The 55,807-nt window shown below is 62.6% G+C and carries 52 protein-coding genes (2 of these 52 cut by a window edge); 29 read left to right on the forward strand and 23 right to left on the reverse strand.

Features of this window, described 5'->3' with window-relative positions; all coding sequences use genetic code 11:
- The 4 genes from BLQ09_RS15195 to BLQ09_RS15210 form a co-directional block, all read right to left on the reverse strand.
- Positions 1-361: the start of an LLM class flavin-dependent oxidoreductase gene (locus tag BLQ09_RS15195; RefSeq protein WP_092357638.1), read on the reverse strand. The gene continues 1,088 nt to the left of window position 1, outside the view; only the first 361 of its 1,449 coding nucleotides appear in the window; its start codon is at positions 359-361; its stop codon lies off the left edge, out of view.
- Positions 361-687 (reverse strand): acyl-CoA dehydrogenase, encoded by a 327-nt coding sequence (locus tag BLQ09_RS15200; RefSeq protein ID WP_027606297.1) that lies wholly within the window; start codon positions 685-687, stop codon positions 361-363. Before BLQ09_RS15200 ends, BLQ09_RS15195 begins: the two co-directional genes overlap by 1 nt.
- An 11-nt stretch (positions 688-698) precedes the next feature.
- Positions 699-1,895 (reverse strand): SfnB family sulfur acquisition oxidoreductase, encoded by a 1,197-nt coding sequence (locus BLQ09_RS15205; RefSeq protein ID WP_092357640.1) that lies wholly within the window; start codon positions 1,893-1,895, stop codon positions 699-701.
- 154 nt (positions 1,896-2,049) lie between these two features.
- Positions 2,050-2,613 (reverse strand): helix-turn-helix domain-containing protein, encoded by a 564-nt coding sequence (locus BLQ09_RS15210; RefSeq protein WP_027606295.1) that lies wholly within the window; start codon positions 2,611-2,613, stop codon positions 2,050-2,052.
- Positions 2,614-2,705: 92 nt separating this feature from the next.
- Between BLQ09_RS15210 and BLQ09_RS15215 the strand changes: the two genes are divergently transcribed.
- The 7 genes from BLQ09_RS15215 (at position 2,706) to BLQ09_RS15245 (ending at position 9,799) form a co-directional block, all read left to right on the forward strand.
- A complete protein-coding gene (locus tag BLQ09_RS15215) occupies positions 2,706-3,635 on the forward strand; it encodes a DMT family transporter (protein ID WP_027606294.1) in 930 nt (309 codons plus the stop codon).
- A gap of 124 nt (positions 3,636-3,759) precedes the next feature.
- Complete coding sequence (locus BLQ09_RS15220; protein ID WP_027606293.1) at positions 3,760-6,681, forward strand: monovalent cation/H+ antiporter subunit A; 2,922 nt, start codon at positions 3,760-3,762, stop codon at positions 6,679-6,681.
- On the forward strand, positions 6,681-7,025 hold the full coding sequence (locus tag BLQ09_RS15225; protein WP_003192163.1) for a Na+/H+ antiporter subunit C: 345 nt from the start codon (positions 6,681-6,683) through the stop codon (positions 7,023-7,025). Before BLQ09_RS15220 ends, BLQ09_RS15225 begins: the two co-directional genes overlap by 1 nt.
- The gene (locus BLQ09_RS15230; RefSeq protein WP_027606292.1) at positions 7,022-8,704 is read left to right on the forward strand and encodes a monovalent cation/H+ antiporter subunit D; all 1,683 of its coding nucleotides are present in this window, start codon (positions 7,022-7,024) and stop codon (positions 8,702-8,704) included. Before BLQ09_RS15225 ends, BLQ09_RS15230 begins: the two co-directional genes overlap by 4 nt.
- Positions 8,701-9,189, forward strand: coding sequence for a Na+/H+ antiporter subunit E (locus BLQ09_RS15235; protein ID WP_027606291.1), 489 nt, complete (start codon positions 8,701-8,703; stop codon positions 9,187-9,189). Before BLQ09_RS15230 ends, BLQ09_RS15235 begins: the two co-directional genes overlap by 4 nt.
- Complete coding sequence (locus BLQ09_RS15240; RefSeq protein WP_005789171.1) at positions 9,186-9,464, forward strand: K+/H+ antiporter subunit F; 279 nt, start codon at positions 9,186-9,188, stop codon at positions 9,462-9,464. Before BLQ09_RS15235 ends, BLQ09_RS15240 begins: the two co-directional genes overlap by 4 nt.
- Entirely contained in the window at positions 9,461-9,799 is a 339-nt protein-coding gene (locus BLQ09_RS15245; RefSeq protein WP_028616866.1) for a Na+/H+ antiporter subunit G, read from the forward strand. Before BLQ09_RS15240 ends, BLQ09_RS15245 begins: the two co-directional genes overlap by 4 nt.
- Positions 9,800-9,859: 60 nt before the next feature.
- Here the strand turns inward: BLQ09_RS15245 and BLQ09_RS15250 are convergent, their stop codons facing one another.
- A complete protein-coding gene (locus BLQ09_RS15250) occupies positions 9,860-10,318 on the reverse strand; it encodes an HIT family protein (protein WP_065940422.1) in 459 nt (152 codons plus the stop codon).
- A 112-nt stretch (positions 10,319-10,430) separates the two neighbouring features.
- Between BLQ09_RS15250 and BLQ09_RS15255 the strand changes: the two genes are divergently transcribed.
- A complete protein-coding gene (locus tag BLQ09_RS15255) occupies positions 10,431-10,760 on the forward strand; it encodes a winged helix-turn-helix transcriptional regulator (protein ID WP_065940100.1) in 330 nt (109 codons plus the stop codon).
- Here the strand turns inward: BLQ09_RS15255 and BLQ09_RS15260 are convergent.
- Positions 10,757-11,539: an SDR family oxidoreductase gene (locus BLQ09_RS15260; RefSeq protein WP_065940101.1), complete on the reverse strand. Its 783-nt coding sequence runs from the start codon at positions 11,537-11,539 to the stop codon at positions 10,757-10,759. The two genes, BLQ09_RS15255 and BLQ09_RS15260, sit on opposite strands and share 4 nt — an antisense overlap.
- 216 nt (positions 11,540-11,755) lie before the next feature.
- On the reverse strand, positions 11,756-12,424 hold the full coding sequence (gene lepB, locus BLQ09_RS15265; protein WP_065940102.1) for a signal peptidase I: 669 nt from the start codon (positions 12,422-12,424) through the stop codon (positions 11,756-11,758).
- Positions 12,425-12,535: 111 nt separating this feature from the next.
- Here lepB and BLQ09_RS15270 point away from each other — a divergent pair, with 111 nt between their 5' ends.
- Together BLQ09_RS15270 and BLQ09_RS15275 are read left to right on the forward strand one after the other, a co-directional pair.
- Positions 12,536-13,099 carry a dihydrofolate reductase family protein gene (locus BLQ09_RS15270; protein WP_092357642.1) on the forward strand — a complete coding sequence of 188 codons (564 nt, stop codon included), beginning with the start codon at positions 12,536-12,538 and terminating at the stop codon, positions 13,097-13,099.
- A gap of 102 nt (positions 13,100-13,201) precedes the next feature.
- Positions 13,202-13,510: a dihydrofolate reductase gene (locus BLQ09_RS15275; protein WP_092357644.1), complete on the forward strand. Its 309-nt coding sequence runs from the start codon at positions 13,202-13,204 to the stop codon at positions 13,508-13,510.
- Positions 13,511-13,865: 355 nt separating this feature from the next.
- On the opposite strand, the gene cysS is transcribed toward BLQ09_RS15275, so the two are convergent.
- Complete coding sequence (gene cysS, locus BLQ09_RS15280) at positions 13,866-15,248, reverse strand: cysteine--tRNA ligase (protein ID WP_092357646.1); 1,383 nt, start codon at positions 15,246-15,248, stop codon at positions 13,866-13,868.
- 20 nt (positions 15,249-15,268) lie between these two features.
- A complete protein-coding gene (locus tag BLQ09_RS15285; protein ID WP_027606288.1) occupies positions 15,269-16,969 on the reverse strand; it encodes a glutamine--tRNA ligase/YqeY domain fusion protein in 1,701 nt (566 codons plus the stop codon).
- Between the two features lie 249 nt (positions 16,970-17,218).
- On the opposite strand from BLQ09_RS15285, the gene BLQ09_RS15290 reads away from it, so the two are divergent.
- Positions 17,219-17,722 (forward strand): peptidylprolyl isomerase, encoded by a 504-nt coding sequence (locus tag BLQ09_RS15290; RefSeq protein ID WP_027606287.1) that lies wholly within the window; start codon positions 17,219-17,221, stop codon positions 17,720-17,722.
- On the forward strand, positions 17,719-18,468 hold the full coding sequence (lpxH, locus tag BLQ09_RS15295; protein ID WP_027606286.1) for a UDP-2,3-diacylglucosamine diphosphatase: 750 nt from the start codon (positions 17,719-17,721) through the stop codon (positions 18,466-18,468). Before BLQ09_RS15290 ends, lpxH begins: the two co-directional genes overlap by 4 nt.
- 93 nt (positions 18,469-18,561) lie before the next feature.
- Here lpxH and BLQ09_RS15300 read toward each other — a convergent pair whose 3' ends face one another.
- The 7 genes from BLQ09_RS15300 to BLQ09_RS15330 form a co-directional block, all read right to left on the reverse strand.
- A complete protein-coding gene (locus BLQ09_RS15300) occupies positions 18,562-20,091 on the reverse strand; it encodes a DHA2 family efflux MFS transporter permease subunit (RefSeq protein ID WP_092357648.1) in 1,530 nt (509 codons plus the stop codon).
- Positions 20,091-21,290 carry an HlyD/EmrA/EmrK family protein gene (locus tag BLQ09_RS15305; RefSeq protein ID WP_027606284.1) on the reverse strand — a complete coding sequence of 400 codons (1,200 nt, stop codon included), beginning with the start codon at positions 21,288-21,290 and terminating at the stop codon, positions 20,091-20,093. Before BLQ09_RS15305 ends, BLQ09_RS15300 begins: the two co-directional genes overlap by 1 nt.
- A gap of 15 nt (positions 21,291-21,305) precedes the next feature.
- Positions 21,306-22,757 carry an efflux transporter outer membrane subunit gene (locus tag BLQ09_RS15310; protein WP_027606283.1) on the reverse strand — a complete coding sequence of 484 codons (1,452 nt, stop codon included), beginning with the start codon at positions 22,755-22,757 and terminating at the stop codon, positions 21,306-21,308.
- Positions 22,754-23,227, reverse strand: a complete 474-nt coding sequence (locus BLQ09_RS15315) for a MarR family winged helix-turn-helix transcriptional regulator (protein ID WP_027606282.1) — start codon at positions 23,225-23,227, stop codon at positions 22,754-22,756. The genes BLQ09_RS15310 and BLQ09_RS15315 overlap by 4 nt, the downstream gene beginning before the upstream one ends.
- 205 nt (positions 23,228-23,432) lie before the next feature.
- Complete coding sequence (locus BLQ09_RS15320) at positions 23,433-27,104, reverse strand: translocation/assembly module TamB domain-containing protein (RefSeq protein ID WP_092357650.1); 3,672 nt, start codon at positions 27,102-27,104, stop codon at positions 23,433-23,435.
- Positions 27,104-28,831, reverse strand: a complete 1,728-nt coding sequence (locus BLQ09_RS15325; protein ID WP_027606280.1) for an autotransporter assembly complex protein TamA — start codon at positions 28,829-28,831, stop codon at positions 27,104-27,106. Before BLQ09_RS15325 ends, BLQ09_RS15320 begins: the two co-directional genes overlap by 1 nt.
- A 64-nt stretch (positions 28,832-28,895) precedes the next feature.
- Positions 28,896-29,540, reverse strand: a complete 645-nt coding sequence (locus BLQ09_RS15330; protein ID WP_027606279.1) for a GNAT family N-acetyltransferase — start codon at positions 29,538-29,540, stop codon at positions 28,896-28,898.
- Positions 29,541-29,708: 168 nt separating this feature from the next.
- On the opposite strand from BLQ09_RS15330, the gene xthA reads away from it, so the two are divergent.
- Positions 29,709-30,521 (forward strand): exodeoxyribonuclease III, encoded by an 813-nt coding sequence (xthA, locus tag BLQ09_RS15335; RefSeq protein ID WP_027606278.1) that lies wholly within the window; start codon positions 29,709-29,711, stop codon positions 30,519-30,521.
- A gap of 149 nt (positions 30,522-30,670) precedes the next feature.
- Positions 30,671-32,005: a substrate-binding domain-containing protein gene (locus BLQ09_RS15340; RefSeq protein ID WP_092357652.1), complete on the forward strand. Its 1,335-nt coding sequence runs from the start codon at positions 30,671-30,673 to the stop codon at positions 32,003-32,005.
- A 122-nt stretch (positions 32,006-32,127) separates the two neighbouring features.
- Here the strand turns inward: BLQ09_RS15340 and BLQ09_RS15345 are convergent, their stop codons facing one another.
- A complete protein-coding gene (locus BLQ09_RS15345) occupies positions 32,128-33,357 on the reverse strand; it encodes an acyl-CoA dehydrogenase (RefSeq protein ID WP_027606276.1) in 1,230 nt (409 codons plus the stop codon).
- 151 nt (positions 33,358-33,508) lie between these two features.
- Here BLQ09_RS15345 and BLQ09_RS15350 point away from each other — a divergent pair, with 151 nt between their 5' ends.
- The 3 genes from BLQ09_RS15350 to BLQ09_RS15360 all read left to right on the forward strand — a co-directional run bounded on the left by BLQ09_RS15350 (position 33,509) and on the right by BLQ09_RS15360 (position 35,867).
- Positions 33,509-34,444 carry a LysR family transcriptional regulator gene (locus tag BLQ09_RS15350; RefSeq protein ID WP_027606275.1) on the forward strand — a complete coding sequence of 312 codons (936 nt, stop codon included), beginning with the start codon at positions 33,509-33,511 and terminating at the stop codon, positions 34,442-34,444.
- Positions 34,445-34,558: 114 nt separating this feature from the next.
- Positions 34,559-34,951 carry a MerR family transcriptional regulator gene (locus BLQ09_RS15355; RefSeq protein WP_027606274.1) on the forward strand — a complete coding sequence of 131 codons (393 nt, stop codon included), beginning with the start codon at positions 34,559-34,561 and terminating at the stop codon, positions 34,949-34,951.
- Between the two features lie 16 nt (positions 34,952-34,967).
- Positions 34,968-35,867 (forward strand): hydroxymethylglutaryl-CoA lyase, encoded by a 900-nt coding sequence (locus BLQ09_RS15360; protein WP_092357654.1) that lies wholly within the window; start codon positions 34,968-34,970, stop codon positions 35,865-35,867.
- Positions 35,868-36,409: 542 nt separating this feature from the next.
- On the opposite strand, the gene BLQ09_RS15365 is transcribed toward BLQ09_RS15360, so the two are convergent.
- Positions 36,410-38,047, reverse strand: a complete 1,638-nt coding sequence (locus tag BLQ09_RS15365; RefSeq protein ID WP_092357656.1) for an AMP-binding protein — start codon at positions 38,045-38,047, stop codon at positions 36,410-36,412.
- A gap of 150 nt (positions 38,048-38,197) precedes the next feature.
- On the opposite strand from BLQ09_RS15365, the gene BLQ09_RS15370 reads away from it, so the two are divergent.
- Genes BLQ09_RS15370 through BLQ09_RS15385 form a run of 4 tightly spaced genes read left to right on the forward strand, consistent with a single transcriptional unit; the run spans position 38,198 to position 43,723 of the window.
- On the forward strand, positions 38,198-39,361 hold the full coding sequence (locus BLQ09_RS15370; RefSeq protein WP_092357658.1) for an isovaleryl-CoA dehydrogenase: 1,164 nt from the start codon (positions 38,198-38,200) through the stop codon (positions 39,359-39,361).
- A gap of 11 nt (positions 39,362-39,372) precedes the next feature.
- The gene (locus BLQ09_RS15375) at positions 39,373-40,980 is read left to right on the forward strand and encodes a carboxyl transferase domain-containing protein (protein ID WP_092357660.1); all 1,608 of its coding nucleotides are present in this window, start codon (positions 39,373-39,375) and stop codon (positions 40,978-40,980) included.
- A 14-nt stretch (positions 40,981-40,994) separates the two neighbouring features.
- Complete coding sequence (locus BLQ09_RS15380; RefSeq protein ID WP_027606269.1) at positions 40,995-41,801, forward strand: gamma-carboxygeranoyl-CoA hydratase; 807 nt, start codon at positions 40,995-40,997, stop codon at positions 41,799-41,801.
- Positions 41,798-43,723, forward strand: coding sequence for an acetyl/propionyl/methylcrotonyl-CoA carboxylase subunit alpha (locus BLQ09_RS15385; RefSeq protein WP_092357662.1), 1,926 nt, complete (start codon positions 41,798-41,800; stop codon positions 43,721-43,723). The genes BLQ09_RS15380 and BLQ09_RS15385 overlap by 4 nt, the downstream gene beginning before the upstream one ends.
- Here the strand turns inward: BLQ09_RS15385 and BLQ09_RS15390 are convergent.
- On the reverse strand, positions 43,720-44,355 hold the full coding sequence (locus tag BLQ09_RS15390) for a LexA family protein (RefSeq protein ID WP_092357664.1): 636 nt from the start codon (positions 44,353-44,355) through the stop codon (positions 43,720-43,722). The genes BLQ09_RS15385 and BLQ09_RS15390 overlap by 4 nt on opposite strands.
- Before the next feature lie 131 nt (positions 44,356-44,486).
- On the opposite strand from BLQ09_RS15390, the gene BLQ09_RS15395 reads away from it, so the two are divergent.
- Both BLQ09_RS15395 and BLQ09_RS15405 read left to right on the forward strand, forming a co-directional pair.
- Positions 44,487-44,837 (forward strand): DUF6124 family protein, encoded by a 351-nt coding sequence (locus BLQ09_RS15395; RefSeq protein WP_027606266.1) that lies wholly within the window; start codon positions 44,487-44,489, stop codon positions 44,835-44,837.
- Between the two features lie 464 nt (positions 44,838-45,301).
- A complete protein-coding gene (locus tag BLQ09_RS15405) occupies positions 45,302-46,453 on the forward strand; it encodes a M14 family metallopeptidase (RefSeq protein ID WP_027606265.1) in 1,152 nt (383 codons plus the stop codon).
- 18 nt (positions 46,454-46,471) lie between these two features.
- Here BLQ09_RS15405 and BLQ09_RS15410 read toward each other — a convergent pair whose 3' ends face one another.
- Positions 46,472-47,011 (reverse strand): cytochrome b, encoded by a 540-nt coding sequence (locus tag BLQ09_RS15410; RefSeq protein WP_065940125.1) that lies wholly within the window; start codon positions 47,009-47,011, stop codon positions 46,472-46,474.
- A complete protein-coding gene (locus tag BLQ09_RS15415) occupies positions 47,008-48,090 on the reverse strand; it encodes a catalase family peroxidase (protein WP_092357666.1) in 1,083 nt (360 codons plus the stop codon). Before BLQ09_RS15415 ends, BLQ09_RS15410 begins: the two co-directional genes overlap by 4 nt.
- A 169-nt stretch (positions 48,091-48,259) precedes the next feature.
- On the opposite strand from BLQ09_RS15415, the gene BLQ09_RS15420 reads away from it, so the two are divergent.
- From BLQ09_RS15420 to BLQ09_RS15435, 4 genes are all read left to right on the forward strand, one after another.
- Entirely contained in the window at positions 48,260-48,766 is a 507-nt protein-coding gene (locus BLQ09_RS15420) for an RNA polymerase sigma factor (protein WP_027606262.1), read from the forward strand.
- Positions 48,763-49,500, forward strand: coding sequence for an anti-sigma factor family protein (locus BLQ09_RS15425; protein ID WP_092357668.1), 738 nt, complete (start codon positions 48,763-48,765; stop codon positions 49,498-49,500). Before BLQ09_RS15420 ends, BLQ09_RS15425 begins: the two co-directional genes overlap by 4 nt.
- Before the next feature lie 62 nt (positions 49,501-49,562).
- Positions 49,563-50,657 (forward strand): cell division protein ZapE, encoded by a 1,095-nt coding sequence (gene zapE / locus BLQ09_RS15430; protein WP_092357670.1) that lies wholly within the window; start codon positions 49,563-49,565, stop codon positions 50,655-50,657.
- A 39-nt stretch (positions 50,658-50,696) separates the two neighbouring features.
- Positions 50,697-52,001, forward strand: a complete 1,305-nt coding sequence (locus BLQ09_RS15435) for a protein kinase (protein WP_092357712.1) — start codon at positions 50,697-50,699, stop codon at positions 51,999-52,001.
- 76 nt (positions 52,002-52,077) lie between these two features.
- Here the strand turns inward: BLQ09_RS15435 and BLQ09_RS15440 are convergent, their stop codons facing one another.
- On the reverse strand, positions 52,078-52,785 hold the full coding sequence (locus BLQ09_RS15440) for a YebC/PmpR family DNA-binding transcriptional regulator (protein ID WP_027606258.1): 708 nt from the start codon (positions 52,783-52,785) through the stop codon (positions 52,078-52,080).
- A gap of 98 nt (positions 52,786-52,883) precedes the next feature.
- Positions 52,884-53,741: a LysR substrate-binding domain-containing protein gene (locus BLQ09_RS15445; RefSeq protein ID WP_092357672.1), complete on the reverse strand. Its 858-nt coding sequence runs from the start codon at positions 53,739-53,741 to the stop codon at positions 52,884-52,886.
- A 113-nt stretch (positions 53,742-53,854) separates the two neighbouring features.
- On the opposite strand from BLQ09_RS15445, the gene BLQ09_RS15450 reads away from it, so the two are divergent.
- Together BLQ09_RS15450 and phnX are read left to right on the forward strand one after the other, a co-directional pair.
- Positions 53,855-54,964, forward strand: coding sequence for a 2-aminoethylphosphonate--pyruvate transaminase (locus BLQ09_RS15450; RefSeq protein WP_092357674.1), 1,110 nt, complete (start codon positions 53,855-53,857; stop codon positions 54,962-54,964).
- A gap of 27 nt (positions 54,965-54,991) precedes the next feature.
- On the forward strand, positions 54,992-55,807 hold the 5' portion of the coding sequence (gene phnX / locus BLQ09_RS15455; RefSeq protein ID WP_092357676.1) for a phosphonoacetaldehyde hydrolase. Its footprint extends 12 nt past the window's final position; 816 of the gene's 828 nt are visible here — the first part of the coding sequence; the start codon lies at positions 54,992-54,994; the stop codon falls past the right edge of the window.

The raw sequence follows: 55,807 nt of genomic DNA on the forward strand, positions 1-55,807 counted from the left end.
TCGAGAGACGGCGGGCAAACGGATACGGGTGCTCGAACGACAGCGATGCGGTGAGGCCAAAACCCAGGTGCTCGGTAACCAGCGCCATGGGTGCGATCAGCGACAACGGATCGTTGACCGGCACCTGGGTCGCCTGGCGAATCGCCGCGTCGCCGTTGCCGTTGTACACGTCGTAGATGCCCAGCACGTCGGCGATAAACAGGCCGTCGAACTTGCCGCGCTCAAGGATCTTCGCCAGGTCGGTCCAGTACTCAAGGTCCTTGTACTGCCACGAGCGATCGCGCGGATGCGCCCACAGGCCCGGCGATTGGTGGCCGACACAGTTCATGTCAAAGGCGTTCAAGCGGATTTCACGGGACATCACAGCACTCCGTTGAGGTGGTAGTTGCCGACGACCTGGTATTTCCAGCGCAACGGGTCATCCAGGGTCGGTGGCAGCGCGGTGCGTTGGCCGGTCAGTTCGAATTCGGTGTTGCTGGCAAAGAGCAAGGCTTCGGCGGCGGCGATCTGCGCTTCAGTGACGGCGACCGGGCTTGGATCGGTTTCGGCGCGTTCCAGCAAGGCGGCTGCTACATCCACGCGAATCTGCCAATCGCCGAAGCGGCTGATCACGTAGGGGTCGTCGCTTTTTGCGACGTGGCGACGGGTGCTGTCCAGCAGTTGGCGTGCGAGGGTCAGGGCGGTCATGGGTCAGGTCCTCAGTTCCAGGCATGGCGCGCAGGCTTGACGCCGTTGAGCACGAAATTGCCGATCAGGTGGTATTTCCAGCGGGCCGGGTCGTGCAGGGTGTGGGTCCGCGCGTTGCGCCAGAAGCGGTCGAGGTTGTGCTTGGCGGTGACCGAGCGGGTGCCGGCCAGCTCGAAGAGTTTGCTGCTGGCGAGCAAGGCGGTTTCGGCCGACAGGACCTTGGCCTGGGCGACCACCAGCGAGGCCTGGGCGACGGTGTCTTCATTCGGTTCGGCGAGGGCCCGGTCGACGGCGAGGCCGGCCTTGGCGAGGATCGCTTCGGTGCCGTGCACACGCCACTCCAGGTCGCCGATGGCGGCGATGGTGAACGGGTCCTGCCAACCGTGATCCTGCTGGCTGTCGATCCACGGACGGGCCTGGCGCGCGAAGATTTTTGCCTGTTCAAGGGCGCCGACGGCAATGCCGGTGTCCACAGCTGCCTGGATGATTTGCGAAATCGGCCCATCGGCCGTGGGCTGGTCAAACGCCAGGTGGGCGGGAATCACCGCGCTCAAGGGCACGCTCACGCCGTCGAGGGTCACGCCGCCGCTGGCGGTGGTGCGCTGGCCGAAACCGTCCCAGTTGTCGATCACGGTCAGGCCTGGCGCATCGCGCTCGACGAGGCCGATGAACGCCTGGCCCTTTTCGTTATTACCCACGGTGGGCACGATATGGGCGAACAGCGCGCCGGTGCAGTAGAACTTTTCGCCGTTGATCTGCGCGGTGTCGCCGTGGAAGCGAATCTGCGTGTCGAAGGTGCCGGCGTTTTTGCTCTTGGCCTCGGAGAAGGCGTTACCAAAGCGATAACCCGCCAGGACTTTGCCAAAGTAGTGGCGTTTTTGTTCCTCGGTGGCGGTTTGCAGCAGGATGTCCACCACGCCCAGGTGGTTCTGCGGGATTTGCCCCAATGACGGGTCGGCGGCGGAGATCAACTTGATCACCTCGGCCACCGTCACATAGGACACCCCGGCGCCGCCATAGGCCTTGGGAACGGTGATGCCCCACAGGCCGCTGGCGGAAAACTCGTCCAGTTCGGCCACCGGCAGGCGCCGCTCACGGTCGCGCGCGCTGGCGTCGACGGCAAAGCGTTCGGCCAGGCGCTTGGCGACCTCGATGGCCTCCGCGTCCGAGCGGATGATATGGGCAGGTTGTTGAGGGTGGGCAGACATGGGCCGACTCCAGGCTCCGAGGGGATACTGGAGTGTTTGCAGGAGTCGTGCCTGAATTTAATCGTCAGTAAAATCAGCCGGTTGCCGCGTAAACAGGCGTACAACCGCAGTTTCAAACCAGCAAAGTGTGCATCCACTGTTGGCTGGCAAACAGTTAGATCACCACATTGCGCACAAAGCGCACGGCGACCTGGCCGTCATTGCGATAGGCATGGGGCTGGTGGCTGGCGAACATGAAGAATTCGCCGGCACCGATGGTATTTTCCTGCTCGCCGACCACCAACGTCAGGCTGCCCTCGAAGACGAACAGTTGCTCGCTCCACCCCTCCAGGTCGGGGTCCGGACAATAGCGATCACCGGGTTCAAGACGCCACTCCCATAACTCGACCTCGCGCCGCGCCGTGGCCTTGGCCAGCAACACCGCCTTGCTGCCGTCGATTTCCCCCGCCCAGGCCAGTTCGTTGATGCGGCTGTGATCGCGCACATCCGGCGCCTGGATCAGGTCGCTGAACGCCACATCCAACGCTTCGGCCACACGGTCGAGGGTGGACAGGCTGACGTTCTTTTCCCCGGCCTCGATGGCCACCAGCATGCGCCGGCTGACCCCGGACTTTTCCGAGAGCGCAGTCTGGCTCAGGTCGGCGGCGTGGCGCAGGCGACGAACGTTCTGGCTGACGTGCTGCAGGACCGAGGCCCGTTGTGGATTTTCTTTGTGCACTATATTGCTCAATGGGTGGGTGTGCGCAGTATACTGCCCAGCGTGCGGCGCATTGTGCGGTCCGTGCCTTTCCCTTGCAAGACCGAGCCGCCATGACCACGCCGAACTCCCCCTCGCGTTTCCACCGTTTCAGTAAAGCCGAGTGCATCCTGGTGTTTATCACCATGATCTGGGGCGGCACGTTTTTGCTGGTGCAGCATGCCATGACTGTCAGCGGACCGATGTTTTTCGTGGGCCTGCGCTTTGCGGCGGCGGCGATTGTGGTCGGGTTCTTTTCCTTGCGTACCCTGCGCGACCTGACGTTGTTCGAGCTGAAGGCAGGCGTGTTCATCGGCGTGGCGATCATGTTCGGCTACGGCCTGCAGACCATTGGCCTGCAGACGATCCTGAGCAGCCAGTCGGCGTTCATTACCGCGCTGTATGTGCCGTTCGTGCCGCTGCTGCAATGGCTTGTGCTGGGCCGGCGCCCGGGGTTGATGCCAAGCATCGGCATCATGCTGGCGTTTGCCGGGTTGATGTTGTTGACCGGTCCCGCCGGGGCTTCGCTGAATTTCAGCCCCGGGGAAATCGCCACCCTGATCGGTGCCGTGGCGATAGCGGCGGAAATCATTTTGATCAGTGCGTTCGCCGGGCAAGTGGACGTACGCCGGGTGACGGTGGTGCAACTGGCGACGGCGTCGCTGCTGTCGTTTTTGATGGTGGTGCCGATGGGCGAGGCACTGCCGGGGTTCTCCTGGCTGCTGCTGTTCAGCGCCGTGGGCCTGGGCCTGACCAGTGCGGTGATCCAGGTCGCCATGAATTGGGCGCAGCAAAGCGTTTCGCCGACACGGGCCACATTGATCTATGCCGGTGAGCCGGTGTGGGCCGGGGTAGTCGGGCGGATCGCCGGCGAGCGATTCCCGCCGATTGCCATGCTGGGGGCGGCGTTGATTGTGGTGGCGGTGATTGTGAGTGAGATCAAAACAAAAGGGCAAAAGGCCATCGAGTTGCAGGATGAGCGGGAACAGGAGCAACAGGGCTAGGGTCCGAAACAATGCCAAACGGGAGTTTTCGACCTACTTTGTAGGATCCTGCCACATGTTGCCGTTTGGTGATCGACAAAGCGGCACGTATGATGCATCCCAAACTCCCGCAGATTAGAAGCCTATGTCCCTGATAGTTCTACTGCTTCTGCCTTTTATCGGCAGCTGTCTGGCGGCCTTGCTGCCGCACAATGCACGTAACACCGAATCCCTGCTGGCTGGCCTTGTGGCCCTGGTCGGAACCGTTCAAGTCGCCCTGCTCTACCCCCAGATCGCCCACGGTGGCGTGATCCGCGAAGAATTCATGTGGTTGCCCAGCCTTGGGCTGAACTTCGTGCTGCGCATGGATGGGTTCGCCTGGTTGTTCTCGATGCTGGTGCTCGGCATCGGCGCGCTGGTGTCGCTGTATGCGCGCTACTACATGTCGCCGGACGATCCGGTGCCGCGTTTCTTCGCGTTTTTCCTGGCCTTCATGGGCGCCATGCTCGGGCTGGTGATTTCCGGCAACCTGATCCAGATCGTGTTCTTCTGGGAACTGACCAGCCTGTTCTCGTTCCTGTTGATCGGCTACTGGCACCATCGCGCCGATGCGCGTCGTGGTGCGTACATGGCCTTGATGGTCACCGGTGCGGGCGGCTTGTGCCTGCTGGCGGGCGTGATGCTGCTGGGACATATCGTCGGCAGCTATGACCTGGACCAGGTGCTGGCCGCCGGCGAGCAGATCCGCGCGCATTCGCTGTACCCGGTGATGCTCGCGCTGGTGCTGATCGGCGCCCTGAGCAAAAGCGCGCAGTTTCCGTTCCATTTCTGGCTGCCCCACGCCATGGCTGCACCGACCCCGGTGTCTGCCTATCTGCACTCGGCGACGATGGTGAAGGCCGGCGTGTTCCTGCTGGCCCGCCTGTGGCCGTCGCTGTCCGGCAGCGAAGAATGGTTCTGGATCGTCGGCGGTGCCGGCGCCCTGACCCTCCTCCTCGGCGCTTACTGCGCCATGTTCCAGAATGATCTCAAAGGCCTTTTAGCCTATTCCACCATCAGCCACCTCGGGCTGATCACCCTGCTGCTGGGCCTCAACAGCCCGCTGGCCGCCGTCGCCGCGGTGTTCCATATCCTCAACCACGCCACCTTCAAGGCCTCGCTGTTCATGGCGGCGGGCATCATCGACCACGAAAGCGGCACGCGGGACATCCGCAAGCTCAGTGGCCTGGTGCGCCTGATCCCGTTTACCGCGACCCTGGCGATGGTGGCCAGCGCATCCATGGCCGGCGTACCGTTGCTCAACGGTTTCCTGTCCAAAGAGATGTTCTTCGCTGAAACCGTGTTTATCTCATCGACCCAATGGGTGGAAATCGCCCTGCCCCTGATCGCGACCATCGCCGGTACGTTCAGCGTGGCCTACGCCCTGCGCTTTACCGTGGATGTGTTCTTCGGCCCGCCCGCCACCGATCTGCCCCACACGCCTCACGAACCCCCGCGCTGGATGCGTGCCCCGGTTGAGCTGCTGGTATTCACCTGCCTGCTGGTGGGCATCTTCCCGGCCCAGGTGGTCGGTTCGATCCTCGCCGCTGCGGCGCTGCCGGTGGTCGGCGGCGTGCTGCCGGAATACAGCCTGGCGATCTGGCATGGCTGGAATGCACCGATGATCATGAGCCTGGTGGCCATGTCCGGTGGCGTGGTGCTCTACCTGCTGCTACGCAAACAACTGAAGCGCGGGCGTTTCAAGTACCCGCCGGTCATCAGCTACTTCAACGGCAAGCGCGGCTTCGAGCGCAGCCTGGTGGTGATGATGCGCGGCGTGCGCAGGATCGAGAAACGCATCAGCACCAAGCGCCTGCAGACCCAATTGTTCCTGTTGGTGATCGTCGCGGTGATCGGCGCCATGATCCCGATGCTCAACAGCGGCCTCAGCTGGGGCGACCGCCCGAAGATCCCGGGCTCCATCGTGTTCGTCACCCTGTGGCTGCTGGCGATTGCCTGTGCCCTGGGCGCCGCCTGGCAAGCCAAGTACCACCGGCTCGCGGCCCTGACCATGGTCAGCGTGTGCGGCCTGATGACCTGCGTCACCTTCGTGTGGTTCTCGGCGCCGGACCTGGCGCTGACCCAGTTGGTGGTGGAAGTGGTCACCACCGTACTGATCCTGCTCGGCCTGCGCTGGCTGCCACGGCGGATCGAAGAAGTCTCGCCACTGCCCAGTTCGCTGCGCAAGGCGCGCATCCGTCGTCTGCGCGACTTCCTGCTCTCCACCGTGGTAGGCGGCGGCATGGCGCTGCTGTCCTATGCGATGCTGACGCGCCAGACGCCCAACGATATTTCCTCGTTCTACTTGAGCCGCGCCCTGCCCGAGGGCGGTGGCAGCAATGTGGTGAACGTGATGCTGGTGGACTTCCGGGGCTTCGATACCCTCGGCGAAATCACCGTGCTCGGCGCCGTGGCGCTGACGGTGTATGCCCTGCTGCGTCGTTTCCGCCCGTCCAAGGAAAGCATGGAGCTGCCGCCACAGCAGCGTCAACTGGCGCCGGACGTGGCCACCGACCTGGTCAACCCGCGCCAGGCCAGCGACACCGCCCTGGGCTTCATGATGGTGCCGGCGGTGCTGGTGCGCCTGCTGCTGCCGATTGCGCTGGTGGTGTCGTTCTACCTGTTCATGCGCGGCCACAACCAACCGGGCGGCGGGTTTGTCGCCGGCCTGGTGATGTCGGTGGCGTTTATCCTGCAGTACATGGTTGCCGGTACCCAGTGGGTCGAGGCGCAGATGAGCCTGCGGCCGATGCGCTGGATGGGCTTCGGCCTGTTCTCGGCGACGCTGACCGGGATCGGCGCGTTGTTTGTCGGCTACCCGTTCCTCACCACCCATACCTGGCATTTCAGCCTGCCGCTGCTGGGCGATATTCATGTTGCCAGCGCGTTGTTCTTCGATGTGGGCGTATACGCCATGGTCGTCGGCTCGACGCTGCTGATGCTCACCGCCCTCGGCCACCAGTCGGTGCGTGCGCATAAACCGAGCAACCAGGCCAAAGTAGTCGCCGCCACCGAAGGAGCCGCCTGATGGAAGAAGTCATCGCAATTGCCATTGGGGTCCTGGCGGCCTCCGGCGTCTGGTTGATCCTGCGGCCACGGACGTTCCAGGTGGTGATGGGCCTGTGCCTGTTGTCGTACGGGGTCAACCTGTTCATTTTCAGCATGGGCAGCCTGTTTATCGGCAAGGAGCCGATCATCAAGGACGGCGTGCCCCAGGACCTGCTCAATTACACCGATCCCCTGCCCCAGGCCCTGGTGCTTACGGCGATCGTGATCAGCTTCGCCATGACCGCGTTGTTCCTGGTGGTGCTGCTGGCGTCACGGGGCCTGACCGGCACTGACCATGTGGACGGCCGGGAGCCCAAGGAATGAATTGGGTCAACCAACTGATCGTCGCCCCCATCCTGCTGCCGTTGCTCACCGCCGCGCTGATGCTGATGCTCGGCGAAAAACGCCGCCCGCTGAAGGCCAGGATCAACCTGTTCTCCAGCGTCATTGGCCTGGGCATCGCGATCCTGCTGTTGTACTGGACGCAAAAAGGCGGCCCCGGCTCGATTGGCGTGTACCTGCCGGGCAACTGGCAGGTGCCGTTCGGCATCGTGCTGGTGGTCGACCAGCTCTCGGCGCTGATGCTGGTGCTCACCGGGATCATCGGCGTGAGCGCGCTGCTGTTCGCCATGGCCCGTTGGGACCGTGCCGGTACCAGTTTCCATGCGCTGTTCCAGATCCAGATGATGGGCCTGTACGGCGCGTTCCTCACGGCGGACCTGTTCAACCTGTTCGTGTTCTTCGAGGTGCTGCTGGCGGCGTCCTACGGCTTGATGCTGCACGGCTCGGGCCGGGCGCGGGTGTCGTCGGGGCTGCATTACATCGCGATCAACCTGCTGGCGTCGTCGCTGTTCCTGATCGGCGCGGCGATGATCTACGGCGTGACCGGCACGCTGAATTTCGCTGACCTGGCACTGAAAATCCCGCTGGTTCCCGAGGCGGATCGCGGCCTGCTGCATGCCGGTGCGGCGATCCTCGCCACCGCATTCCTGGCCAAGGCCGGCATGTGGCCGCTGAACTTCTGGCTGGCCCCCGCCTATTCCTCAGCCAGCGCGCCGGTGGCGGCGATGTTCGCGATCATGACCAAGGTCGGCGTGTACACCGTGCTGCGCCTGTGGACCCTGTTGTTCTCCGGCCAGGCCGGCGCATCGGCGTTGTTTGGCGGCGACTGGCTGGTGTACGGCGGCATGGCCACGATCATCTGCGCGGCGCTGGCGATGGTGGCGGCGCAGCGGCTCGAGCGCATGGCCAGCTTGAGCATCCTGGTCTCGGCCGGGATCCTGCTGTCGGCCGTTGGTTTCGCCCAGCCAAGCCTGACCGCCGGGGCGCTGTTCTATCTGGTGAGTTCCACCCTGGCGTTGAGTGCGCTGTTCCTGCTGGCCGAATTGATCGAGCGTTCGCGCTCGGCCAACGACCTGCCGCTGGATGAAGAGATTGACGCACTGCCCAAGGCCATGGAATCCCTGCATCCGCGTCCTGGCGTGAACCTGGATGACGAGCAGAAAGCCGTGGTCGGCCAGGTGATTCCCTGGACCATGGCCTTCCTCGGCTTGAGCTTTGTCGCCTGCGCCCTGCTGATCATCGGCATGCCGCCGCTGTCCGGGTTTATCGGCAAGCTGAGTTTGTTGAGTGCGCTGGTTAACCCGTTGGGCCTGGGTGTCAGTGTGGATGAACCCATTCGTCCCGCGGCCTGGGGGTTGGTGGCGCTGTTGATCCTCTCGGGCCTTGCCTCGCTGATCGCCTTCGCCCGCCTGGGTATCCAGCGCTTCTGGACCCCGGAAGAGCGCCCGTCGCCCTTGCTGCGCCGCTATGAGTGCGTGCCGATCTTCTTCCTGCTGGGCCTGAGCATCCTGCTGACCTTCAAGGCCGAGCCGCTGATGCGCTACACCCAGGCCACTGCCCAGAGCCTGAACAACCCGGAACACTACGTGATGGCGGTGATGGCCACGCGTCCGGTCCCCAGCCCCGAAGCCAAGACCGCCGCGCTGGAGGTTCAACCATGAAGCGCCTGTTGCCTGCCCCATGGTTGTCCCTCGCGTTGTGGTTGCTGTGGCTGGTGCTGAACCTGTCCGTCAGCCCCGGCAACCTGCTGCTGGGCGCGCTGCTGGGCTTTCTCGCGCCGCTGCTGATGGCGCCGCTGCGCCCGCTGCCGATCCGCATCCGCCGCCCTGGCGTGATCATCCGCCTGTTTTTCCTGGTCGGCCGCGATGTGATCGTCTCCAACCTGCAAGTGGCCTGGGGCGTGCTGATGTGCGGCTCCCGCCCACCGCGTTCGCGCTTCGTCAAAATCCCCCTGGACCTGCGCGACGCCAACGGCCTCGCCGCCCTGTCGATGATCACCACCGTGGTCCCCGGCACCATCTGGTCGGAACTGGCGCTGGACCGTAGCATCCTGCTGCTGCACGTATTCGACCTGGAGGATGAAGTGTCGTTTATCGAGCACTTCAAGACCACCTACGAGCGGCCCCTGATGGAGATCTTCGAATGAGCGCCCTGCTCTCCAATGCGATCCTGTTCAGCCTGTTCCTGTTCTCCCTGGCCATGGTGCTGACCCTGATCCGCCTGTTCAAAGGCCCGTCGGCCCAGGACCGGGTCCTGGCGCTGGACTACCTGTACATCCTGGCGATGCTGATGATGCTGGTGCTGGGTATTCGCTATGCCAGCGACACCTACTTTGAAGCGGCGCTGCTGATTGCGCTGTTCGGCTTCGTGGGCTCGTTTGCCCTGGCCAAATTCCTGCTGCGTGGGGAGGTGATTGAATGATGCCGTTATGGATGGAAATCGTCGTCGCGGTGCTGCTGGTGTTGAGCAGCGTATTTGCGTTGATCGGCGCGATTGGCCTGCTGCGCATGAAAGACTTCTTCCAGCGCATGCACCCGCCGGCGCTGGCCTCGACATTGGGCGCCTGGTGTGTGGCGCTGGCGTCGATTATCTATTTTTCGGTGCTCAAGTCCGGGCCGGTGCTGCACGGGTGGCTGATTCCGATTTTGCTCTCGATCACGGTGCCGGTGACCACGCTGCTATTGGCGCGCACCGCGCTGTTTCGCAAGCGCATGGCGGGCGATGATGTACCCGCCGAAGTCAGCAGCCGCCGCTGACGCTTGAGGCGGACGCAACCCTTTGTAGGAGCCGACTTGCCGACTCCTACAGTTTGGACATCAGGCGAGCGATCGGATATGCGCGGCCAATTGCGCCAGTTCCCCATCATCCGCCCGCACAAAATCGTGGGACGAAATGTAGCCCTCATACGTTTCAAAAAACTTGTCCACCTTTGAACTGATCGGTTTGAACGCACTGTCCGACCCTGTCCCATGCATGGGAAACAACTTCGCATGCAGGTGATCCACGCCGTAGCCTTCCAGCATCATCCCGGTGCGCGCCACATCCGGAAACGCCCGATCAATCTGCAGCGCGGTTTTCTTCGCCGCGACCGCGAGCCCGGCCAACACCTCATCCGACTGCGCAAACGCATAGCTGCCGTAGTGCTGCTTGGGGATTACCACGCTGAAACCCGGTGTGTTGGGAAAGATCGAAAGAAACGCCATATGCTGGTCGTCTTCCCACAGAATGTGCGCTGGGGAGGTCTTTTGAACAATGCTGCAGAAAATACAATCCATTTGAATCACCGCCAGTTTCATCGTGGGTTTGGTCGTGGCGACTATCTAAAGCCAGGATTCGGGCGGCGTCAAAACAAATGGCAAATGACCGAAATGTCCAAGGACGTATGCGATGAGTAAAACCTACACCCCTGCCACCGCTGCCGCCGACGTCGAAACCACCCTCGCCTGGCTTGGCGGGCGGTGGAAGCTGATCATCCTGTTCCATCTGTTCGGCGGCCAGGTGCAACGTTATTCGGACCTTGAGCGGCTGATCCCGGATATCTCGCAGAAGATGCTGGCCCAACAATTGCGCCAGCTCGAAGCCGATGGGCTGGTACAGCGCACGGTCTATCCGGTGGTGCCACCCAAAGTGGAATACCGCATGACCGAGTGGGGCCAGAGCCTGTGCCCGGTGCTGGATGGCCTGCTCAAATGGCAGGCTGCCAAGCCGACGACTTAAACCGTGGGAACGGTACCGCCATCGATCACGTACTCGGTCCCGCTGATCGACGCGGCGCGGGGCGAGACCAGGAAGGCGATCAAGTCAGCCACCTCCTGGGGCTTGGCCGGCCGTCCAAGCGGAATGCCGCCGAGCGCCTGCATGATGATCTGCTTGCCGCCCTCGTAATCCGTCCCCGCCTGCTCCGCCAGACGCTCCGCCAGCGCCACCGCCGCGTCAGTCTCCACCCAGCCTGGAGAAACCCGTACCACCCGAATGCCCTTGGGCGTCACTTCTTTCGACAGGCTCTTGCTATACGTCGCCAACGCCGCCTTTGCAGCGGCATACGCTGTGGTCGACTCCGGCAACGGCAACTCTCGCTGGATCGACGTGACATGAATAATCACCCCTGCCCGACGCTCGATCATCCCCGGCAACAACGCCCGATCCAACCGCACCGCCGCCATCAGGTTCTGGCCCAGCGCACTCGCCCACTGCTCATCGTCCAGTACCGCAAAACCACCACCCGGCGCACTGGAGCCGCCGAGCACATTGACGATGATATCCACCCCACCAAACCGATCCTTCACCGCCTCGGTCACGCTCGCACAACCCGCGGCAGTGCCCAGGTCGGCAGCGATGAAATGCACGCCTTCAAGCGTCGAATCCGCCGCCGAACGCGCGACCGAAATCACTTGCGCGCCTTGTTCATGCAACACCGTCACCACGGCCGCGCCAATACCTTTGGTGCCACCGGTGACCAGTGCACGAAGGCCTTTTAGTCCGAGATCAAAACTCATGAAACCTACTCCTGGGTAAACGAAGACCGCAGGATAAGAACGAGATGGACAGCCCACAAGAACGCACAAAAAGGTGATGGGCTCACCAAAAAGTAAGTGCCTGGATTCAGGGGGCCGCGTCACACGTCGAACGGTAGGAACCGGCTTGCCGGCGATGGCTGCGTGTCGGTCGCTGTGGATGCAACTGACATACAGCAATCGCTGGCAAGCCAGCGCCTACAGGATCGGCGCGCCAAATCTGTTCAGGCGTGGCATCCAATGCTCCAGGATCTGCGCCGATGCCAGCACATGATGCGCCCGCCCGATCAACAGCCGACGTGGCACAAAGCCGATGTATCGCGAGTCATCGCTGTTATCGCGGTTATCCCCCAGCATGAAATAGCTGTCGGCCGGCACCACCACTGGTGCGAAATTGCGCATCGCCCGCACCGTCGGCATGAACTGCACCGTACGCTGGCGGTTGGCGGCCAATTCGTTCAGCTTGATCCCCGGTACCGTATGACCTGGGACAATTGGCTCGCTGATGTCCTGCGCATCACTGTAGGTGGCTGGGGTACCGTTGACCCACAGCACTTCATCGCGCATTTCCAGGGTGTCGCCGGGAACGCCGACAATCCGCTTGATCAGGCGCATGCCATCCTTGGGTGACGAAAACGTCACCACATCGCCGCGCTGGGGGTTATCGAGGTGGGCCAGGGAAATATCCGTGAGCGGGACCTTGAGGTCATACGCTACGCGATTGACCAGCACCACATCGCCTTCCAGCAGGGTTGGGCGCATGGAGCCGGAGGGAATCGGATTCCAGTCGGCCAGGGAGGTACGGAAAACACCGAAGCATATCCAGAAAATGATTGCGTAACGGTAACGGATCAACCAACTTCGCATACATCCTCGCACGGTAGAAAGGGGCATCAGACTGTTTCTCAGACGCCCGGTTGTGGCACCCGAGGATTAAATGAATATTAGCGTCAAAGCGCACTAAAAGGAGTTTTCGCCATGGATATCCACTGTTCCGTTTTTATCGCAACCAGCATCGACGGCTTTATTGCCCGTCCAGACGGTGATATCGAATGGTTGCACCGACCGGAATACGAAACCGCCGAGCTGAACGGCGTGACCTATGAACGCTTCATCGCCACGGTCGATGCACTGGTAATGGGTCGCAAAACCCTGGAGAAAGTCTTGTCCTTTCCGGATTGGCCCTACGAGGGCACTCCCGTCATTGCACTCTCCCATCAGCCTCTGCAGATCCCTGCGCATCTGGAGGGCAAGGTCGAGGTCATGGCAGCAGACGTCACCTCACTCGTGGCAACGTTAGCCGAACGCGGTATGAAGCACCTCTATATCGACGGTGGCCAGACGATCCAGGCGTTTCTTGACGCGGGCCTGGTCAATGAGCTGATCATTACGCGTATCCCGGTTTTGCTGGGGCAAGGCATTCCACTGTTCAGCCAGGTTGGCAGTGAGCGGAAGCTGCAGCATATTGGCACCTACGTGTCGGACAATGGTTTTGTGCAAAGTCGGTATCAAGTAATGTCAGGCGCTCACGCCGCGCAATAATGGATTTCTCTGAAGGAACAGACCATGAACCCACCCCCTTGCATTGGTCGCAGGCATAGGCAGCCGTAATCGCTCCATCGGCAAAGCCGGCGGGCTGTTGCGATGGTGCCGGATGATCTGCGCAGATTCGCTGCCAAGACGATTGGCAAACCGGTCATCATGGGCCGAAAAACCTTCGAGTCGGTCATTGCACTCAGCGGTAGGCCATTGGCCGATCGGCCCAACATCGTGCTGTCCAGAAACCCTGACTATGTGCACGAGCACGCTATCGCCTACCAATCCCTGGCAGCGGCACTAGAACGCGCAGCCCTCTACACCCCCGAGGAAATTCATATCGGTGGCGGGCCAGAGCTTTATGACCAAGCGATACACTTTGTGGACAGGCTGTACCTGACCCCTGTTCAACGATGATCACGAGGGTGAAGCCAGGTTTCCGAGTTTTAAGGATGAGTTCGTTGAGGTCTGCCGCCATGGCGTCCGACAGCACGAGGGCCTTGAGTACGAATGGGTGGACTACGTCAGGCGTAGATAACGACGCAATGAAACGGCCGCGCTAAAAACTGTAGGAGCTGGCTTGCCGGCGATGGCGGTGTATCAGCCAGCATGTTCGGTGGAAACCGAAGAATTCGCAAAGTGGACACGGTAAAAAATGTGGGAGCGGGCTTGCTCGCTCCCACAATGGATCGAGTGAGCCGTTAAACCGGCATGCAAAAAAAACGCCCCGAACCAGTCGGGGCGTTTTTTGTTCAGCGTTGACCGATCAAGCCTAATCAGCCAACCGCCACGTCGTCCCGCCCTTCCCGTCCTCCAACACCACACCCATCGCGGTCAGTTGGTCACGGATACGGTCGGACTCCGCCCAGTCCTTGTTGGTACGCGCAGCCAAACGCGCCTGGATCAACGCATCCACCTCAGCCGCATCCACACGCCCTTCGGCGCCGGCTTGCAGGAAGTCGTCGGCCTCCATCTGCAGCACGCCCAGCACACTGGCCAGTTCTTTCAGGCGAGCCGCCAGACCCGCCGCTGCGTCAAGATCGCTCTCGCGCAGGCGGTTGATCTCACGCACCATCTCGAACAGCACGGCGCAGGCTTCCGGTGTGCCGAAGTCGTCGTTCATCACTTCGGTGAAGCGTGCCACGAACGCTTCGCCGCCGGCCGGCGCCACGGATGGCAGGCCTTTCAACGCGTGGTAGAACCGCTCCAGGGCGCCCTTGGCGTCCTTGAGGTTGTCTTCCGAATAGTTGATGGCGCTGCGGTAGTGGCTGGACACCAGCAGGTAACGCACCACTTCCGGGTGGTACTTTTCCAGCACGTCGCGGATGGTAAAGAAGTTGTTCAAGGACTTGGACATCTTCTCGCCATTGATGCGGATCATGCCGCAGTGCATCCAGGCGTTGGCGTAGGTCTTGCCGGTGGCGGCTTCGCTCTGGGCGATTTCGTTTTCGTGGTGCGGGAACTCGAGGTCGCTGCCGCCGCCATGAATGTCGAAGGTCTCGCCCAGGCAGCAGGTGGACATCACCGAGCATTCGATGTGCCAGCCCGGACGCCCGGCGCCCCATGGCGATTCCCAGCTCGGCTCGCCGGGCTTGGTGCCTTTCCACAGCACGAAGTCGAGCGGATCCTGCTTGGCTTCGTCGACTTCGATGCGCGCGCCGATGCGCAGGTCTTCGATTTTCTTGCGCGACAGCTTGCCGTAGCCCATGAACTTGGCGACGCGGTAGTACACGTCACCGTTGCCAGGAGCGTAGGCGTAACCCTTGTCGATCAGGGTCTGGATCATGGCGTGCATGCCGGGGATGTGGTCCGTGGCACGCGGTTCCATGTCCGGCTTGAGGATGTTGAGGCGCGCCTCGTCCTCGTGCATGGCGGCGATCATGCGCTCGGTCAGCGCGTCGAACGACTCGCCGTTCTCGTTGGCGCGGTTGATGATCTTGTCGTCGATGTCGGTGATGTTGCGCACATAGGTCAAGTCATAGCCGCTGAAACGCAACCAGCGGGTCACCAGGTCGAAGGCAACCATGCTGCGGCCGTGACCGATGTGGCAGTAGTCGTACACGGTCATCCCGCACACGTACATGCGCACCTTGTTGCCATCCAGCGGCTTGAAGACTTCTTTGGTCTTGCTGAGTGTGTTGTAGATCGTTAGCACGACAGTTCCTTAAGACAGAATCACTGGCCCCACGAATCACGCAAGGTCACGGTACGGTTGAATACCGGCTGACCAGGTTTCGAGTCCTTGATATCCGCGCAGAAGTAGCCTTCGCGCTCGAACTGGAAACGGTCTTCCGGCTGTGCGTCGCCCAAAGAGGGTTCGGCACGACAACCGGTGAGCACTTGCAGGGAGTCAGGGTTGATGTTGTCGAGGAAACTGGCGCTGTCTTCGGCCTTTTCAGGATTCGGCGAACGGAACAGGCGATCGTACAGGCGCACTTCGCACTCGATGCTGGCAGCGGCCGGCACCCAGTGGATCACGCCCTTGACCTTGCGGCCTTCCGGGTTCTTGCCCAGGGTTTCCGGGTCATAGGAGCAACGCAGTTCGACGATGTTGCCCTCGGCGTCCTTGATCGCTTCGTCGGCGCGGATCACGTAGCTGCCGCGCAGGCGCACTTCGCCGTTGGGCTCCAGGCGCTTGTAGCCTTTTGGCGGCTCTTCCATGAAGTCATCGCGGTCGATGTAGATTTCACGGGCGAACGGCAGCTTGCGCACGCCGAGTGCTTCGTTCTGCGGATGACGCGGCAGTTCGAGGTGGTCGACCTTGTCTTGCGGGTAGTTGGTGATCACGACTTTCAACGGACGCAGCACGCACATGGCCCGTGGCGCGTTCGCGTCGAGGTCCTGGCGGATGCTGAACTCGAGCATGCCGTAGTCGACCACACCGTCTGAGCGGTTGGTGCCGACCATCTCGCAGAAGTTGCGGATCGACGCCGGGGTGTAGCCACGGCGGCGGAAGCCCGACAGGGTCGACATGCGTGGGTCGTCCCAGCCATTGACGTGCTTTTCATCCACCAGTTGCTTGAGCTTGCGCTTGCTGGTGATGGTGTAGTTGAGGTTCAGGCGGCTGAATTCGTACTGACGCGGGTGCGCCGGGACCGGCAGGCTGTCGAGGAACCATTCGTACAGCGGGCGATGGCTCTCGAACTCCAGGGTGCAGATGGAGTGGGTGATGCCTTCGATGGCGTCCGACTGACCGTGGGTGAAGTCGTAGTTCGGGTAGATGCACCACTTGTCGCCGGTCTGGTGGTGATGGGCGTGGCGGATGCGGTACATGATCGGGTCGCGCAGGTTCATGTTCGGCGAGGCCATGTCGATCTTGGCGCGCAGCACGCGGGCGCCGTCCGGGAACTCACCGGCGCGCATGCGGGCGAACCAGTCGAGGTTCTCTTCTACCGAACGGTCGCGGAACGGGCTGTTCTTGCCCGGTTCGGTCAGGGTGCCACGGTATTCCTTGGCCTGCTCGGGGGTCAGGTCGTCGACGTAGGCCTTGCCGGCCTTGATCAGCTCGACGGCCCAGTCGAACAGCTGGTCGAAGTATTTGGAGGCATAGCGCACTTCACCGGACCATTCGAAGCCCAGCCACTTGATGTCGCTTTCGATGGCGTCGATGTATTCCTGGTCTTCCTTGGCCGGGTTGGTGTCGTCGAAACGCAGGTGCGTGACGCCACCGAACTCCTGGGCCAGGCCGAAGTTCACACAGATCGACTTGGCGTGACCGATGTGCAGGTAGCCGTTGGGCTCTGGCGGGAAGCGGGTGACGATCTGCGTGTGCTTGCCCGAATCCAGGTCCGCCTGGATGATCGGGCGCAGGAAATTGACCGGGACGGCAGGTCCGGCCTTGGAATTCGAGGTAGGGTCGACAGTGGGCTTGCTCATAGGATCCTTGAACAGACAGGTTCGTGGCCGGTTGGGGCCAGATAAAACAAAGGCGATATCATAGCTGATGCTGTCAAGACACTGACAGGTCACGACCAAAAACTGCTGCTTTAATTAACCGGGCGGTAAAAAACCACCTCGAAATTCCTGCCGGGCACGCTAAACTGCGCGCCTTGGCCGCCGTTTAGCCAGACAGGTAAGGCGCCCCAGGCGTCCAAACCCACGAATTCCCTGAAAAGAGTAGTGAACATGACTCAAGTCAAACTGACCACCAACCACGGTGACATCGTCATCGAGCTGAACGCCGAGAAAGCGCCGATCACCGTCGCCAACTTCATCGAGTACGTTAAGGCCGGCCACTACGAAAACACGGTGTTCCACCGTGTCATCGGTAACTTCATGGTCCAGGGCGGCGGTTTCGAGCCTGGCATGAAAGAAAAGAAAGACAAGCGCCCAAGCATCCAGAACGAAGCGGACAACGGCCTTTCCAACGACAAGTACACCGTCGCCATGGCCCGTACCATGGAGCCGCATTCGGCCTCCGCGCAGTTCTTTATCAACGTGGCCGACAATACCTTCCTGAACCACAGCGGCAAGAACGTACAGGGCTGGGGCTACGCCGTGTTCGGTAAAGTCACCGAAGGCCAGGACGTAGTCGACAAGATCAAAGGCGTGTCGACCACCTCCAAGGCCGGTCACCAGGACGTTCCGGTCGAAGACGTGATCGTCGAGAAAGCCGAGATCGTTGAGTGATATTACTGATTTCAGATTTGCATCTGGAAGAGGAGCGCCCGGACATTACCCGGGCGTTTCTGGATCTGCTCCACAACCGCGCCCGTGGCGCCCAGGCGTTGTACATTCTGGGGGACTTCTTTGAAGCCTGGATTGGCGACGATGGGATGACGCCCTTCCAGCGTTCGATCTGCGAGGCTCTGCGCGAGCTGAGCGACAGCGGTACCCCGATTTTTATCATGCATGGCAACCGCGACTTCCTGCTCGGCAAGGCGTTCTGCAAAGCGGCAGGCGCCACCTTGCTCAAGGACCCGAGTGTCGTGCAGCTCGCAGGCGAACCCGTGCTGTTGATGCACGGCGACAGCCTCTGCACCCGCGACCTTGGCTACATGAAGCTGCGGCGCATCCTGCGTAATCCCATCGTGCTGTTTATCCTGCGTCACCTGCCGTTGCGCACCCGCCATCGGCTGGCGCGCAAGCTGCGCAGTGAAAGCCGTGCGCAAACGCGCATGAAGGCCAACGACATTGTCGATGTCACGCCCGAGGAAGTGCCGCGGGTGATGCAGCAGTTCGGCGTGCGCACCCTGGTCCACGGCCACACGCATCGCCCGGCGATCCATAAACTGCAGATTGGCGACCAGGCGGCCAAGCGCATTGTGCTGGGGGATTGGGACAAGCAGGGCTGGGCGTTGCAGGCGGACGAGCAAGGCTTTCAGTTGGCGGCGTTTGACTTCGTCAATCCGCAGCTGGCGTTGCCTGGCGCCTGATCCTCAAACACCACTGATCCAATGTAAACAGAGATCAAATGTGGGAGGAGGCTTGCCCCCTCCCACACTTGATTGCATTTCAGTCTTTGCCAATCAGTGCCCCGAAGCAGCCGGCCCCGCTTTTGCGGTAAACGGCGGCTTCGCCAGCCATACCAGCAGCATCAACCCCATGAACATCCACCCCAGCAACGTGAAGTAATCCACGGTGGACATCATGTACGCCTGGCTGGTGAGGATCTGGTCCAGTTGCGCGTAGGCCTTGTGCCCTGCCCCACCGAGCGCCTGCAGCGCGTCGCGGGTGGCCGAGTCATAGGTGGTCATGTTCTCGCTCATGTACGCATGGTGCTGGTCCGCCCGGCGGATCCAGATCCAGGTGGTCAGCGAGGCCGCAAAGCTGCCGCCCAGGGTCCGCAGAAAGGTCGCAAGACCGGCGCCGTCGGCAATCTGGTGCGGTGGCAGGTCGGACATCAGGATGCTCAAGGTCGGCATGAAGAACAGCGCCACGCCGATGCCCATGAACAACTGCACCAGGGCAATGTGGGTGAAGTCCACCTCATTGGTGAAGCCCGCGCGCATAAAGCAGCTCAAGCCGATCGCCAGGAACGCCAGGCCCGCCAGCAGGCGCAGGTCGAACTTGTGCGCGTACTTGCCCACGAACGGTGACATCAGCACCGGCAGGATGCCGATCGGCGCCACCGCCAGGCCGGCCCAGGTGGCGGTGTAGCCCATCTGGGTTTGCAGCCACTGCGGCAGGATCAGGTTGATGCCGAAGAAGCCCGCGTAGCCGAGGATCAACACAATCGTGCCGATGCGAAAGTTACGGTAGGCAAACAGCCGCAGGTTGACCACCGGGTGCTTGTCGGTCATTTCCCAGATGATGAACACCGCCAGGGCAATCACCGAAATCGCCGCGCCCACAATGATGAAGTTGGATTCGAACCAGTCCAGGTCGTTGCCCTTGTCGAGGATGATCTGCAGCGCGCCGACGCCCACAATCAGGCTCAACAGCCCGACATAATCCATCGGCTGGTAGCTGGTGGTCACCGGGCGCTTCTTCAATTGCGCACGCACCACCATCACCGCAAAGATGCCGATGGGGACGTTGATAAAGAAGATCCACGGCCAGCTGTAGCTGTCAGTGATCCAGCCACCGAGGATCGGCCCTGCAATCGGCGCCACCACCGTGACCATCGCCAGCAACGCCAGGGCCATGCCACGCCTCGCCGGCGGGTAGACCGCGATCAGCAGGGTCTGGGTCATCGGGTACAACGGCCCGGCCACCAGGCCTTGCAGCACCCGAAAGCCGATCAACTCGGGCATCGAAGTGGAAATACCACAGAGGAACGAGGCCAGCACAAACAGCATGGTGGCCCACAGGAACAGCTTCACTTCGCCAAACCGCCGGCTCAACCAACCGGTCAGCGGCAAGGCGATGGCGTTGCTCACCGCAAACGAGGTGATCACCCAGGTGCCCTGCTCCGAACTCACGCCGAGGTTGCCGGAAATGGTCGGCAAGGCCACGTTGGCGATGGTGGTGTCGAGCACCTGCATAAAGGTCGCCAGCGACAGGCCAATGGTGGCCATCAACAGGCTGGGCGGCGTGAAGGAGGCGTTATTGCTCATCAGCGCTGCACAGCCTTGGGCGCGGCGATGCTGTTGGCATGGATCAACTCGGTGATCATGGCGTCAGCCTCGGCCAATTGGCGGTCGTACACGTTGGTGGTGAAGGTCGCCTTCTGCGGCGCCTGTTGCGCCAGCACCGGGCCGCTCTGGTCATGCAGGTCGACATTGACGACAGTGCTCAGGCCGACCCGCAGCGGGTGCTTGGCCAGTTCTTCGGCATTGATGTGGATGCGTACCGGCACCCGTTGCACGATCTTGATCCAGTTACCGGTGGCGTTCTGCGCCGGCAGCAGGGCAAACGCACTGCCGGTGCCGGCGCCAAGGCTATCCACGGTGCCGCTGAATTTCACGTCGCTGCCGTAGATGTCCGACTCGATGTCCACCGGCTGGCCAATGCGCATGTCGCGCAGTTGGGTTTCCTTGAAGTTGGCGTCGATCCACAGCTGGTTCAGCGGGATCACCGCCATCAACGCCGTACCCGGCTGCACGCGCTGGCCCAGTTGCACGGTGCGCTTGGCCACGTAGCCGGTGACCGGCGCGATCAAGGTGCTGCGCGCATTGGCCAGGTAGGCCTGGCGCAGTTGCGCGGCGGCGGCCTGCACGTCCGGGTGGGACGAGATCACGGTGTCATCCACCAGCGCATTGCTGGTCTTGAGTTGCTGCTCAAGGTTGGTCAGCGCGTTTTTCGCAGCGGTCAGGCTGTCACGGGCGTGGGACAGTTCTTCCTGGGAAATCGCGCCGCCCTGGGCCAGGGTCTTGCGACGATTGAAGTTGTCCTGGGCAGTTTGCACATCGGCTTTCTGTGCGTTGACCTGGGCTTTCATGCCATCGACGTTGCTGTACAAGCCCCGCACCTGGCGCACGGTGCGGGCCAGGTTGGCCTGGGCACTTTGCAGGCCGACGGCGGCGTCGTTGGGGTCGAAGTTGATCAGCACCTGGCCTTCGTGGACCAGGTCGCCATCGTCCGCGCCGATGCTGACCACGGTGCCGGTGACCAGCGGGGTGATTTCCACCACGTTGCCGTTCACATAGGCGTCGTCGGTGCTCTCGTTGAAGCGCCCGTAGAATTCATACCAGCCCCATACGCCCACGACACCGAGGATGACGATCAGCGCGAGGCCGATCAGCATGACCTTGCGTTTGCGTGGGTTGTTGTCTTTGGGTTGTTCTGTAGCGGTGGTGTTTTCGGCAGTGGCCATGACAAATACCTCAAATTATTCCGTGCGGGTGGCTGGGGTGGTCGACGCCACGTTGTCGGCGCTGTATCCGCCACCCAGGGCCTGCATCAATTGAATCGACAGATCGATTTGCCCGGCATTCAGGGTCGCCAGCTGACGCTGGGCCTGCAGCAATTGCTGCTCGATGCTGAGCACGTCCAGGTAGTTACCGACCCCTGAGCCGTAGCGCTGGACCACGGTGTCGTAGGACTGCTGGGCAATGTCCGTGGCGTGTTGCTGGGCCTGGATCTGCCGACCGGTTTCGCGCAGTTGCGAAAGGGTGTTGCCGATATCGCCCAAGGCCTGCACCAGGGTCTTGTTGTACTGGGCCACGGCCAGGTCGTAGTCGGCATCGCGCGCATCGAGGTCGGCGCGCAGGCGGCCGCCATCGAAGATCGGCAGCGAGATCGTCGGCGCAATGTTGAAGAAGCGGCTGGCCGAGCCGAACATCGCATCCCCCAGCAACGACTCGGCCCCGGCGCTCGCGCTGAGGTTGAGGTTGGGGTAGAAGCGCGTCTTGCTGGCGGCGATGTCCTTGCTCGCGGCCTCGACTCGCCAGCGCGCGGCGATCAGGTCCGGGCGACGGCCCAGCAGCTCGGCGGGCAACACCGAAGGCACGGCGACAGCGGCGGGCTTGAGCACATTCGGACGGGCCAGTTCGCCGCCTCGGTCCGGGCCTTTGCCGAGCAATACGGCGAGGGCGATCTTGGCGCTCTGCAGTTGCTTGTCGGCATCGATCAATTGCGACTGGGAGCTGGCTTCCAGGCTTTCGGTCTGCTGGTACTGGTACTGGCTGTCGATGCCCGCAGCGAGGCGGCGCTTGCTCAGGTCGAGCATTTGCCGGGTGCGCTTGAGGTCATCGCCGGCCAGGTCGCGCACGATGTGCGCCTGGCCCAGGTCGCTGTAGGCCTTGGCCACATCGGCAGCGAGGGTCAGGCGCGCGGCCTGTTGGTCGACTTCGGCGGCGCGGGCCTGGCCCAGCGCGGCTTCCCAGGCGGCGCGCTGGCCACCCCAGAGGTCGAAGTTGTAATTGAAGCTGGCGCCGATATTACGCACGGTCGAGTAGGCATCGCCCTCGCCGCGCGGGTCCTGGTCCTTGGCCAGGCGTGAACGGCTCACGCCGGCGCTGGCATCCAGGGTCGGCATGCGTGCGGCATTCGCGGCATAGGCGGCGGCTTCGGCCTGATGGGCACGGGCGCTGGCGACTTGCATGTCGGGGCTGTTTTGCAGGGCTTCCTGGATCAAACCGTCGAGCTGCGGGTCGCCGAGGTTTTTCCACCAGTCGGCGCTGGGCCAGGCGGCACTCGACAGGGTCACCCCGCTCAGGGATTTACCGGTCTGCAAGGTGTTGGCGTCGAGGCGCCGGCCCTGGGTGTCGAGGCCGCTGTAGTTGGCGCAACCGGCCATGCTCATGGCCACGAGCACCAGGCAAAGGGCACGTGTGTTCATGCTTTACCTACCCGCTGCAGGGTGATGGGATCACCGGCAGCTATCAGAATTTTCTTGAGAATCCGTTCCAGGGTTTCCAGCTCGCCAGCCTCAAGTACGCCCGCCAGTTGGTTCAACGCCTGGGCGCCTATGTGCGGCAGCATGTCTGCCAGGCGCTGGCCGTCGGCAGTCAGCACCAACTGGACCTGGCGGCGGTCCTGCTCGGAGCGTTTGCGGTCCAGCAGGCCTTTCTGCTCGAGGCGGTCGAGCATGCGGGTCATCGAACCGCTGTCCAGGGACAGGTTGCGGCACAGCTCGGCCGGGGTGTCGACGCCGAACTGGGCCATGATGATCAGCACCTTGAACTGCGCGGCCGTGATGCCGTGGGGTTCCATGTGGGTGTCGATGATGCGGTCCTTGAGGAGCGCCGCACGGCCCAGCAACAGCCCGAGGTGGCAGTTGTGGAAGTTTTCAGGGGTGAAGTGGGGCATCGGAAGTCACCTTATTACTGCCTAGGCAGTGAATGTATGACGAGATGTTACTGCCTAGGCAGAGAAAGTCAAATGGAATAATTAGCTTGCTTGCTAATGTGGGAGGGGGCTTGCCCCCGATAGCGTTGGGTCAGTCAATGATGTGTTGACTGAACGACTGCTATCGGGGGCAAGCCCCCTCCCACATTTTGTACCGCGAAAGGATCTAGAAATCGCGCTTATAGAAGATGTCGAGGGAACTGGCCACGCCACTCGCCACTTCCAGGTACACCTTCTTGCTCAGCAGGTAGCGCAAGGCAATGGTGCTGGCCGGTTCGAACACCCCTACCCCGTAACGCAGGCTGAGTTTCTCGGTGATCTTGCCGCTGGCCACCACGGCCGTATTATTGCCGCTGCCCTGGGTGTCGAGGTCGAAGTCGCGAATCCCCAGTTTGTTGGCAAGATCCGAGGTGACCCCGGCGCTGCCCATCAGGCCAAGGCCGAGGGCGGCCTGGGCGAGCATGTTGTTGTCTTCGCCGGTGGAGCTCAGCGGACGGCCCAGCACCAGGTAGGACAGCGCCTGTTCCTGGCTCATGGCCGGTTCCGAGAAGATCTGCGTGGTGGGCTGCTCGGCGCTGCCGCTGAGGCGGATACCGGCGACTACATCGTCGGTCTTGCGGATCGCTTCGATATCCAGGTACGGCTGGTCGAGCGGCCCGGCGAACAGCAGGCGTGCGCGGCGCACATCCAGGCGCTGGCCATAGGCGCGGTAGCGACCGTCGTTGAGCCACAACTCGCCACGGGTGTCCATGTTGTCGCCGATGTGCACATGGCCCTGCACCTTGGCGGTGAGGCCGAAGCCCGAGAAGTTGAGCTGGTCTTCGCCCACCGCCACGTCGATATCCATGGCCATGGCCATCGGTGGCGTGCCCTCTTCGGTCTGGCTGCCGACGATCACGGTGTCATCCGAGACCTTGACGGTGGACGGCGGCAGTTCGCGCACGGTGATGTCACCGCGGGGGATCCGCACCTTGCCGGCAATCGCCAGTTTGTCGTTCTTCAGGCTGATCTTCAGGTCCGGGGCCACTTCGAGCACCGCATAGGGCTCCACCGTGACCGGCAGTTGCGAGCCTTGCAGGCTGAGGTCCACCACCAGGGCCTGGCCCCAGTCGACCTGGCCCTTGAGGCTGCCCTGCCCGGCCTTGCCACTGCGCCATGCGCCATTCAATTGCACACTTTCACCGGCAATCAGCGCCTGCACGTTCAGGCCTTCAAGGCTGATGGGCAGCTCTGGCCCGGAGACTTCACCGCCCACCAGGTTGACGTTGCCGTTGACCTGCGGCGCCAGCAGGCCACCGGCGATCCGGCCGCTGCCGTTGAGCTTGCCGCTGAGTTTCTCGACCATCGGCACAAACGGCCGCGCCACGGCGAGATCCAGCCCGGTCAGGCTGAAATTGCCGCTGATCGGCTTGTTTTTCGGCAATGGGTTGATCTGCGCCTGCAACATCAACTCGCCGAGCTTGCCGCCTCGGAAGTTCAACTGGGTGTCGATACGCTTGGGGTTGAGGGTGGTTTCCAGCGTGAGGGTGTCGTAGGGGAAATCCAGCCACTGGTCCTTGTCCTTGACCCGCAGGGTACCGCCGCTGGCATCCACCGCGACCACGCCTTTGGGGCCGCTGTCGGGCAGGTCCAGTTGGACGTCGGCGTTGAGCTTGCCCTGCCAGGCGAAGTCCTTGGGCAGAAACGCCGCCAGGCTGTCGATGGGGAATTGCTTGAGGTGGTAGCGCAATTTGGGTTCGGGCATCAGGCGCTGGTCTTCACCGCACAGGCTGGCCGCACCGGAGACCCAGCAGTGGGCCGCAAAAGTCAGCTTGCCGTCGGCCATGCGCTCGATTTTTGCCGGCGCCTGCAGCTTCCAGTCCTGGCCACCCGCCTGCACATCGCCACTGGCCAGGCGACCGCGCCAGTTGCCTTTGTCGAGGTTGCCGTCCAAGGCCAGAGCCAGCTTGACCAAGGGGCCGGCCAGGTCGAGTTGGACCTTCTGGTTCCTGATATCGCCCTGGGCGCTGGCGGTGAGCGTGCCCACCTGGGTGTCACCGCTTTGAATGCCGCTGCCCTTGAGGTCGATTTTCCCGCGCTGGGCACTGTCCAGGGTCGCGCCCAGGCTCAGGCTTTGCAGGCGATTATCGGCGAACGCCAGTTGCTGGCCCTTGAGGTCGAGTTGGCCTTGGGGCGCCTTGAGGCTGCCGGCCACATCGAGTCGGCCATTGACCTGCCCACGCAATTGCGGCCACAGCTGGGCCAGGCGCGCCAGCTTGATGTCGATCTGCCCGGCCAGGCGTTGCTGCAGGCTGCCGCTGCCGTTGATGCGGTTGTCGCCCAGGCGGACATCCAGGTTGGCCAGGGTCCATTGCTCGCCCGCGCCTTCGGCCTTGGCCGCCAGCACGGCGGTTTGCCCACGCAGGCGGCCCTTGAGGTCGAGGTCGGCGTTGAGCTTGAGCTGTTCGTTTTTGAATTCACCTTTGCTGCGCAAGGGGCCGGCCAGCGTGCCCGGCAACTCCGCCACCCAGTACGCCGGGTTCAGCGCCGACAGGTCCAGCGCGGTATCCCAGGCAATCCCATCGGCAAATTGCAGGTTCAGATGCCCTTCGGCCTTGCCTTGGCCGGCGGTCAGTTTCAGCTCCGGCAGGAAGACTTGCGTAAGGTCGCCACTGAACGGCGTGACCAGATTGAATTTGCCGGCCGGGCCGTCGAGGTCGGCCTTGAGGTTGCCGAGGTAGTTGCCTTCTTTGTAGGAAACCTCACCGTTGAAGGTGCGCAACACCACCTGTGGCTCGTCGATCAGCGGGTAGAGGCGATGCCAGGGAAAGTCCAGCCAGTCGATCTTGGCCTCGGCGCTGAAGCCTTGTTGCCAGTCCAACTGCGCCGTGAGCTTGAGGCTTTGTTTGTCGCCGGCATTCAGGTCCAGGCCGGCGATCTGTGCGCCGTTGGCGTCGACCTTGCCTTGCAGCAGCAGGTCCACCGGGCCTTTTTCCGCCGGCAGCACAGCCTTGCCCAGCAGTTGGTAGCCGCTGCCCAGGTCGCCCTTGGCGGTGAGGTCCAGTTGATTGAGTTGCAGGGTGTCGGGCAGATCGGCGCTGGGTTTGAAGCCATCGCCAGTGAGGTGCAACTGGACCGGGAGGTTGTCCACCAGGGGTTGCAGCTCGCCCTTGAGTTTGGCCGGCAGGTAGCCGCTGCTGTCGGCGTCGAGCCTGAGGGTCTTGAGCAGGTCGCCCTCGACCTTGAGCGCCACCGTCCACGGCGCGCCGCCGGGGGCGTAGGGCAGGCTCAGGTTGCCGCTGGCGGTCAGCGGCCAGTCGCCGCTGGGTTGCAACAGGCCGTTCAGGTCCAGCACCAGGCCGTCCCGTTGCAGGTGCACCGCGTCAATCTGCATGCCGGCGGCGGTCCAGTGCGCGGCCAGTTGCAGGCCCTTGAGTTGTTCGCTGCCGTTAAGCAGCAGGCTGCCGACACGAACGTCGCCCAACTGAATGGAAACGGGCAGCTTCAGGTCGGGCAATTGAATCGGCCCACTGCTCTCTTCAGTGCTCGGCGCAACGTCCAGGCGGACTTGCTCCACATCCAGGCGATTGATGCACAGGGTCATGCGCAACAGGCACGCCGGCGACCAGTCAAACGTCGGCGCATCAAGTTCGACGCGACTGCCGTCCTGCGCCCACAGCAGATGATCGGCGCGCCACTGGCCGCCCAGACGGCCGTGGAAATTCTCTACGCTCAAACCCGGTACACGCTCCAGCGCCCAGCGACTGCCCGCCTGGGTGCCGAGGACCGCCCACAGGGCCAGCAACAGCACGACAAGGGTGGCCAACACGGCCAGCCCCGCTATTTTCACACCACGCATCACAGCTCAGGCCCCATGGAAAAGTGCAATCGAACGCCGCCCGGGTCTTCCAGGGCGTGGGCCAGGTCCAGGCGGATCGGCCCGACCGGCGAGACCCAGCGGATGCCGACACCCACACCAGTCTTCAAGCTGGGCAACTCCAGGGAGTTGAACGAGTTGCCCTGGTCGATAAAGGTCGCAATCCGCCATTTTTCGGCGATGGAATATTGATACTCGGCACTCAGGGCCACCATGTAGCGGCCGCCGATACGGTCGCCCCGGTCATTCTCCGGCGACAGGGTCTGGTACTCGTAGCCGCGCACGCTCTGGTCGCCACCGGCGAAGAACCGCAGCGACGGCGGCACCGACTTGTAGCCATTAGTGGCACTGCCGCCGACCTGGGCCCGCGCCAGGAAGCGGTGGTTGTCCCACAGGGTGGTCAGGCCCTTGACCATGGCCGTGCCGTACAACAGGTTGGTGTCGGAGCCCAGTCCCTCCTTCGCCACCTTGCTGTCGAATTGCAGGCGGTAGCCGTTATGGGGGTCGATGCGGTTATCGCTGCGCAGGTAGGAATAACTCACACCCGGCATCACCAGGTTACTGAGGCCCGAGTCATTGCCCAGGCGGTATTCTTCGCGCTGGTATTTGAGCGAGATCACCCGGGTCCAGCCACTGGGCAACTTGCTGTGCCATTCGGGCCCGAGGGTGAGCAATTTACTCAAGGTGTCGGTGTTGGCGATTTCTTCATTCTGGTAACCGCCGGCGAAACGCAGTTTATCGGTGAGCGGCGGGTCCAGCGGGATGTCGTACCACAACCCGACGTTCTGCCGTGGCGCCGACAACTCGGCTTCCCAGCCATAGCTGTGGCCCTGGGGATTGACCCAGTGGCGCGTCCAGTTGGCCTTGCCGCGCGGGCCGACGTCGGTGGAGAAACCCAGGCCCAGGCCCATGGTGCGTGGCTTGCGGGTCTCCAGGTTGACGGCCACCGGGATCACGTCATTGGCCGAAGCCGCGGGTGCGGCGTCGACGCGCACGCCTTCGAAAAAGCCGCTGGCTTGCAGGTTCTGGTTGAGTTCGGCGATCAGTTCGGAATCGTAGGGGGCGCCACTTTTAAACGGCACCATGCGTTGCAGCAGCTCTTCGTCAAACGGCGTATCGCCGGCAAAGCTGACCTTGCCCAAGGTGTAGCGCGGGCCGCTGTCATAGATGAGTTCGATATCGGCGACACCGGCCTGGGGGTCTACCGAGAGTTTCTGGTGAGTGAAGCGCCCGCTGAAAAAGCCGTAGCGCGAGGCCTGGTTCTGGATCAGACGCTTGGCGTCTTCGTAGTGGCCGTGGTTGAGCACGGCGCCGGATTTGAGGTCGTCGCTGGCGGGTACGCGAAAGGCCTTGAGGTCCGCGGCCGGGCCGTCGACCCGAATGGTCACGTTGCGCAGATGCACCGGTTCGCCGGGGTCGATGGTGAGGATCAGGCGCGGGTTCTTGCCGCCCTTCACATCGCTTTCGATCCGGGGCTGATAGAAACCTAAAGCCTGGGCGGCTTTGCGCGCCTGCTCTTCGGCCCCACGGCTGAACCGCAGCAAGGCGTCTTCATCACGCTCGCCCACCCCGCCGATATAGCCTTCGATGTTGGCTTTCAACGCGTCGTTTTTTGGCTTGATCCGCACGTCCAATTCGCTTTGCGCGAATGCGCCGCAGCTTGTGAACAGCAGAACCAAGCCGCTGGTAAATCTTCCTGGAAACTTCATAGGCGCGGATGCTACACGAGCTGGGGAGAAACTTAGAACTCAGAGGATTCTGAAAAATTCTGCGCTAAGCCGTTGCAGCATGTAACACCTGCGGATTGGGGTGGAAAAATACGTGCTCCAGAATCGGTCCTACCGCCACTTCGCCGATCTCCTCATAGCCCTGGCGTTTGTAGAACTCCAGATAGCGCGAATTCCCCGTGTCCAACACCACACCGGACGAGTGCGGGTCTTCCGCGCACCAATTGTGTACCGCCTCCAGCAGCTGTTCACCGTAGTGCTTGCCCTGGAATTGCGGATGAATGCCCAGCAGCGGCAACACATGCACCGATTCGTTGGGCAGGCAGGCCATCACCGCATAGTGGTAGTCCAGGTAGCGCCGGGTGCCGCGCACGCCGGTGCTCAGCCACATGCGCAATTGCCAGGCCCAGCTTTCGGTAATCCCCAGGCGCCGCTGCGGGGGCGCGATCAGCGCGATGCCGATCAGGCGGTCGTTGACGAACAGGCCGATGGCGGGAAGTTTCTGGAAGAAATGCTGCTTGACCAGTTCGCGCACGGTGGCACGTACCCGCTGTTCATAACCTGCGCGTTCCGCCTCGAAGATGTAGGCAAACGTCGGCTCATGCCGATAGGCCTGGTACAGCAGCGAGCGTGCTTCGCGGGAGTAGCCGCTGTTGAGCAGGCGAACTTCGCCAATGGCAGTGTCAGTCATACAGTCAATCTCCCTGGGCGCCACTCAATAGATGGCGTTCTTATGGGTACGAACCTACGCAGCACCAGTCGTTCCCAGACATTAGCAGTGCATCTGTCCTACCGCCACGCTGGCCCCCGTCCGACTTGTCCGCTAGCATCGCCCTTTTGCCAGACTGGACCGCCGACCATGAAAATCGTCTCCTTCAATATCAACGGGCTGCGCGCCCGCCCTCATCAGCTGGCGGCACTGATTGAAAAACACCAACCCGACGTCATCGGCCTGCAGGAAACCAAGGTCCACGACGACCAGTTCCCCCTGGCCGAAGTGCAGGCCCTGGGCTATCACGTGTACTACCACGGGCAAAAAGGCCACTACGGTGTAGCGCTGCTCTCGCGCAAAGAAGCCTTGAGCGTGCACAAGGGCTTTGCCAGCGATGAAGAAGACGCCCAGCGCCGTTTTATCTGGGGCACCTTCGCCGATGAAAACGGCCAGCCGGTGACCATCATGAACGGCTATTTCCCACAAGGTGAAAGCCGCGACCACCCGACCAAGTTCCCCGCCAAGCAGCGCTTCTACGCAGATTTGCAGCACCTGCTGGAAAGCCAGTTCAGCAACGACCAGGCCCTGGTGGTGATGGGCGATGTGAACATTTCCCCGGAGGACTGCGACATTGGCATCGGCGCCGACAACGCCAAGCGCTGGCTGAAAACCGGCAAGTGCAGCTTCCTGCCCGAAGAGCGCGAGTGGATGGCGCGCCTGAAGAACTGGGGCCTGGTGGACAGTTTCCGCCACCTCAACCCCGAGGTGGCCGACCGTTTCAGCTGGTTCGACTACCGCAGCCGTGGGTTCGAGGATGAGCCCAAGCGTGGGCTGCGCATTGACGTGATCATGGCCTCCAATGGCTTGTTGCCACGAGTCAAGGATGCCGGGGTGGATTACGACCTGCGGGGCTTGGAGAAACCGTCTGACCATGCGCCGATCTGGCTCGAACTCAGCTGATCCCCCTGACTGTACTCGGGCCAAATGTGGGAGGGGGCTTGCCCCCGATCGCGGTGTATCAGTAACAGATAAGCTGACTGTCAGTCACATTATTGAAATCCAAGTGACTTAATCTCGCGGCACTCCCTTTGGCTTGAGAAGGTGCCGGCATGATGCTGCGCGTTCTGTTCCTGTTGTGTAGCGCGTTGTCCCTCTGCGTCGTGGCTGCCCCCCTCCCCGTTCCCGACCAAGGCCCGGCTTTGCGCATCCAGGGTTCCAACACCATTGGCGCGGCGCTGGGGCCCGCGCTGGTCAAGGGGTTGATGGAGCATCAGGGCCTGCAGGCGGTGCACAGCGAACCGGCCGAGGGCACCAATGAACAGCGCGTGATCGGCAAGACGCGCCAGGGCAGGACGGTGACCGTCGAGGTGGCGGCCCATGGTTCCAGCACGGGGTTTGTCGCGCTGAAAAACGCCAGCGCCGACCTGGCCGCCTCGTCCCGGCCAATAAAAGACAGCGAACTGGTGGACCTCGAAGCGCTCGGCGACCTGAAAAGCCCCGAGGCCGAACAGGTGATCGCCATCGACGGCCTGGCCATTATCCTCAACCCGCGCAACCCGCTGAATACGTTGAACACCGAGCAACTGGCGCAGATTTTCAACGGCGAAATCAACACCTGGGAAGCATTGGGCGGGATCGGCGGAACCATTCATCTGTACGCGCGGGATGACCAATCCGGCACCTATGACACCTTCAAGGACCTGGTGCTGCGCCTGCGCGGCAAGCCCCTGGCCGCGTCCGCCAAGCGCTTCGAGTCCAGCGAAGCGTTGTCCGATGCGGTGAGCCGGGATCCCCAGGGCATCGGTTTTATCGGCTTGCCTTACGTGCGCCAGGCCAAGGCGGTGGCGATTGTCGATGGCGACTCGCAACCGATGTTGCCGTTGAACAGCCTGATTGCCACCGAGGATTACCCGCTGTCTCGCCGGCTGTTCTTCTACCTGCCGCCCTCCTCCAGCAACCCGTGGGCCAAGGCCCTGGTGGACTTTGCCCAGAGCAGCAAAGGCCAGGCGATTGTGGCGGCCAATGGGTTTATTGCGCAGCAGGTGCAGGCGATGACGGTGGAGCCGCGCCCTTCGATGCCCGACGACTACCAGGCGATTGCCCGTGACGCCCAGCGTTTGAGCGTGAATTTTCGCTTCGAGGAAGGCAGCGCCAGCCTGGACAACAAGGCGCGCCAGGACGTGCAGCGCGTCGTGGCCTATATAAAGCGCCACCACCAACTCGACAAGCAGGTAACGCTGGTGGGATTCGGCGATGCCAAGAATGACCCGCAACGGGCCGCGCTGCTCTCGAAGCTGCGGGCGATGGCGGTGCGCCGGGAGTTGGTCAAGAATGGCGTGGTATTGCGCGATATTCGCGGCTTTGGCGCACAGATGCCGGTGGCGGCGAATACGGCGGATGAGGGGCGGATCAAGAATCGGCGCGTGGAGGTTTGGGTTTACTGAGGGCTGCTGGATCTTCAGGGCCTGATCCGGCCTCATCGGGGGCAAGCCCCCTCCCACATTTTGATTTGGGAATACATTCAAAGTGTGGGAGGAGGCTTGCCCCCGATTCAGGCGACGCGGTGTTACTGCCCGCCGCGCATCAACTCCTTAGGCACATACTTGCCGATCTCGAACTTGCCGATGGCCGCGCGGTGCACTTCGTCCGGGCCGTCAGCCAGGCGCAGGGTGCGTTGCATGGCGTACATGTAGGCCAGCGGGAAGTCGTTGGAGACGCCGGCGCCGCCGTGGATCTGGATCGCGCGGTCGATCACCTTCAACGCCACGTTCGGCGCCACCACCTTGATCTGGGCGATTTCACTTTTCGCCACTTTATTGCCCACGGTGTCCATCATGTACGCCGCTTTCAAGGTCAGCAGGCGCGCCATGTCGATTTCCATGCGTGAGTCGGCGATCTTGTCGATATTGCCGCCCAGGCGCGCCAAAGGCTTGCCGAACGCGGTGCGGCTGACGGAGCGTTTGCACATCAGTTCCAGCGCGCGCTCGGCCATGCCGATGGAGCGCATGCAGTGGTGGATACGGCCTGGGCCAAGGCGGCCTTGGGCAATCTCGAAGCCTCGGCCTTCACCCAGCAGTACGTTTTCGTAAGGCACGCGGACATTGTCGAACAGCACTTCGGCGTGGCCGTGGGGCGCGTCGTCGTAGCCGAACACCGGCAGCGGGCGTACGATTTTTACCCCAGGGGCGTCCACCGGCACCAGGATCATCGAGTGCTGCTGGTGGCGCGGTGCATCCGGGTTGCTCAGGCCCATGAAGATCAGGATCTTGCAGCGCGGGTCGCAGGCGCCGGAGGTCCACCATTTCTTGCCGTTGATCACCCACTCGTCGCCCTGGCGCTCGGCGCGGGCGGCCATGTTGGTGGCGTCCGAAGAGGCGACATCGGGCTCGGTCATGGCGAAGGCCGAACGGATCTCGCCGCGCAGCAGCGGTTCGAGCCAGCGTTGTTTCTGCTCTTCGTTGGCGTAGCGCACCAGCACTTCCATGTTGCCGGTGTCGGGGGCGGAGCAATTGAACGGCTCCGGGCCCAGCAGCGAGCGGCCCATGATCTCGGCCAGGGGGGCGTATTCAAGGTTGGTCAGGCCGGCGCCCAGTTCGGACTCGGGCAGGAACAGGTTCCACAGGCCTTCGGCTTTCGCCCGGGCCTTCAGCTCTTCCATGATGGCGGTGGGCTGCCAGCGGTCGCCTTCGCTGACCTGGCGTTCGAACACCGGCTCGGCCGGGTAAACGTAAGCGTCCATGAACGCTGTAACACGTTCACGCAGTTCCTGAACCTTGGGCGAATAGGCGAAATCCATGAGCAGCTCCCTTCTTTGAGAGGTTGTTTAGGTCATGCAATCGATGCTAGAACAGCGTTGATAATTTACCTAGCCTATTCTCGGCGTGTATTAACATTCATCACCGATATATGATCGACGTATGGCCAACTAACAATAAGAGCGCAACGAAATGAATCTGAGCAAGGTCGACCTCAACCTCTTTATCGTCTTCGACGCGATCTACACCGAAGCCAACCTGACCCGCGCCGGGCAGATTGTCGGCATCACCCAGCCGGCGGTGTCCAACGCCCTGGCGCGCCTGCGCGAGACGTTCAACGACCCGCTGTTCGTGCGCACCGCCCAAGGCATGGTGCCCACGCCGATGGCGCAGAACATCATCGGCCCGGTGCGCAATGCGCTGTCGTTGCTGCGGGTGTCGGTGCAGGAAAGCCGCATCTTCAACCCGCAGCAGGCGGCCAAGACCTACCGCATCAGCATGACCGACCTCACCGAAGCGGTGATTCTGCCGCTGCTGTTCCAACGCCTGCGCCGCCTGGCGCCCACCGTGGTGATCGAGAGTTTCCTGTCCAAACGCCGCGAGACCACCAAGGAACTGGCGGCCGGGCGCCTGGATTTTGCCGTGGACGCGCCGCTCAACACCGACCCGCAGGTACGCCACGTCAAGCTGATGGAAGACCGCTACGTGTGCGCCATGCGCAAGGGCCATCCCATGGCGGGCAAGGACAAGTTCACCCTGGATGACTACCTGTCGCTGACCCATATCCATATCTCCAGCCGCCGCAACGGCTTGGGCCATGTCGACCTGGCCCTGGGCAAGATGGGCATCCAGCGCAAGATCGCCCTGCGCTCCCAGCATTACCTGATGGCCTCGCAAGTGTTGCAGCAGACCGACATGGTCATGACCGTGCCCGAACGTTTCGCCCGCCGCCATGAACTGCATTGGTTCAACCTGCCGGTCAATGACGTGCCACCGGTGGAAACCCACCTGTACTGGCACGAAAGCACCGACCAGGACCCGGCCAACCGCTGGATGCGCGAGCAGATGATCGAGTTGTGCCAGCAAGTCACCGCCCATGAGAAGAAGCTGGATAAGCAACAGGCCTGAGGCCGAAGAGCGCCCCCTGTGGCAGGGGGCTTGCCCCGATGGGCTGCGCAGCGGTCCTTGACGTTTACGTCAACCTGCCATTAGCTTAGCGCCAAGACCTTCTTGAGCGCCCCCATGAGCACGACCTACAGCATCTCCGACCTCGCCCGCGAGCTCGACATCACCACCCGCGCCATTCGCTTCTATGAAGAACAAGGCCTGCTGGCCCCGGAGCGCCGGGGCCAGGAGCGCATCTATTCGGCGCGGGACAAGGTCAGCCTCAAGCTGATCCTGCGGGGCAAGCGCATCGGTTTTTCCCTGGCCGAGTGCCGTGAGCTGATCGAACTCTACGACCCCACCGGCGGCAACCAGATCCAACTCAACAGCATGCTGGCCAAGATCGCCGAGCGCCGTGAGCAGTTGGAACAGCAACTGCTGGATATCGAACAAATGAAGCTGGAGCTGGACACCGCCGAAGAGCGTTGCACCCAGGCCCTGGCGCAAACCATGGGCCAGGTTGGCCATTGATCAGAAGGTAGCTGCCATGTCCCTCCCCTCCCATGTGCGCCTGGTGGAAGTCGGCCCGCGCGACGGCTTGCAGAACGAAGCCCAGCCCATCAGCGTGGCCGACAAGGTCCAATTGGTGGACGCCCTCAGCGCGGCGGGCCTGAGCTATATCGAAGTGGGCAGTTTTGTCTCGCCCAAGTGGGTGCCGCAAATGGCCGGTTCCGCCGACGTGTTCGCGCAGATCCAGCGCAAGCCCGGCGTAACCTACGGTGCGCTGGCGCCAAACCTGCGTGGTTTCGAGGACGCGCTGGCGGCGGGCGTGAAGGAAGTGGCGGTGTTTGCCGCAGCCTCCGAGGCGTTTTCCCAGCGCAATATCAACTGTTCCATCAGCGAAAGCCTGGAGCGTTTTGCGCCGATCATGGCGGCGGCCAGGCAGCACGGCATCAGCGTGCGCGGCTATGTGTCCTGTGTGCTGGGTTGCCCTTACGAAGGTGAGATTGCGCCGGAACAGGTGGCGGCGGTCGCGCGGGAGCTGTATGCCATGGGCTGCTACGAGGTGTCCCTGGGCGACACCATCGGCACCGGCACGGCGGGCACTACGCGACGGCTGTTCGAGGTGGTCGGCGCGCAGGTGCCACGGGACAAACTGGCGGGCCACTTCCATGACACCTATGGCCAGGCCATCGCCAATATCTATGCCGGCCTGCTGGAAGGCATCACGGTATTCGACAGCTCTATTGCAGGCCTCGGCGGCTGCCCCTATGCCAAGGGCGCCAGCGGTAACGTCGCCACCGAAGATGTGCTGTACCTGCTCAATGGCCTCGGGATCGACACCGGCATCGACCTGGATGCATTGATTCGCGCGGGCCTGCAAATCAGCCATGTCCTCGGCCGCCCCACGGGCTCGCGCGTAGCCAAGGCGCGGACAGCCGGTTGAGTAGCGTAGCCGTGACAATGTGTTACCGCACGGCTACACATCGAGTAACACGGGAACATATTTTGTCGTATTTTCTGTAGGTCAAGGCCTACTAAAAAATTAACTTATTGATTTTAAAGGGATTTAAAAAGTTGGCACGCCTTCTGCTATCTCTATGGCATAACAAGAATAAAAAGCGCCAAACCTAATAAAAATAAGACGAAACGACTCTGACATAACAAAAACAACACGGCAGAGACGCAGCTAACAGATTTTTTTGGAGAAGATGTGCTTCGCAGGGTACGGCATGCCGAAACCCGCAACCGGTTAGAGAAAAATAAAACTACCTCAGGTAGCTACCCACTGGTTGGATCGTTAACGAAGAAGCAGGTCAGCGCTCAAAAAAATACGTTTGCTCTTGACCCCGGATGGGGGTCGCCAAAAACAGCGGTAAAGGGTAACGGTCGCCAAAAACAACAATAGACCGCCCCTCAATAATAAAAAAAGAGCACGCAACGACAAATTAAAGGGGACCTTCGGGTCCCCTTTGTGCTTTCTGGCCTTTAACCCTGCCCTGCCCCCAGCTCTTCGATCGAGATCTCGCGCATGCGGAATTTCTGGATCTTGCCCGTCACCGTCATCGGAAACTCCTCCACGAACTTGAAGTACCGGGGCGTCTTGAAATGCGCGATGCGGCCCTTGCACCAGGCCTGCAGTTCCAGTTCGCTGGTCACATGACCGGGATGTAGCTTGACCCAGGCCACGATCTCCTCGCCGTAGCGCTCGTCCGGAATGCCGATGACCTGCACATCGGCCACCGCCGGGTGGGTGAAGAAAAACTCTTCCACCTCGCGCGGGTACACGTTTTCGCCACCGCGAATGATCATGTCCTTGTTGCGCCCGGCGATGCACACATAGCCGTGGGCATCCATGGTGGCCAGGTCGCCGGTATGCATCCAGCCCGCAGCGTCGATGGCCTCGCGGGTGCCGTCGGGGTTGTTCCAGTAGCCGAGCATCACGCTGTAGCCACGGGTGCAGAGTTCGCCGACCTGGCCACGGGGCAGCGTGTTACCGGCTTCATCGATGATCTTGCTTTCCAGTTGCGGCTGGGTGCGGCCGACGGTGGTCACGCGGCGCTCCAGATCGTCATCCGCGCCGGTTTGCAGGGATACGGGGCTGGTCTCGGTCATGCCGTAGGCAATCTGCACCTCGCCCATGTGCAATTCGCCGATGACCCGGCGCATCACCTCGATGGGGCACGTGGCGCCGGCCATGATGCCGGTGCGCAGGGTGGACAGCTCGAACTCGCCCCGGCGTGGGTGATCGAGCAGGGCAATAAACATGGTGGGCACGCCGTACAGGCCGGTGGCACGTTCTTCGGCGACGGCGGTGAGGGTCAGCAGCGGATCGAAGCCGTCATTCGGGTAGATCATGGTGGTGCCATGGGTGATGCAGCCCAGGTTGCCCATCACCATGCCGAAGCAGTGGTACAGCGGCACCGGGATCACCAGGCGGTCCTGCGCGGTGAGGCCCAGGCTTTCGCCGACCATATAGCCGTTATTGAGGATGTTGTGATGACTGAGGGTGGCGCCCTTGGGGAAACCGGTGGTACCGGAGGTGTACTGGATATTGACGGCTTGATCGAAGTGCAGGCTGGCCTGGCGGCTGTGCAGCTGCTCGGGCGGCAGGCCCGCACCGAGGGCCGCCAGTTCCGACCAGGGCAGGAAGCCCGGGGGCGGGCTGGGGTCGAGGCTGATCATGCCGCGCAGCTCAGGCTGCAATGCCTGCAACATCGCGTGGTAGTCGGAGGTCTTGAACGCGCCGGCGCACACCAGCCACTCGCAGCCGGACTGCTTGAGCACGTAGTCCAGTTCACTGCTGCGGTACGCCGGGTTGATATTGACCAGGATCACGCCAATCTTGGCGCTGGCGATCTGGCTGATGCACCACTCGGCGCAATTGGGCGCCCAGATACCCAGGCGGTCGCCGGTCTGCATACCCAAGGCCAGGAACGCGCGAGCGTGCACCTCGACGGTCTCGGCCAGTTGCCGCCAGGTGTAGCGACGCTGCTGATGGCGTACCACAAGGGCCTCGCCATCGGGGTGCTGCGCCACGGTGTGATCGAAGGCCTGGCCAATGGTCATGGCCAGCAAGGCCTTGTCCTGGGAGCCACGGCTGTAGCTCGGATGCAGTTGATCCATAACGACCCCTGTTGTCTTTTTTGTAGGTTGACGTAAACGTAAACTACGATTGACAGCACCGTAACGCAAGCTTACGTTAACGTAAAGGTGAGCGCCCTTCCCTGGCGCGCCATCCACACAACAACAAAGCTCACATTAAGGTGCCTGTCCATGAGTTACCCGTCCCTGAACTTCGCCCTCGGTGAAACCATCGACATGCTGCGCGACCAGGTGCAGTCCTTCGTGGCCAAGGAAATCGCGCCCCGTGCGGCACAGATCGACATCGACAACCTGTTCCCCGCCGACCTGTGGCGCAAGTTCGGGGACATGGGCCTGCTGGGCATCACCGTACCGGAAGAATACGGCGGCGCCGGCCTGGGCTACCTGGCCCACGTGGTGAGCATGGAAGAAATCAGCCGTGGCTCGGCCTCGGTGGCGTTGTCCTACGGCGCCCACTCCAACCTGTGCGTGAACCAGATCAACCGCAACGGTACTCACGAACAGAAACTCAAGTACCTGCCCAAACTGATCAGCGGCGAGCACGTCGGCGCCCTGGCCATGAGCGAACCCAACGCCGGTTCCGACGTGGTCTCGATGAAACTGCGCGCCGACAAACACGGCGACCACTATGTGCTCAACGGCAGCAAGACCTGGATCACCAACGGCCCCGACGCCAGCACCTATGTGATCTACGCCAAGACCGACCTGGAAAAGGGTCCCCACGGCATCACCGCGTTTATCGTCGAGCGCGACTGGAAAGGCTTCAGCCGCAGCAACAAGTTCGACAAGCTCGGCATGCGCGGCTCCAACACCTGCGAGCTGTTCTTCGATGACGTGCAAGTGCCGGAGGAAAACATCCTCGGCGTGCTCAACGGCGGCGTGAAAGTGCTGATGAGCGGCCTCGATTACGAGCGCGTGGTGCTGTCCGGCGGCCCCACCGGGATCATGCAGGCGTGCATGGACCTGATCGTGCCCTACATCCACGATCGCAAGCAGTTCGGTCAAAGCATCGGCGAGTTCCAGCTGATCCAGGGCAAGGTCGCCGACATGTACACCCAGCTCAACGCCAGCCGCGCCTACCTCTACGCGGTGGCCCAGGCCTGCGAACGCGGCGAAACCACGCGCAAGGACGCGGCCGGGGTGATCCTGTACAGCGCCGAACGCGCCACGCAAATGGCCCTCGACGCGATCCAGATCCTCGGCGGCAATGGCTATATCAATGAATTCCCCGCCGGGCGCCTGCTGAGAGACGCCAAGCTGTATGAAATCGGCGCCGGCACCAGTGAGATTCGGCGGATGCTGATCGGTCGCGAACTCTTCAACGAAACCCGCTGAAGGAGCGTCCCATGGCCACCTTGCACACCCAGCTCAACCCACGCTCAGCGGAGTTCGCCAGCAACAGCGCGGCGATGCGCCAACAGGTCGACGCCCTGCACACCCTGCTCGCCCACGTGCAGCAAGGCGGCGGCGCCAAGGCCCAGGAGCGCCACACCTCACGCGGCAAACTGCTGCCGCGCGAGCGCATCAATCGCCTGCTGGACCCGGGCTCGCCGTTCCTCGAACTCAGCCAACTGGCCGCCCATCAGGTGTACGGCGAAGACGTACCGGCCGCCGGGGTGATTGCCGGGATCGGCCGCGTGGAAGGCGTCGAATGCATGATCGTCGCCAACGACGCCACGGTCAAAGGCGGCTCCTACTACCCACTCACGGTGAAAAAACACCTGCGCGCCCAGACCATCGCCGAACAGAACCGCCTGCCGTGCATCTACCTGGTGGATTCCGGCGGCGCCAACCTGCCGCGCCAGGATGAAGTGTTTCCCGACCGCGAGCACTTCGGGCGGATCTTCTTCAACCAGGCCAACATGAGTGCCCAGGGCATCCCGCAGATCGCCGTGGTGATGGGCTCGTGCACCGCCGGTGGCGCCTACGTGCCGGCCATGGCCGACGAAGCGATCATGGTGCGTAACCAAGCGACGATCTTCCTGGCCGGCCCGCCATTGGTGAAGGCGGCTACCGGTGAAGTGGTGAGCGCCGAAGACCTCGGCGGTGCTGATGTGCACTGCAGGATCTCTGGTGTGGCCGACCACTATGCCGACAGTGATGAACACGCCCTGGCCCTGGCCCGCCGCAGCGTGGCCAACCTCAATTGGCGCAAGCAAGGCCAATTGCTGCAACGCGCGCCCGTGGCGCCGTTGTACAGCAGCGAAGAGCTCTACGGCGTGATCCCGGCCGATGCCAAGCAGCCGTTCGATGTGCGCGAAGTGATCGCACGGCTGGTGGATGGCTCGGTGTTCGATGAGTTCAAGGCGCTGTTCGGCACCACCCTGGTGTGCGGCTTCGCGCATGTGCACGGCTACCCGATCGCGATCCTGGCGAACAACGGGATTCTGTTCGCCGAGGCCGCGCAAAAAGGCGCGCACTTTATCGAGCTGGCCTGCCAACGCGGGATTCCTCTGCTGTTCCTGCAGAACATCACCGGGTTTATGGTCGGCCAGAAATACGAAGCCGGTGGCATCGCCAAGCACGGCGCCAAGCTGGTGACTGCAGTGGCGTGCGCCAAGGTGCCGAAATTCACGGTGATCATCGGCGGCAGCTTCGGCGCCGGCAACTACGGCATGTGCGGCCGCGCCTATGACCCGCGCTTTTTGTGGATGTGGCCCAACGCACGCATCGGCGTGATGGGTGCCGAACAGGCTGCGGGCGTGCTGGTGCAGGTCAAGCGTGAACAGGCTGAACGGGCAGGCGTCGGCTTCAGCGCTGAAGAGGAAGCGGCGATCAAGCAGCCGATCCTCGACCAGTACGAAACCCAGGGTCACCCCTATTACTCCAGCGCACGCCTGTGGGACGACGGCGTCATCGACCCGATGCAGACCCGCGATGTGCTGGCCCTGGCCTTGTCCGCCGCGCTGAATGCCCCCATCGAGCCGAGCCGCTTCGGCGTGTTCCGCATGTAAATGGAGCCGTACCCATGAGCGATTTCAATACCCTCGAACTGATCACCGACAGCCGTGGCTTTGCCACGCTGTGGCTCAGCCGAGAAGCCAAGAACAACGCGTTCAACGCCGAGATGATCCGCGAACTGATCATCGCCCTCGACCATGTGCAAGGTGATGCATCCCTGCGTTTCCTGGTCCTGCGGGGGCGCGGCAGGCACTTCAGCGCCGGTGCCGACCTGGCGTGGATGCAGCAGTCGGCCGAACTGGATTACCACACCAACCTGGACGACGCCCGCGAACTGGCGGAGCTGATGTACAACCTGGCCAAGCTGAAAATCCCCACCCTGGCGGTGGTGCAAGGCGCGGCCTACGGTGGCGCGCTGGGCCTGATCAGTTGCTGCGACATGGCCATCGGCGCCGATGACGCGCAGTTCTGCCTGTCGGAAGTCCGCATCGGCCTGGCCCCGGCCGTGATCAGCCCGTTCGTGGTGCAGGCCATCGGCGAACGTGCGGCGCGTCGCTATGCCCTGACCGCCGAGCGGTTTGGCGGCCAGCGTGCCCGGGAAATCGGCCTGCTGGCGGAAAGCTACCCGATTGGCGAACTGGACCAACAGGTGGAACAGTGGATCACCCACCTGCTGCATAACAGCCCGGCGGCGATGCGCGCCAGCAAGGACCTGCTGCGCGAAGTCGGTAACGGCGCGCTCACCCCAGCCCTGCGCCGCTATTGCGAAAATGCCATTGCGCGCATCCGTGTCAGCGCCGAAGGCCAGGAGGGTTTACGCGCGTTCCTGCAAAAACGCCCGCCCAGCTGGCAGCCCCAGGAGCCGCGTTCATGAGCACGCTGACCACCCTGCTGGTGGCCAACCGCGGCGAGATTGCCTGCCGGGTGATGCGCACCGCCAAGGCCATGGGCCTGACCACCGTGGCGGTGCACAGCGCCGTCGACCGTGATGCGCGACACAGCCGCGAGGCGGATATTCGCGTCGACCTGGGGGGCAGCAAAGCCACCGAGAGCTACCTGCAAATCGACAAATTGATCGCCGCCGCCCAGGCCAGCGGTGCCCAGGCCATTCACCCAGGCTACGGTTTCCTGTCGGAAAACGCCGGGTTTGCCCGTGCGATCGAGGCGGCGGGGCTGATCTTCCTCGGGCCGCCCGCCTCGGCCATCGACGCCATGGGCAGTAAGTCCGCCGCCAAGGCCCTGATGGAAACCGCCGGCGTGCCCCTGGTGCCGGGGTATCACGGCACGGAACAGGACCTGGAAACCTTCCGCGACGCCTGTGAGCGCATCGGCTATCCGGTGCTGCTCAAGGCCACGGCCGGGGGCGGCGGCAAGGGCATGAAGGTGGTGGAGGATGTCAGCCAGCTCGCCGACGCCCTGGCCTCGGCCCAGCGTGAGGCGCTGTCGTCCTTCGGCAATGGGCAGATGCTGGTGGAGAAATACCTGCTCAAGCCACGCCACGTAGAGATCCAGGTATTTGCCGATCAGCACGGGCATTGCCTGTACCTCAATGAGCGGGACTGCTCGATCCAACGCCGCCACCAAAAGGTCGTCGAGGAAGCCCCGGCACCGGGGCTGAGCGTTGCACAGCGCAAGGCCATGGGCGAAGCGGCGGTGCGTGCGGCCCAGGCCATCGGTTATGTCGGCGCGGGCACGGTGGAGTTCTTGCTGGATGCGCGCGGCGAGTTTTTCTTCATGGAGATGAACACGCGGCTGCAGGTGGAACACCCGGTCACCGAAGCGATTACCGGCCTGGACCTGGTGGCCTGGCAGATTCGCGTCGCCCAGGGCGAGGCGCTGCCGATCACCCAGGAGCAGGTGCCGCTGATCGGCCATGCGATTGAAGTGCGCTTGTACGCCGAAGACCCGGCCAATGACTTCCTGCCCGCCACCGGGCACCTGGCGCTGTATCGCGAGTCCGCGCCGGGCCCGGGGCGCCGCGTGGACAGTGGTGTCGCGCAAGGAGACGACGTGTCGCCGTTCTACGACCCGATGCTCGGCAAGCTGATTGCCTGGGGTGAAGACCGTGAACAGGCACGCCTGCGCTTGCTGAGCATGCTCGACGAGTTTGCCGTGGGTGGGCTGAAGACCAACCTGGGCTTCCTGCGGCGCATTATTGGTCATCCGGCATTTGCGGCGGCCGAGTTGGATACCGGATTTATTCCGCGCTACCAGGACGAACTTCTGCCGGTGGCCGGGACGTTGAGCGATGAATTCTGGCAGGCCGCAGGTTCTGCCTTCATGCAGAGCTTGCCCCCAGGTGACGGGCCATGGGCGGACACCCGTGGATTCCGTGCAGGACTGCCCGCCGAGGTCTCGCTGCACTTGAGCTGCAATGGCCAGGACCGCCTGGTGACACTGGCCGCCATCGCCGCGACATTGCAGGGCGAACAGTTAGTGATCGAACACCGGGGCGTCCGTCGTTCACATCTGGCAGTGCGCAACGAGCACAGGGTTTTCCTGCGTTGGGACGGCGAGATGCAGGGCGTGAGCCTGTTCGATCCGATTGCTGCTGTCGAGGCCAGCCAGTCGCACCAGGGCGGCCTCACGGCACCGATGAACGGCAGCATCGTGCGGGTGCTGGTGGACGTCGGCCAAACGGTCGAGGCCGGCACCCAGTTGGTGGTGCTCGAAGCGATGAAGATGGAGCACAGTATCCGCGCGCCCCAGGCCGGGGTAGTCAAGGCGCTGTTCTGCCAGGAGGGCGAAATGGTTGCCGAGGGGTGTGCGTTGGTGGAGCTCGAAACGGCGGACTAGAACTTCACCGTGGCCTGCACGACGACGCCGAGGATGCGGCAATCAACGGTGAACAGCAGTTTCGGGTAGGTGGGGTTGAGCGGCACCAGGTAGAGCTGGCCGCTCTCTTCCAGCAACTGCCGGAAGGTCGCCTGGGTACTGCCGGCCCGTTGGGCGACTACCAATTTGCCGGGTTCGGCGGCGATGGCCGGATCCACTAGGATCATCATCCCTGCTGCGATGCTCGGGCCGCTGAGTGCGGTCATGGCGTCGCTCGTCACCGGCAGCCAGTAGGCGTCGCCCCGGGCGTGGTAATCCGTCGGTTCGAAGCGCGCGGCACCATAGGCCGGGCGCTCTTCGCGGATTTCGCCCAGGCCTTTCCACTCGCTGACCGGGTAGCGAAAATACGCCGTGTACTGTCTTGCCGGGTCTACGACCTCGTCGGCCTTCTCACGCAGCTCCTGCACCACTTCCAGGTCGCCCAGCCCCAACTCTGCCAGCACCCGGTTCATATCCGCCAGGCTCGGCACGCGGCGCTTGTTGAGCCAGTGGCCAACGCCCCCCTGGGACATGCCCAAGCGTTCAGCCAACTCACCCTGGGTGACCTTGCGGTCTTTCATGTTGGCCTTGACCAACGCTATCCATTTATCCATGGCCGCCGACAATACGTCAGCCAGTTTCCAGGGCAATAAACAGTTTGTAGTAATCCATAAAACGACATAAATACGATACGTACTATCATCGGGCATAAGGTTTTCGACACCCACCCAGAGTACCGCCCCTTATGACGACGAGCCCGTATCCCCTGCCTGAAACACCCGAAAACGATGACGTGCAAGGCCTGCGCAGCAGCGGTGCTGCCCAGCGTGCCTTGGACTTCTACTTGAAAGAAAATATGTCAGCACCCGTCCCGGATGACAGCTTTTTCGCCATCAAGCCCGGCATCAGCCAGGAGGAAGCCCTGGTGCACGCCTCGGACCTGTTGCGCAGTGCCGCCGCCACGGCCTACGAATCAGCGAGCAGCCATCAGGGCAACCAGCGCGACCTGGCGTTTTCAGTGGTGTATTTGATTGATATGGCAAAGGCGATGGTCGAGCGGTCGTTGCGGGCACCGGAGGTTCGGGCGAACGGATAACAGCCGCGAAGGAAAAATATTTCTATCCCACGGATAAAAACATTTGACTTGCAAATGATAATGATTATTATTGGACCCAGCTGATCGCGAGATCAGTCGATAGACCAAGGGACCTTAGGTCGGACTCTTGGAATATCTCCTCATCAGGCTAATCACGGTTTTTGACCCGGCTCTTTGGCCGGGTCTTTTTTTTGCCAGTTTCCCTGGCATGGCTTCAGGCTAATGAAGACTGTGTGTTGCTTGATGGCGCGCATGGTAGCAAAAGACCATCGCCAAAAGAAAGCCAGTCCAGTGCTCCAGCGCACATCTCTGCGAAATAGCGCTTGAGAATCAATCTCATAGATTCTAAGCTGCGGCGGCGTCACGGACGACGCCCCCCTCCCCCGCAACAATTTTGCATCCAGGCTTTACCAGACTCCTGTGTAATATAGCCGCCACAACACTCATATTCAGGCAACCAGACTATGACCGTGGCCTTGACCTCCATCAAGATCAGCACCGACTTCGACAGTGGCAATATCCAGGTGCTCGACGCCAGCGACGCCTACCAGTTGCTGCTGGCCATCCAGCCCGATACCCGCAGCCACCATTACCAATGGTTCCACTTCAAAGCCGAAGGCATGCACGTGGGTCACACCCATAATTTTCGCCTGAGCAACGCCGGTGGTTCTTCGTATAAGCACGCCTGGAGCGGCTACAACGCTGTCGCGTCTTATGATCACGTCAACTGGTTCCGAGTCCCTACCCGCTTCGACGGCGAGATCCTGCACATCAGCCTCGAAACCCGTGAGAAACATGCCTGGTTGGCCTACTTCGAGCCCTACAGCCGCGAACGCCACGACTGGCTGATCGACCAGGCCCTGAAGTACGCCGGCACCCAACTGCTGGCCACCGGCAAAAGTGTCGAGGGCCGCGATATCCAACTGTTGCGACGTGGCAAAGGCGGCGAAGGCCGGCGCAATGTCTGGATCATTGCCCAGCAGCACCCCGGCGAGCACATGGCCGAATGGTTCATGGAGGGCATCATCGAACGCCTGCAACAGGATGGCGATGCCGAGATGAAAAAGCTCCTGGCCGTTGCCGACCTGTACCTGGTGCCGAACATGAACCCCGACGGCGCCTTCCACGGTCACCTGCGCACCAACGCCATGGGCCAGGACCTCAATCGCGCCTGGCAAAGCGCCAGCCAGGAGATCAGCCCGGAAGTCCTGTTCGTGCAACAGCAAATGCAGCAATACGGTGTCGACCTGTTCCTCGACATCCACGGCGACGAAGAAATCCCCTACGTGTTTACCGCTGCCTGCGAAGGCAACCCCGGCTACACCCCGCGTATCGAAGCGCTGGAAAAACGCTTCCGCAGCCATTTGAGTTCGCTGACCCGTGACTTCCAAACCACCCACGGCTACACCCGCGACTTGCCGGGCGAAGCCAATATGACCCTGGCCTGCAATGCCGTCGGCGAGCAGTACGACTGCCTGTCCCTGACCCTGGAAATGCCGTTCAAGGACAACGACGACGCCCCCAATCCGAAAACAGGTTGGTCAGGCGAACGCTCCAAACAGCTGGCCAAGGACGTCTTGAGCAGCGTGGCCGATATCGTCACGGTCCTGCGCTAACGCCCCTGGCCCCCGGCATCAGTCCTTGGTGCCGGTCATGCTCTGCAGCACACCATCGCGCCGAATCAACCCATGGAACAGCGCCGCCGCCAGGTGCAGCAGTACCGTCAGGAACAGCAGGTAGGCCAGATACCCATGGGCCTTGCGCAATAGCGCAAACAGCGGTGCATCCGCCGCCACCAGCGCCGGCAACTGCACCGAACTGCTGAGCATCACCGGGTCGCCCGCCGCCGAAATCATCGCCCAGCCCAGCAGCGGCAACACCAGCATCAACCCATACAAGACCAGATGGGACGCCTTGGCTGCCAGCACCTGCCACAACGGCAAGTCAGACGGCAACGGCGGCTGGCGGGTGGAGAAGCGCACCGCCAGGCGCACGATCACCAGCACCAGGATCGCGATCCCCAGCGGCTTGTGCAGGTGGATCAACCACTCATGCCGCTCCGACACTGACGCCGCCAGGCCTGCGCCGATAAACAACATGGCGATGACCATCAGCGCCATCAACCAGTGCAGCAGGCGCGCCAGGGGTGCAAAAAACCGCGGTTGGGCATTCATGGCTTCGACTCCGCTGGGGCACTGTGCAAGGGGCTGACTTCACCGGCACGGCGCAGGTACGAACTGGCATACGCCGCCGAACGTGCAGCCAGCAGCGGATCATTGGAGGCTTCGATGCCGCTGGGCAAAATCAACGGATCGAAATTAATGTCGCGACAATCGCCGTCGGCCTGGGGCTGGCTGCTTTGCAGCACCAGGGTGCCGGCATTCAGCACCTTGTGCTCACCGCTCCAGGGTTTGCTCGCATCATCCAGCGGGTCGCCGGGGTTGGCCAGGGTCATGTTCAATTGCCAACGCAACGGCCCTGAGGCCAGGCGTTGCACCAGGTCTTTCTCCAGAAAGTCGGCGCCCGCTGGTGCGGTCTCCCCCGCTGCATCCTGAATCTGGGGCACTACGCCCCAGCGCACGGCCTGGCGCTTGCCCTCGGCACTCACCAGGTAAAACGCGTTGATACCGTTATAGGTTTCGGTCGCATAACTGGCCGATGGCCTGGCCGTCTTGACCCACGCCAGGAATGGCGCCGCCTCAGGGTGTGCGGCAAAAAACGCCGACATATTCGCCGGGTTCGGTTTGCCGGTGGCCGGGTCCGGCGCGCCGGCCTTGAGCATCTGGTAGAACGCCTCGGGCGTGCCCACCGGGAACACCGGCATGCTGTTCATGCCGGTGCGCCATTGCTGGCCATTAGCCAGACTGAACTGCACGGCAAAGCTGCGGATCGGCACACTGCTATCCGGCGCATAGGGGTTGCCGCTGGGCAGGGCGAAGCGGCCGATAAATGGGGTCCTGGCCGCGCTGAACACCTGGGCGCGGGAGTAGGCACGCGCCTCGGCACTGCTTTCGAAATACCCGGCCACGCACACGCCTTTGGCATGGTTACGCCGGAATCCCGGGTGCACGCCGTTGTTGGTTTCCAGGGCATTGACCAGGGTTTTCGGACGCAGGCGTTGTGGGTCGAGGCTGCCGTTGACGTAGGCAAATGCCCCGGCCATAACCGCAACCACGGCGCCAATTCCCGCGAGTCGTGCGATCAGGCTCGCCGTGCTTAACGGGGGACGTGGCGGTGATGAGTGATCTACCATGAACAGACTCCAGGGCCTGAAGGCCTTTGGGGGTAACCATAAGGTCGGAGCATTAAGACGAACGCCGATCCGCTCTATTCCCAGGCCCTGGATTTATTTTCCACGGCCGGGAATAACCGTTCACGCCGGACGTCTCTCTAGTCCCAGCGTAGTGACCAGCCAGACACCCATGCATGAACTCGACGAACCGTTACGTGAACTCATCCCCAGGCTGCGGCGTTTCGCTGTGTCCCTGACCCGTAACGCCAGCAGTGCCGACGACCTGGTGCAGGCGACCCTGGAGCGGGCGATCACCCGTTGGGCCGACAAGCGCATCGAGGGCGACCTGCGCGCCTGGCTGTTCTCGATCCTCTACCGGCAGTTCCTCGATGCCCACCGCCGCACCCGGCGCTATGCACGCATGCTGGAATTCTTTACCGGCCGCGATGACGCGCAGCCGTCGGTGGAGCGCACCGTCATCGCCCAGGCGACCCTGCAAGCCTTCGACCAACTCAACACCGAACAACGCGCACTGCTGTTGTGGGTGTCGGTGGAGGGCTTGAGCTACAAGGAAGTCGCGCAAATACTCGAGGTGCCGATCGGCACCGTGATGTCGCGCCTGTCCCGGGCGCGCCAAGCGTTGCGTCAACTCAGCGATGGCGACATCGCCAGCCCTTCCCTGCGGATACTCAAATGATCAGCCTGCCCCCCAGCGAACGCGACCTACATGCCTACGTCGATCACCAACTCCTGGACAGTGATCGCCGTGTGCTCGAAACCTACCTGGCCGTTCACCCCGAGGTCGCGGCCCAAGTGCAGGCGTGGCAGCAGGACGCGCAATTGCTGCGCGCGTCCTTGAGCGGCGCCCTGCAACAACCGGCCAACCCGGCGCTGGACCCGGCACTGATTCGCCAGCGCCTCAAGCACCAGACGCGCCGCCGCTTTGCCACCGCCGCAGTGCTGCTGATGGCCGTCAGCCTCGGTGGCCTCGGCGGCTGGCAGGCCCGTGAAGCCACGCAACCGCCGCTGCTGCCGATGGCCGATGCGATGCAAGCGTTCCGCCTGTTTGCCCAGGAGGGCATCATGCCCGCCGACTACAACGGCCAGGACCGCGGCACGATGCAGGCGTGGCTCGACCGCTACTTCAATCAAGCCCATCGCCTGCCGGACTTGAGCCAGGCGGGCTTCACGCCCGTCAGCGGACGACTGCTCACCACCGATCAAGGCGCCGCCGCCATGGTGCTGTACCAGGACGCACAAGGTCGGCGCATCAGCTTCTACATCCGCCCACCGGGCCCGGACAACGGTTTCCTGCCCCGTGGCGAGCGCACGGCGGATGGACTGCAAGCGCAATACTGGTCCGGCGGCGGCTACAACTATGCGGTGGTCAGCCCGGCCGGCCAGCCGACGCCACCCCTGCAGCCGTTCTAGATTGGTCAAATCGCCATCGGCGCCCTAAAGTAAGCGACCACCGCATTACAGAGTGACTCGCATTGGCCGTGCTCCCCCTTATCCGTCGTTTGCTCGGTAAAAAAACCGACACACTGGACGACACGCCCATCCAGACGTTCTTTCAGGACAAAGCCCGGCAACAGGGTTACACCCTCAGTGCTGGTCAAGCCCAGGCCATCACCGCGATGGCGCGCCAGACCCGGCACCTGCTCGCCAGCCAGCCGACCCGCAGCCTGTACCTGCACGGCCCGGTGGGGCGCGGCAAAAGCTGGCTGCTGGACGGTTTCTTCCAGGCGCTGCCCATCGCCGAGAAACAACGGGTGCATTTCCATGAGTTTTTCGCCCGACTGCACCGCGGTATGTTCACGCACCAGGCGACGGACGATGCCTTGGCCATGACCCTGGACGAGTTGCTCGACGGCTGCCGTGTGCTGTGTTTCGACGAGTTCCACGTGCACGACATCGGCGATGCCATGCTGATTACCCGGCTGTTCAAGGCCCTGTTCCAGCGTGGCGTGTGGGTGCTGGTCACCTCCAACTATCCACCCGAAGGGCTGTTGCCCAACCCGCTGTACCACGAGCGTTTCAAGCCGGTGATCGACTTGATTGCCGCGCGTATGGACGTGCTGGAAGTCAGTTCGCCCGAGGACTTTCGCAGCCTGCCCCAGGCCCATGCCGTGCAGCGCTTTACCACCGGCTGTTACCTGTGGCCTGGCACGCAGGCCCAGCGTGCGGCGCTCGGCCTGCCTGTCAGCGGCGGCCCGACGCAGACGCTGACGGTGGGCAACCGCACATTGATCTGCCGCCAGCATCATGCACGCACCATCGTATTCACCTTCAACGACCTGTGCGAACAGCTGACGGCGGTGATGGACTACCTGTTGCTGTGCGAGGCGTTCGATCACTGGGTCATCGACGGACTGCCCCGCCTGGCAGACTGCCCGATCGCCGTGCAGCAACGTTTTATCAACCTGGTGGACGTGCTTTACGACAAGGACAAGCATCTGATCCTGATCGGCGAACAACCGCTGGCACAGGCCATGAGCGGCCAGGCCATCGACCTGGCGCGCACCGCCAGCCGCCTGAACCAATTGCAACAGGCCGACCCGCAACGGGCGTGCGACCCGGTATCATGAGCGCCTTTTACGCCCCCTTGCCGAGTGACCGCGCCGTTCATGAATACCCTCGCCCAACTCAAGGCCGGCCACTTGGCCGGCATTACGCGCCTGGACCTGTCCTGCGGGCTCACCGAATTTCCTGAGGAAATCTTCGGGCTGGCCGACTCCCTGGAAATCCTCAACCTCAGCGGCAATGCCCTGAGCCGCCTGCCCGACGACCTGCACCGCCTGCCGCACCTGCGCGTGCTGTTCTGCTCGGACAACGCCTTTACCGAACTGCCGGAATGCCTGGGCCGGTGCGCCAAATTGAGCATGATCGGCTTCAAGGCCAACCAGATCAGCCACGTGCCCGCCGCCGCGCTGCCGCCGTTGCTGCGCTGGCTGATCCTCACTGACAACCGCATCAGCCAGTTACCCAGCGAGTTGGGCGAGCGGCCGCTGCTGCAGAAACTGATGCTCGCCGGGAACCAACTGACGCAGTTGCCGCAGAGCCTGGCCAACTGCAGCAACCTGGAGCTGATCCGCATTGCCTCCAACCGCCTCACGCGCCTGCCCGAGTGGCTGTTGACCCTGCCGAGCCTGACGTGGCTGGCCTATGCGGGCAACCCGGTGGAAATGGCCGTGGAGGTGGCGGTGGACGACGCGACAGCGGCTATTCCCTGGACGGAACTGGAACTGGCCGAGGTGCTGGGCGAAGGTGCCTCGGGGGTGATTCGCAAGGCCCTGTGGACACCCATGGCCAAGCCCGTCGCCGTCAAGCTGTACAAAGGCACGATCACCAGCGACGGCTCGCCGCTGCACGAAATGCAGGCCTGCATCGCCGCCGGGTTGCACCCTAACCTGATCAAGGTGCAAGGCCGCGTGGTGGGTGCCCCCGAGGACCAGGCCGCGTTGGTCATGGACCTCATCGACCCGAGCTACCGCAACCTCGCCGCCCTGCCGAGCCTGGCCTCCTGCACCCGCGATCTCTACGCCCCCGCCACCCGCTTCAGCCTCGACACAGCCTTGCGCATGGCCCGGGGCATCGCCTCCGTGGCGGCGCATCTGCACCGGCACGGCATCACCCATGGCGACCTGTACGGGCACAATATCCTGTGGAATGAAGCGGGCGATTGTTTGCTCGGGGACTTTGGCGCGGCGTCGTTCCATGCCAAGGCAGACACGTTGGAAACACGAGCCTTGCAACGCATTGAAGTGCGCGCGTTCGGGGTGCTGCTGGGGGAATTGCTGGAGCGGGTTGAGGCGGGGTTGTCTGACGAGGTGCTGTTGGATTTGCAGAAAAGCTGTTGCCAGCCCGACGTGTTGGCACGGCCGAGCTTCGAAGAAATCAACGCCATGCTGCAATCCATCCAACACCACTAAACAAATGTGGGAGGGGCGGTGCGACGACTCGACTTGCCCCCTCCCACATTTGGATCGCGTTTCTTCAGTTGATAAATCAGCCCGCCAGGCCGACGAACATATCCTGCACATCATCATGGTTGTCCAAACCTTCGAGGAAGGCTTCGACTTCAGCCATCTGCTCATCGGTCAAACCACTCACCGGGTTCTTCGAGATGTAGCCCAGCTTGGCCGACAGCACGGTGAACCCCTGTTCCGGCAGGGCTTTTTGCACGGCGTCCAGGTCAGTGGTCTCGGTGATGAACAGGGTGGTGCCTTCTTCTTCGCCGTCTTCAAAGTCCTGCGCACCGGCTTCGATCGCGGCCATTTCCGCATCGGCATCCGGGGTGTCCGGCGAGGCTTCGATCAGGCCGACATGGTTGAAATCCCAGGCCACGGAGCCGGAAGCACCCAGCTGCCCCTTGCGGAACGCCACGCGGATTTCCGCCACGGTGCGGTTGATGTTGTCGGTCACACACTCGACGATCAACGGCACCTGGTGCGGGGCGAACCCTTCGTAGGTCACGCGGTGGTATTGCACGGTTTCACCGAGCAGACCGGCGCCCTTCTTGATCGCGCGTTCCAGGGTTTCCTTGGGCATCGAGGCCTTTTTGGCCTGTTCCACCACCAGACGCAGGTGGGCGTTGGTCGCGGTGTCGGCACCGTTGCGGGCGGCGATGGTGATTTCTTTCACCAGCTTGCCGAAGATCTTGCCCTTGGCATTGGATGCCGCTTCTTTATGTTTGACTTTCCACTGTGCGCCCATGACTCACTCTCTTCTATACATCGCGCCGAAACGTCTACTGGCCGGCGCTTTGGGGGCAGAGTTTATAGCGCAAGAACGCATCGTTCCACCAAAAACCCTCAGGGCGCCAACTCGAAAACCGCCTGAATCAGGCGCAACGAGCGGCGCCGCTCCATGCAACCGAGCAGGTGCCGGTTGACCAGCCCCTCGCCCTGAATCGGCACCGCCTGCACCCGCGGGTCGGGGCTGACTTCCATGGACGAGACCACGCCCACCCCCAACTCAGCGGCGACGGCTTCGGTCACCGCCTCGCGGCTGTCCAGTTCCAGCAGCACCTTGGGCTGCACATTCGCGGCCATGCAGGCCTCATCGAAGGTACGCCGGGTGATGGAGCTGGGCTCGCGCAGCACCATGATCACCTCGTTGAGTTGCTCGAGGCGGATACCCTCGGGTTGCTGCGCCCACGGGTGGCTGGCCGGCACCAATGCGCACAGCCGCGACTCGCTCAACGGTTGCAGGTGCAGACCGTTGCGCGGTTCCACTTCGGTGAGCACCGCCACATCCGCATGCTCGGACAACAGCGCGGCCAGGGTTTCCTGGGCATTGCCCAGGCGCAGGTTGACGGTAATCCCGGGGTAGCGCGCGCGCAGGCTGGCAATCATCGGCATCACCAAGTGCGGGCCGTCCGCCGCGACTTCCAGGCGCCCGCTCAGCAGTTGGCGGTTGGCCTCCAGCATCGTCTGGGCTTCGTCCACCAGGCCAAAGATCGCCCGTGTGATCGCCGCCAGCCGCGCGCCCTCTTCGGTCAACTCCACCCGCCGCGCGGTGCGGCGCAGCAACGGAATCTGGTAGTGCTCCTCCAAGGCCTTGATATGCCCGGTCACCGCCGGCTGGCTGATGAACAGCCGCGCGGCAGCACGGGTAAAACTGCCCTCACGGGCCACGGCGTCGAACGCGCGCAGTTGGAACAGGTTCATGGTTATCGGCCTCACTGATAGCTCGCATAACAACAAACAATTTGATTGATGACAAGCCAAACTGCAATTTAGGCGCCGTAGCTTCACCCCCCGATGCCTTGCGAGGACTTGAGATGACCACTGCCGCGCCGATCCTGCTGACCCCCGGCCCCCTGACCACATCGAACCGCACCCGCCGGGCCATGATGGTGGACTGGGGTTCATGGGATGACCGCTTCAACCAACTCACCGCCAGCGTCTGCGCGCAATTGCTGGCGATCCTCCACGGCGAAGGCAGCCACCATTGCGTGCCGTTGCAAGGCAGCGGCACCTTTGCGGTCGAGGCGGCCATCGGCACCCTGGTACCGCGTGACGGCAAGGTGCTGGTGCTGATCAACGGCGCCTACGGCAAGCGCCTGGCCAGGATCTGCGAAGTGCTCGGCCGTGATTTCAGCACCTTTGAAACCGCCGAGGACGAGCCTGCTACCGCCGCCGATGTGGACCGCCTGCTGGCGGCAGACAGCGCCATCACCCACGTTGCGTTGATCCATTGCGAAACCAGCACCGGCATCCTCAACCCGCTGCCGCAGATCGCCGAGGTCGTCAAACACCACGGCAAGCGCCTGATCATCGACGCCATGAGCTCCTTCGGCGCCCTGCCGATCGATGCCCGCGAGGTGCCGTTCGACGCACTGATCGCCGCCTCCGGCAAGTGCCTGGAAGGCGTGCCGGGCATGGGCTTCGTCTTCGCGAACAAACAGACGCTGGCCGCCGCCCAGGGCAACTGCCATTCCCTGGCGATGGACCTGTTCGACCAGCACAGCTACATGGCCAAGACCGGTCAATGGCGCTTTACCCCGCCGACCCATGTGGTCGCCGCCCTGCACGAAGCGCTGCTGCAATACCAGGAAGAAGGCGGCCTGCCCGCGCGCCACCGACGCTATGCCGACAACTGCCAGGCCTTGCTCGACGGCATGGCCGCACTGGGCCTGCGCAGCTTCCTGCCCGCGGCGATCCAGGCCCCGATCATCGTGACCTTTCATGCCCCGACAGACCCGCGCTACCAGTTCAAGGATTTCTACGAACGGGTCAAGGCCAAGGGTTTCATTCTGTACCCCGGCAAATTGACCCAGGTGGAGACGTTCCGCGTGGGCTGCATCGGCCATGTCGATACGCAAGGGATGCGCGCAGCGGTCAAGGCGATCGCCGAGGTGCTGGAAGAAATGGAAGTGTCGGACATCTGATTGCCCCTTACCCACAGGATCTGAACCATGAACTATCAAAACCCCAACACCCTCCAGGCCGTCATCCTCGACTGGGCCGGCACCGTGGTCGACTTCGGCTCTTTCGCCCCCACGCAGATTTTTGTCGAGGCCTTCGCCGAATTCGATGTGCAGGTTTCCATCGAAGAAGCCCGTGGCCCGATGGGCATGGGCAAGTGGGACCATATCCGCACTTTGTGCGACCAGCCGCAAGTCGCCGAGCGCTACCGCCAGGCATTCGGCCGCACGCCCACCGATGACGACGTGACCGCCATCTACCAGCGCTTCATGCCGTTGCAGATCGAGAAAATCGCCGAGCACTCGGCGCTGATCCCCGGTGCCCTCGACACCATCGGCCAGCTGCGCGGGCAAGGTATCAAAATCGGCTCCTGCTCGGGCTATCCCAAGCAAGTCATGGACAAAGTGGTCGCCCTGGCCGCCACCAACGGCTACGTCGCCGACCACGTGGTCGCCACCGACGAAGTGCCCAACGGCCGCCCATGGCCAGCCCAGGCACTCGCCAACGTGATCGCCCTGGGCATCGACGATGTGGCGGCGTGCGTCAAGGTCGACGACACCGTGCCGGGGATCCTCGAAGGCCGTCGCGCCGGGATGTGGACCGTGGCCCTGACCTGCTCCGGCAACGCCCTGGGCCTGACCTACGCGCAGTTCCGCGCCCTCGACGCCTCGACGCTGGCCAGCGAACGCACGCGTATCGAAGCGATGTTCGAAGGCTCGCGCCCCCACTACCTGATCGACACCATTACCGACCTGCCGGCCGTCATCGCCGACATCAACCAGCGCCTGGCCCGCGGTGAAATGCCG

It is taken from the genome of Pseudomonas sp. NFACC25, from assembly GCF_900100935.1.
Classification (GTDB): domain Bacteria; phylum Pseudomonadota; class Gammaproteobacteria; order Pseudomonadales; family Pseudomonadaceae; genus Aquipseudomonas; species Aquipseudomonas marginalis.

Bases quoted from the DNA above. Each gene is read 5' to 3' on its own strand.
- BLQ09_RS15200 (WP_027606297.1), bottom strand. From the start codon at position 687: ATGACCGCCCTGACCCTCGCACGCCAACTGCTGGACAGCACCCGTCGC.
- BLQ09_RS15205 (WP_092357640.1), bottom strand. From the start codon at position 1,895: ATGTCTGCCCACCCTCAACAACCTGCCCATATCATCCGCTCGGACGCG.
- BLQ09_RS15215 (WP_027606294.1), top strand. From the start codon at position 2,706: ATGACCACGCCGAACTCCCCCTCGCGTTTCCACCGTTTCAGTAAAGCC.
- BLQ09_RS15220 (WP_027606293.1), top strand. From the start codon at position 3,760: ATGTCCCTGATAGTTCTACTGCTTCTGCCTTTTATCGGCAGCTGTCTG.
- BLQ09_RS15225 (WP_003192163.1), top strand. From the start codon at position 6,681: ATGGAAGAAGTCATCGCAATTGCCATTGGGGTCCTGGCGGCCTCCGGC.
- BLQ09_RS15230 (WP_027606292.1), top strand. From the start codon at position 7,022: ATGAATTGGGTCAACCAACTGATCGTCGCCCCCATCCTGCTGCCGTTG.
- BLQ09_RS15235 (WP_027606291.1), top strand. From the start codon at position 8,701: ATGAAGCGCCTGTTGCCTGCCCCATGGTTGTCCCTCGCGTTGTGGTTG.
- BLQ09_RS15240 (WP_005789171.1), top strand. From the start codon at position 9,186: ATGAGCGCCCTGCTCTCCAATGCGATCCTGTTCAGCCTGTTCCTGTTC.
- BLQ09_RS15245 (WP_028616866.1), top strand. From the start codon at position 9,461: ATGATGCCGTTATGGATGGAAATCGTCGTCGCGGTGCTGCTGGTGTTG.
- BLQ09_RS15250 (WP_065940422.1), bottom strand. From the start codon at position 10,318: ATGGATTGTATTTTCTGCAGCATTGTTCAAAAGACCTCCCCAGCGCAC.
- BLQ09_RS15255 (WP_065940100.1), top strand. From the start codon at position 10,431: ATGAGTAAAACCTACACCCCTGCCACCGCTGCCGCCGACGTCGAAACC.
- BLQ09_RS15260 (WP_065940101.1), bottom strand. From the start codon at position 11,539: ATGAGTTTTGATCTCGGACTAAAAGGCCTTCGTGCACTGGTCACCGGT.
- lepB (WP_065940102.1), bottom strand. From the start codon at position 12,424: ATGCGAAGTTGGTTGATCCGTTACCGTTACGCAATCATTTTCTGGATA.
- BLQ09_RS15270 (WP_092357642.1), top strand. From the start codon at position 12,536: ATGGATATCCACTGTTCCGTTTTTATCGCAACCAGCATCGACGGCTTT.
- BLQ09_RS15275 (WP_092357644.1), top strand. From the start codon at position 13,202: ATGGTGCCGGATGATCTGCGCAGATTCGCTGCCAAGACGATTGGCAAA.
- BLQ09_RS15285 (WP_027606288.1), bottom strand. From the start codon at position 16,969: ATGAGCAAGCCCACTGTCGACCCTACCTCGAATTCCAAGGCCGGACCT.
- BLQ09_RS15290 (WP_027606287.1), top strand. From the start codon at position 17,219: ATGACTCAAGTCAAACTGACCACCAACCACGGTGACATCGTCATCGAG.
- BLQ09_RS15300 (WP_092357648.1), bottom strand. From the start codon at position 20,091: ATGAGCAATAACGCCTCCTTCACGCCGCCCAGCCTGTTGATGGCCACC.
- BLQ09_RS15305 (WP_027606284.1), bottom strand. From the start codon at position 21,290: ATGGCCACTGCCGAAAACACCACCGCTACAGAACAACCCAAAGACAAC.
- BLQ09_RS15310 (WP_027606283.1), bottom strand. From the start codon at position 22,757: ATGAACACACGTGCCCTTTGCCTGGTGCTCGTGGCCATGAGCATGGCC.
- BLQ09_RS15315 (WP_027606282.1), bottom strand. From the start codon at position 23,227: ATGCCCCACTTCACCCCTGAAAACTTCCACAACTGCCACCTCGGGCTG.
- BLQ09_RS15320 (WP_092357650.1), bottom strand. From the start codon at position 27,104: ATGCGTGGTGTGAAAATAGCGGGGCTGGCCGTGTTGGCCACCCTTGTC.
- BLQ09_RS15325 (WP_027606280.1), bottom strand. From the start codon at position 28,831: ATGAAGTTTCCAGGAAGATTTACCAGCGGCTTGGTTCTGCTGTTCACA.
- BLQ09_RS15330 (WP_027606279.1), bottom strand. From the start codon at position 29,540: ATGACTGACACTGCCATTGGCGAAGTTCGCCTGCTCAACAGCGGCTAC.
- xthA (WP_027606278.1), top strand. From the start codon at position 29,709: ATGAAAATCGTCTCCTTCAATATCAACGGGCTGCGCGCCCGCCCTCAT.
- BLQ09_RS15340 (WP_092357652.1), top strand. From the start codon at position 30,671: ATGATGCTGCGCGTTCTGTTCCTGTTGTGTAGCGCGTTGTCCCTCTGC.
- BLQ09_RS15345 (WP_027606276.1), bottom strand. From the start codon at position 33,357: ATGGATTTCGCCTATTCGCCCAAGGTTCAGGAACTGCGTGAACGTGTT.
- BLQ09_RS15350 (WP_027606275.1), top strand. From the start codon at position 33,509: ATGAATCTGAGCAAGGTCGACCTCAACCTCTTTATCGTCTTCGACGCG.
- BLQ09_RS15355 (WP_027606274.1), top strand. From the start codon at position 34,559: ATGAGCACGACCTACAGCATCTCCGACCTCGCCCGCGAGCTCGACATC.
- BLQ09_RS15360 (WP_092357654.1), top strand. From the start codon at position 34,968: ATGTCCCTCCCCTCCCATGTGCGCCTGGTGGAAGTCGGCCCGCGCGAC.
- BLQ09_RS15365 (WP_092357656.1), bottom strand. From the start codon at position 38,047: ATGGATCAACTGCATCCGAGCTACAGCCGTGGCTCCCAGGACAAGGCC.
- BLQ09_RS15370 (WP_092357658.1), top strand. From the start codon at position 38,198: ATGAGTTACCCGTCCCTGAACTTCGCCCTCGGTGAAACCATCGACATG.
- BLQ09_RS15375 (WP_092357660.1), top strand. From the start codon at position 39,373: ATGGCCACCTTGCACACCCAGCTCAACCCACGCTCAGCGGAGTTCGCC.
- BLQ09_RS15380 (WP_027606269.1), top strand. From the start codon at position 40,995: ATGAGCGATTTCAATACCCTCGAACTGATCACCGACAGCCGTGGCTTT.
- BLQ09_RS15385 (WP_092357662.1), top strand. From the start codon at position 41,798: ATGAGCACGCTGACCACCCTGCTGGTGGCCAACCGCGGCGAGATTGCC.
- BLQ09_RS15390 (WP_092357664.1), bottom strand. From the start codon at position 44,355: ATGGATAAATGGATAGCGTTGGTCAAGGCCAACATGAAAGACCGCAAG.
- BLQ09_RS15395 (WP_027606266.1), top strand. From the start codon at position 44,487: ATGACGACGAGCCCGTATCCCCTGCCTGAAACACCCGAAAACGATGAC.
- BLQ09_RS15405 (WP_027606265.1), top strand. From the start codon at position 45,302: ATGACCGTGGCCTTGACCTCCATCAAGATCAGCACCGACTTCGACAGT.
- BLQ09_RS15410 (WP_065940125.1), bottom strand. From the start codon at position 47,011: ATGAATGCCCAACCGCGGTTTTTTGCACCCCTGGCGCGCCTGCTGCAC.
- BLQ09_RS15415 (WP_092357666.1), bottom strand. From the start codon at position 48,090: ATGGTAGATCACTCATCACCGCCACGTCCCCCGTTAAGCACGGCGAGC.
- BLQ09_RS15420 (WP_027606262.1), top strand. From the start codon at position 48,260: ATGCATGAACTCGACGAACCGTTACGTGAACTCATCCCCAGGCTGCGG.
- BLQ09_RS15425 (WP_092357668.1), top strand. From the start codon at position 48,763: ATGATCAGCCTGCCCCCCAGCGAACGCGACCTACATGCCTACGTCGAT.
- BLQ09_RS15435 (WP_092357712.1), top strand. From the start codon at position 50,697: ATGAATACCCTCGCCCAACTCAAGGCCGGCCACTTGGCCGGCATTACG.
- BLQ09_RS15440 (WP_027606258.1), bottom strand. From the start codon at position 52,785: ATGGGCGCACAGTGGAAAGTCAAACATAAAGAAGCGGCATCCAATGCC.
- BLQ09_RS15445 (WP_092357672.1), bottom strand. From the start codon at position 53,741: ATGAACCTGTTCCAACTGCGCGCGTTCGACGCCGTGGCCCGTGAGGGC.
- BLQ09_RS15450 (WP_092357674.1), top strand. From the start codon at position 53,855: ATGACCACTGCCGCGCCGATCCTGCTGACCCCCGGCCCCCTGACCACA.